Annotated in this window: 58 protein-coding genes and 1 riboswitch (2 of these 59 cut by a window edge); of the genes, 27 read left to right on the top strand and 31 right to left on the bottom strand. The window is 63.7% G+C overall.

The window, feature by feature from the left end:
- The 3 genes from J2X35_RS19680 to J2X35_RS19670 all read right to left on the bottom strand — a co-directional run.
- Nucleotides 1-221: the 5' portion of a hypothetical protein gene (locus J2X35_RS19680; protein ID WP_310189307.1), read on the bottom strand. The gene continues 55 nt to the left of window position 1, outside the view; only the first 221 of its 276 coding nucleotides appear in the window; it begins with the start codon at nucleotides 219-221; the stop codon falls past the left edge of the window.
- 73 nt (nucleotides 222-294) lie between these two features.
- Nucleotides 295-1,779 (bottom strand): ParB/RepB/Spo0J family partition protein, encoded by a 1,485-nt coding sequence (locus J2X35_RS19675; RefSeq protein ID WP_310189304.1) that lies wholly within the window; start codon nucleotides 1,777-1,779, stop codon nucleotides 295-297.
- An 89-nt stretch (nucleotides 1,780-1,868) separates the two neighbouring features.
- Nucleotides 1,869-2,126, bottom strand: a complete 258-nt coding sequence (locus J2X35_RS19670) for a carph-isopro domain-containing protein (RefSeq protein ID WP_310189302.1) — start codon at nucleotides 2,124-2,126, stop codon at nucleotides 1,869-1,871.
- A 140-nt stretch (nucleotides 2,127-2,266) separates the two neighbouring features.
- Between J2X35_RS19670 and J2X35_RS19665 the strand changes: the two genes are divergently transcribed.
- Nucleotides 2,267-2,503 (top strand): helix-turn-helix transcriptional regulator, encoded by a 237-nt coding sequence (locus J2X35_RS19665; protein WP_310189300.1) that lies wholly within the window; start codon nucleotides 2,267-2,269, stop codon nucleotides 2,501-2,503.
- Between the two features lie 507 nt (nucleotides 2,504-3,010).
- Here J2X35_RS19665 and J2X35_RS19660 read toward each other — a convergent pair.
- Nucleotides 3,011-4,573, bottom strand: a complete 1,563-nt coding sequence (locus J2X35_RS19660; RefSeq protein WP_310189297.1) for a DUF262 domain-containing protein — start codon at nucleotides 4,571-4,573, stop codon at nucleotides 3,011-3,013.
- 722 nt (nucleotides 4,574-5,295) lie between these two features.
- Here J2X35_RS19660 and J2X35_RS19655 point away from each other — a divergent pair.
- The 11 genes from J2X35_RS19655 to lipB all read left to right on the top strand — a co-directional run bounded on the left by J2X35_RS19655 (nucleotide 5,296) and on the right by lipB (nucleotide 12,031).
- Nucleotides 5,296-5,556 (top strand): hypothetical protein, encoded by a 261-nt coding sequence (locus J2X35_RS19655; RefSeq protein ID WP_310189295.1) that lies wholly within the window; start codon nucleotides 5,296-5,298, stop codon nucleotides 5,554-5,556.
- A complete protein-coding gene (locus J2X35_RS19650; protein ID WP_310189293.1) occupies nucleotides 5,556-5,858 on the top strand; it encodes a hypothetical protein in 303 nt (100 codons plus the stop codon). The genes J2X35_RS19655 and J2X35_RS19650 overlap by 1 nt, the downstream gene beginning before the upstream one ends.
- Before the next feature lie 124 nt (nucleotides 5,859-5,982).
- Nucleotides 5,983-6,156: a hypothetical protein gene (locus tag J2X35_RS19645; RefSeq protein ID WP_310189292.1), complete on the top strand. Its 174-nt coding sequence runs from the start codon at nucleotides 5,983-5,985 to the stop codon at nucleotides 6,154-6,156.
- Nucleotides 6,153-7,160: a PD-(D/E)XK nuclease-like domain-containing protein gene (locus J2X35_RS19640; protein ID WP_310189290.1), complete on the top strand. Its 1,008-nt coding sequence runs from the start codon at nucleotides 6,153-6,155 to the stop codon at nucleotides 7,158-7,160. Before J2X35_RS19645 ends, J2X35_RS19640 begins: the two co-directional genes overlap by 4 nt.
- Complete coding sequence (locus J2X35_RS19635; RefSeq protein ID WP_310189289.1) at nucleotides 7,085-8,425, top strand: recombinase RecT; 1,341 nt, start codon at nucleotides 7,085-7,087, stop codon at nucleotides 8,423-8,425. Before J2X35_RS19640 ends, J2X35_RS19635 begins: the two co-directional genes overlap by 76 nt.
- Before the next feature lie 89 nt (nucleotides 8,426-8,514).
- Nucleotides 8,515-9,000: a J domain-containing protein gene (locus J2X35_RS19630; RefSeq protein WP_310189287.1), complete on the top strand. Its 486-nt coding sequence runs from the start codon at nucleotides 8,515-8,517 to the stop codon at nucleotides 8,998-9,000.
- Nucleotides 9,000-9,389: an HNH endonuclease gene (locus tag J2X35_RS19625; protein WP_310189286.1), complete on the top strand. Its 390-nt coding sequence runs from the start codon at nucleotides 9,000-9,002 to the stop codon at nucleotides 9,387-9,389. Before J2X35_RS19630 ends, J2X35_RS19625 begins: the two co-directional genes overlap by 1 nt.
- A complete protein-coding gene (locus J2X35_RS19620) occupies nucleotides 9,386-9,688 on the top strand; it encodes a hypothetical protein (RefSeq protein WP_310189284.1) in 303 nt (100 codons plus the stop codon). Before J2X35_RS19625 ends, J2X35_RS19620 begins: the two co-directional genes overlap by 4 nt.
- The gene (locus J2X35_RS19615) at nucleotides 9,685-9,858 is read left to right on the top strand and encodes a hypothetical protein (protein WP_310189281.1); all 174 of its coding nucleotides are present in this window, start codon (nucleotides 9,685-9,687) and stop codon (nucleotides 9,856-9,858) included. The genes J2X35_RS19620 and J2X35_RS19615 overlap by 4 nt, the downstream gene beginning before the upstream one ends.
- 8 nt (nucleotides 9,859-9,866) lie before the next feature.
- Nucleotides 9,867-10,934: a tyrosine-type recombinase/integrase gene (locus J2X35_RS19610; protein ID WP_310189279.1), complete on the top strand. Its 1,068-nt coding sequence runs from the start codon at nucleotides 9,867-9,869 to the stop codon at nucleotides 10,932-10,934.
- A 278-nt stretch (nucleotides 10,935-11,212) separates the two neighbouring features.
- Complete coding sequence (gene lipB / locus J2X35_RS19605; RefSeq protein WP_310189278.1) at nucleotides 11,213-12,031, top strand: lipoyl(octanoyl) transferase LipB; 819 nt, start codon at nucleotides 11,213-11,215, stop codon at nucleotides 12,029-12,031.
- A gap of 104 nt (nucleotides 12,032-12,135) precedes the next feature.
- Here the strand turns inward: lipB and J2X35_RS19600 are convergent, their stop codons facing one another.
- From J2X35_RS19600 to J2X35_RS19480, 25 genes are all read right to left on the bottom strand, one after another.
- Nucleotides 12,136-13,386, bottom strand: coding sequence for a site-2 protease family protein (locus J2X35_RS19600; RefSeq protein WP_310189276.1), 1,251 nt, complete (start codon nucleotides 13,384-13,386; stop codon nucleotides 12,136-12,138).
- 485 nt (nucleotides 13,387-13,871) lie between these two features.
- On the bottom strand, nucleotides 13,872-14,552 hold the full coding sequence (locus J2X35_RS19595) for an ABC transporter ATP-binding protein (RefSeq protein WP_056115629.1): 681 nt from the start codon (nucleotides 14,550-14,552) through the stop codon (nucleotides 13,872-13,874).
- Entirely contained in the window at nucleotides 14,552-15,778 is a 1,227-nt protein-coding gene (locus J2X35_RS19590; RefSeq protein ID WP_310189395.1) for a lipoprotein-releasing ABC transporter permease subunit, read from the bottom strand. The genes J2X35_RS19595 and J2X35_RS19590 overlap by 1 nt, the downstream gene beginning before the upstream one ends.
- Nucleotides 15,779-15,858: 80 nt before the next feature.
- Complete coding sequence (gene proS / locus J2X35_RS19585; RefSeq protein WP_310189271.1) at nucleotides 15,859-17,187, bottom strand: proline--tRNA ligase; 1,329 nt, start codon at nucleotides 17,185-17,187, stop codon at nucleotides 15,859-15,861.
- Nucleotides 17,188-17,669: 482 nt separating this feature from the next.
- On the bottom strand, nucleotides 17,670-17,939 hold the full coding sequence (locus J2X35_RS19580; RefSeq protein WP_310189268.1) for a DUF1467 family protein: 270 nt from the start codon (nucleotides 17,937-17,939) through the stop codon (nucleotides 17,670-17,672).
- A complete protein-coding gene (mce, locus tag J2X35_RS19575; protein ID WP_310189265.1) occupies nucleotides 17,936-18,340 on the bottom strand; it encodes a methylmalonyl-CoA epimerase in 405 nt (134 codons plus the stop codon). Before mce ends, J2X35_RS19580 begins: the two co-directional genes overlap by 4 nt.
- Before the next feature lie 114 nt (nucleotides 18,341-18,454).
- A complete protein-coding gene (locus J2X35_RS19570) occupies nucleotides 18,455-20,122 on the bottom strand; it encodes a ribonuclease J (RefSeq protein ID WP_056110266.1) in 1,668 nt (555 codons plus the stop codon).
- 20 nt (nucleotides 20,123-20,142) lie between these two features.
- Nucleotides 20,143-20,967: a biotin--[acetyl-CoA-carboxylase] ligase gene (locus J2X35_RS19565; protein ID WP_310189262.1), complete on the bottom strand. Its 825-nt coding sequence runs from the start codon at nucleotides 20,965-20,967 to the stop codon at nucleotides 20,143-20,145.
- Nucleotides 20,967-22,403: an NADH-quinone oxidoreductase subunit NuoN gene (gene nuoN / locus J2X35_RS19560; protein ID WP_310189259.1), complete on the bottom strand. Its 1,437-nt coding sequence runs from the start codon at nucleotides 22,401-22,403 to the stop codon at nucleotides 20,967-20,969. Before nuoN ends, J2X35_RS19565 begins: the two co-directional genes overlap by 1 nt.
- 13 nt (nucleotides 22,404-22,416) lie before the next feature.
- Nucleotides 22,417-23,922, bottom strand: coding sequence for an NADH-quinone oxidoreductase subunit M (locus J2X35_RS19555; protein ID WP_310189257.1), 1,506 nt, complete (start codon nucleotides 23,920-23,922; stop codon nucleotides 22,417-22,419).
- The gene (gene nuoL, locus J2X35_RS19550; RefSeq protein WP_310189255.1) at nucleotides 23,919-25,904 is read right to left on the bottom strand and encodes an NADH-quinone oxidoreductase subunit L; all 1,986 of its coding nucleotides are present in this window, start codon (nucleotides 25,902-25,904) and stop codon (nucleotides 23,919-23,921) included. The genes J2X35_RS19555 and nuoL overlap by 4 nt, the downstream gene beginning before the upstream one ends.
- 10 nt (nucleotides 25,905-25,914) lie before the next feature.
- A complete protein-coding gene (nuoK, locus tag J2X35_RS19545) occupies nucleotides 25,915-26,223 on the bottom strand; it encodes an NADH-quinone oxidoreductase subunit NuoK (protein ID WP_056110277.1) in 309 nt (102 codons plus the stop codon).
- Nucleotide 26,224: 1 nt separating this feature from the next.
- The gene (locus J2X35_RS19540; RefSeq protein WP_310189252.1) at nucleotides 26,225-26,845 is read right to left on the bottom strand and encodes an NADH-quinone oxidoreductase subunit J; all 621 of its coding nucleotides are present in this window, start codon (nucleotides 26,843-26,845) and stop codon (nucleotides 26,225-26,227) included.
- Between the two features lie 133 nt (nucleotides 26,846-26,978).
- Nucleotides 26,979-27,470: an NADH-quinone oxidoreductase subunit NuoI gene (gene nuoI / locus J2X35_RS19535; protein WP_310189250.1), complete on the bottom strand. Its 492-nt coding sequence runs from the start codon at nucleotides 27,468-27,470 to the stop codon at nucleotides 26,979-26,981.
- Nucleotide 27,471: 1 nt separating this feature from the next.
- On the bottom strand, nucleotides 27,472-27,726 hold the full coding sequence (locus J2X35_RS19530; RefSeq protein ID WP_310189248.1) for a hypothetical protein: 255 nt from the start codon (nucleotides 27,724-27,726) through the stop codon (nucleotides 27,472-27,474).
- Entirely contained in the window at nucleotides 27,717-28,760 is a 1,044-nt protein-coding gene (gene nuoH / locus J2X35_RS19525; RefSeq protein WP_056110283.1) for an NADH-quinone oxidoreductase subunit NuoH, read from the bottom strand. The genes J2X35_RS19530 and nuoH overlap by 10 nt, the downstream gene beginning before the upstream one ends.
- A 3-nt stretch (nucleotides 28,761-28,763) precedes the next feature.
- Complete coding sequence (gene nuoG, locus J2X35_RS19520) at nucleotides 28,764-30,845, bottom strand: NADH-quinone oxidoreductase subunit NuoG (RefSeq protein ID WP_310189245.1); 2,082 nt, start codon at nucleotides 30,843-30,845, stop codon at nucleotides 28,764-28,766.
- A gap of 62 nt (nucleotides 30,846-30,907) precedes the next feature.
- The gene (locus J2X35_RS19515) at nucleotides 30,908-31,561 is read right to left on the bottom strand and encodes an NADH-ubiquinone dehydrogenase (protein WP_310189242.1); all 654 of its coding nucleotides are present in this window, start codon (nucleotides 31,559-31,561) and stop codon (nucleotides 30,908-30,910) included.
- A 2-nt stretch (nucleotides 31,562-31,563) separates the two neighbouring features.
- The gene (nuoF, locus tag J2X35_RS19510; RefSeq protein WP_310189240.1) at nucleotides 31,564-32,868 is read right to left on the bottom strand and encodes an NADH-quinone oxidoreductase subunit NuoF; all 1,305 of its coding nucleotides are present in this window, start codon (nucleotides 32,866-32,868) and stop codon (nucleotides 31,564-31,566) included.
- 10 nt (nucleotides 32,869-32,878) lie between these two features.
- Entirely contained in the window at nucleotides 32,879-34,165 is a 1,287-nt protein-coding gene (locus J2X35_RS19505; protein ID WP_310189238.1) for an NADH-quinone oxidoreductase subunit E, read from the bottom strand.
- Between the two features lie 21 nt (nucleotides 34,166-34,186).
- Nucleotides 34,187-35,152 (bottom strand): FkbM family methyltransferase, encoded by a 966-nt coding sequence (locus J2X35_RS19500; RefSeq protein WP_310189237.1) that lies wholly within the window; start codon nucleotides 35,150-35,152, stop codon nucleotides 34,187-34,189.
- Complete coding sequence (locus J2X35_RS19495) at nucleotides 35,149-36,339, bottom strand: NADH-quinone oxidoreductase subunit D (RefSeq protein ID WP_310189235.1); 1,191 nt, start codon at nucleotides 36,337-36,339, stop codon at nucleotides 35,149-35,151. The genes J2X35_RS19500 and J2X35_RS19495 overlap by 4 nt, the downstream gene beginning before the upstream one ends.
- On the bottom strand, nucleotides 36,340-36,942 hold the full coding sequence (locus tag J2X35_RS19490) for an NADH-quinone oxidoreductase subunit C (RefSeq protein WP_310189232.1): 603 nt from the start codon (nucleotides 36,940-36,942) through the stop codon (nucleotides 36,340-36,342).
- A gap of 6 nt (nucleotides 36,943-36,948) precedes the next feature.
- Nucleotides 36,949-37,542, bottom strand: a complete 594-nt coding sequence (locus tag J2X35_RS19485) for an NADH-quinone oxidoreductase subunit B family protein (protein WP_056110298.1) — start codon at nucleotides 37,540-37,542, stop codon at nucleotides 36,949-36,951.
- Entirely contained in the window at nucleotides 37,533-37,898 is a 366-nt protein-coding gene (locus J2X35_RS19480) for an NADH-quinone oxidoreductase subunit A (RefSeq protein WP_056110300.1), read from the bottom strand. The genes J2X35_RS19485 and J2X35_RS19480 overlap by 10 nt, the downstream gene beginning before the upstream one ends.
- A gap of 333 nt (nucleotides 37,899-38,231) precedes the next feature.
- On the opposite strand from J2X35_RS19480, the gene J2X35_RS19475 reads away from it, so the two are divergent.
- On the top strand, nucleotides 38,232-39,449 hold the full coding sequence (locus J2X35_RS19475; RefSeq protein WP_310189228.1) for a winged helix-turn-helix domain-containing protein: 1,218 nt from the start codon (nucleotides 38,232-38,234) through the stop codon (nucleotides 39,447-39,449).
- 2 nt (nucleotides 39,450-39,451) lie between these two features.
- Here J2X35_RS19475 and J2X35_RS19470 read toward each other — a convergent pair whose 3' ends face one another.
- Nucleotides 39,452-40,000 carry an NADAR family protein gene (locus J2X35_RS19470; RefSeq protein WP_310189226.1) on the bottom strand — a complete coding sequence of 183 codons (549 nt, stop codon included), beginning with the start codon at nucleotides 39,998-40,000 and terminating at the stop codon, nucleotides 39,452-39,454.
- Nucleotides 40,001-40,144: 144 nt separating this feature from the next.
- On the opposite strand from J2X35_RS19470, the gene J2X35_RS19465 reads away from it, so the two are divergent.
- The 8 genes from J2X35_RS19465 to J2X35_RS19430 all read left to right on the top strand — a co-directional run bounded on the left by J2X35_RS19465 (nucleotide 40,145) and on the right by J2X35_RS19430 (nucleotide 49,759).
- Nucleotides 40,145-41,077 carry a DUF930 domain-containing protein gene (locus J2X35_RS19465; RefSeq protein ID WP_310189225.1) on the top strand — a complete coding sequence of 311 codons (933 nt, stop codon included), beginning with the start codon at nucleotides 40,145-40,147 and terminating at the stop codon, nucleotides 41,075-41,077.
- 62 nt (nucleotides 41,078-41,139) lie between these two features.
- A riboswitch (cobalamin riboswitch) is annotated at nucleotides 41,140-41,342 on the top strand.
- Between the two features lie 77 nt (nucleotides 41,343-41,419).
- Nucleotides 41,420-41,803, top strand: coding sequence for a DUF1636 family protein (locus J2X35_RS19460; RefSeq protein WP_310189393.1), 384 nt, complete (start codon nucleotides 41,420-41,422; stop codon nucleotides 41,801-41,803).
- A 1-nt stretch (nucleotide 41,804) separates the two neighbouring features.
- Entirely contained in the window at nucleotides 41,805-42,836 is a 1,032-nt protein-coding gene (cobW, locus tag J2X35_RS19455) for a cobalamin biosynthesis protein CobW (protein ID WP_310189223.1), read from the top strand.
- A gap of 12 nt (nucleotides 42,837-42,848) precedes the next feature.
- Nucleotides 42,849-46,301, top strand: coding sequence for a cobaltochelatase subunit CobN (gene cobN / locus J2X35_RS19450; protein ID WP_310189220.1), 3,453 nt, complete (start codon nucleotides 42,849-42,851; stop codon nucleotides 46,299-46,301).
- Nucleotides 46,298-47,611 (top strand): precorrin-3B synthase, encoded by a 1,314-nt coding sequence (gene cobG / locus J2X35_RS19445; protein ID WP_310189219.1) that lies wholly within the window; start codon nucleotides 46,298-46,300, stop codon nucleotides 47,609-47,611. Before cobN ends, cobG begins: the two co-directional genes overlap by 4 nt.
- Nucleotides 47,608-48,240, top strand: a complete 633-nt coding sequence (locus J2X35_RS19440; protein WP_310189217.1) for a precorrin-8X methylmutase — start codon at nucleotides 47,608-47,610, stop codon at nucleotides 48,238-48,240. The genes cobG and J2X35_RS19440 overlap by 4 nt, the downstream gene beginning before the upstream one ends.
- Nucleotides 48,237-49,001: a precorrin-2 C(20)-methyltransferase gene (locus J2X35_RS19435; RefSeq protein ID WP_310189214.1), complete on the top strand. Its 765-nt coding sequence runs from the start codon at nucleotides 48,237-48,239 to the stop codon at nucleotides 48,999-49,001. The genes J2X35_RS19440 and J2X35_RS19435 overlap by 4 nt, the downstream gene beginning before the upstream one ends.
- Nucleotides 48,998-49,759, top strand: coding sequence for a precorrin-3B C(17)-methyltransferase (locus J2X35_RS19430; protein ID WP_056110320.1), 762 nt, complete (start codon nucleotides 48,998-49,000; stop codon nucleotides 49,757-49,759). The genes J2X35_RS19435 and J2X35_RS19430 overlap by 4 nt, the downstream gene beginning before the upstream one ends.
- Here the strand turns inward: J2X35_RS19430 and J2X35_RS19425 are convergent.
- Entirely contained in the window at nucleotides 49,726-50,493 is a 768-nt protein-coding gene (locus J2X35_RS19425; RefSeq protein ID WP_310189211.1) for a cobalt-precorrin-6A reductase, read from the bottom strand. The genes J2X35_RS19430 and J2X35_RS19425 overlap by 34 nt on opposite strands.
- 1 nt (nucleotide 50,494) lies before the next feature.
- Here J2X35_RS19425 and cbiE point away from each other — a divergent pair, with 1 nt between their 5' ends.
- The 6 genes from cbiE to cobS form a co-directional block, all read left to right on the top strand.
- Nucleotides 50,495-51,739 (top strand): precorrin-6y C5,15-methyltransferase (decarboxylating) subunit CbiE, encoded by a 1,245-nt coding sequence (gene cbiE / locus J2X35_RS19420; RefSeq protein WP_310189209.1) that lies wholly within the window; start codon nucleotides 50,495-50,497, stop codon nucleotides 51,737-51,739.
- Entirely contained in the window at nucleotides 51,736-52,290 is a 555-nt protein-coding gene (locus J2X35_RS19415; protein ID WP_310189207.1) for a cobalamin biosynthesis protein, read from the top strand. Before cbiE ends, J2X35_RS19415 begins: the two co-directional genes overlap by 4 nt.
- Complete coding sequence (gene cobM / locus J2X35_RS19410) at nucleotides 52,287-53,051, top strand: precorrin-4 C(11)-methyltransferase (protein WP_310189206.1); 765 nt, start codon at nucleotides 52,287-52,289, stop codon at nucleotides 53,049-53,051. The genes J2X35_RS19415 and cobM overlap by 4 nt, the downstream gene beginning before the upstream one ends.
- Complete coding sequence (gene cobA, locus J2X35_RS19405) at nucleotides 53,048-53,860, top strand: uroporphyrinogen-III C-methyltransferase (protein WP_405023247.1); 813 nt, start codon at nucleotides 53,048-53,050, stop codon at nucleotides 53,858-53,860. Before cobM ends, cobA begins: the two co-directional genes overlap by 4 nt.
- Nucleotides 53,857-55,173, top strand: coding sequence for a cobyrinate a,c-diamide synthase (locus tag J2X35_RS19400; RefSeq protein ID WP_310189203.1), 1,317 nt, complete (start codon nucleotides 53,857-53,859; stop codon nucleotides 55,171-55,173). Before cobA ends, J2X35_RS19400 begins: the two co-directional genes overlap by 4 nt.
- A 67-nt stretch (nucleotides 55,174-55,240) precedes the next feature.
- Nucleotides 55,241-55,243 carry the 5' portion of an adenosylcobinamide-GDP ribazoletransferase gene (gene cobS / locus J2X35_RS19395; RefSeq protein ID WP_310189200.1) on the top strand. It continues 762 nt past the right edge of the window, so the window shows 3 of its 765 coding nt (coding positions 1-3); its start codon is at nucleotides 55,241-55,243; the stop codon falls past the right edge of the window.

Genomic DNA, 55,243 nt, shown 5'->3' with positions numbered 1-55,243 from the left:
GACGTCCGATACGGCGACGGACATGTCTCGACGGGAAGGCCCTTTGCCTTCGATCGTTCAGCCGTCAAAGCGCGCAGGACGATGTGTTCCGGCTCCTTGCGGATACGCGCGATCTCCATCGTGTCCTTGCCCATCAGAAACAGGGTGTGCGCGGACGGCTTCGATTGGATCTTCTTGCGCGCAGGCAGTTCGTCGCCGGCGAATTGGACGAGCGTGTTCATGCCGTCCACCTCCCAAGCCAGAACGCAGCCCCGATCAGCACCAGGTAGACGATGTCGATGAAGCCCACCGAGTTCATGTCGCCTCACCTTCCGCCATTGCCTTCTTGCAGGCGTGGCAGTGATTGGCGCCGGAACCGGCACACAGATCAGGCTTGAGGCAGTGCGGCCGCAAAACGAACGGTTTGGATTTGATGACGGAAGCGGACGCACCGGATGCCGGCTCATTCCGGCCTTGCGGATTACCCGCCGACTGCTGCTCGAATTCGCCGAAATGTACCACCGGCTTTACGCCGCCCTGACCGACGACGTGAGGTACGTCGCTTTTTGCCCCGGCTACATTCGAGCTTGGATCAGGTCGCCCGTCGTCAACCTGCGGATTGTGGGGGTCAGGGTTGAAAGAAATGGCCGTGGCTTTGGGAGCTTGGGAGGCTTGGGGATCAGCCACGGCCTCGGCGCGGGGGGACGCCGATGGGAAATTGGAATGCAGCGGCTTTTCGCCCTCACGCGCTGCCAGCGAGGTTTTGCCCTCATTCGGGCCATGGAACGTATTGGCAGTATCGGCATCGGTTACATTTTCGCCTCCTGCGTTGGCGCTCCCACTGCCCGATGTACGTCTGCGAACCGGCGGACTTACGTGGTCTGCGCTGTGGTGCTCCGAACCGGACGCCATGCCGTCGGAGGATTTGATTTCAGCGAGGAAGATGGCCCTCGCCTCAGCATTCGCTTTCGCCCAGGCTTCGCGAAGCTGCATCACCTGCCACAAGACAGGATCGAGTGGATCGCGGCGGCCAAGGACTGGAACGGTGGGGAGGTCGACCGAAGCCGCCTCCCCTGCATCCGTTCGCCCGGATGCGAGCCTACTCGCCTCTCCCGTCACAGGGCCGGCCCCGCCGGTTATACTGCCGTTGTCCTCGGAGGCTTTCGCTTGGGATTGAGTGCGACCGGCGTTGATACCGGCGACGTTCATGACGCCGACGTTGCCGTGCTTGTTCTTGTAGAAGCGCGGCGTCCCGCCTGCCGCTTCGATCTTCTCAAATCTCGCCTGAACGGCGGCGGGCACTGGCGGCGGCGGTGCTGGCGCGGGCCTCTCACTTACCGCGCCGTAAGTGACTTCCTTCCGAATCTTCTGGACGAGGGCGAGACTGACAGCGCATTTCTTACGAACATCGCTATCCGACCACGCGCCCCACTCAGCATCGTTCAGCAGCGTCAGCACCGCCCTGCGCTTGTCGTCGTTGGTGCGCCGCAACCCATGCGCCTCATTGGCGCCGACGCTGTGCAGGATCGCATCGCGGCGGGTGCCCTGGCGGACATCGGCGTTGACGCTGGTCCGGCCCGCCTTCTGATAGGCATGGAAGCGGTGGAAGCCGTCGGCCAGCCAGTGCTTCTTGCCATCGTAGAACACGACGATCGGCGGGAACGTCGCGCCGGTTTTGATGGCCTCGGCATAGTCGTCGACCACATGCTGGTTCAGCGTGGCGCGGGACTGTGTGCCGCCGTCGATCTGGATGACGTCGAGCGCGAGACCATGATCATCGGCGGGCTGGAGCCGGATCATCTAGCGACGCCCAAGCGAATTCATGACGCAGGCCAGCGCGAGGCAAATGATTGCCGCCGACTGCATGAGATCAGTGAGGGGTTGGGCGCTCATGCCGCGTCCTCGACTTGGGAGGGCTGCTCCGGTGCGGGGGTGGCGGACTCCGTCCCGAAGATGTCGGGGCGAAGCTCGTGTCGAGAGATGCCCGTCTCCGCCTCGATCTTGAGCACATGCTCAGCAGGCACCCGTCCCCGGGTACGCCAGTTGGCGACAACGCTAGGATTCTCAATGCCTAGCGAGGCTGCCGCCTTGGTCAGACCGCCAAGTGCATCAATGAACCGATCAACTGGTGAGCAAGTGGTTTCCATGCAGCCAATTATCACGCTACGTGAAGTTTTGGCAAGCCCTCACACGTTAATTTCTTTTCACCGCGTGAAAGTGCAAATTCGTTTGTATGGCTGACGGCGGAAGATCCAACGCAGATATCTCGATGAGACTGGCGGCGCTCATGACGGCGCTCGATCGCAATCAGGCCAGCTTCGCTTCGCTCATCGAACTGTCCCAGCCGGCGTTGAACAACTATCTCAAGGGCATCCGAAGGCCGGAGCTCGACGTCGCTATTCGCATAGCTTCTAAAACTGGCGTCACTCTTGACTGGCTGTATCTGGGCGATCGGGCCGGATTACCCGCAAGGATGTTGGACCTTCTGCCCGACCTTTCGGACCAGAGCCGAAGGGTAGGATAGGCGCTGTTCGACTAACTGTCTCCCAGTCCTCGCCAAGGCAGAACACGATCTGGCGTACGTATCTCAGCACGAGAAGCGCTTCCCGCTTGTCTTCGGGCAACTGTGTGTAGACCTGACACGCGATGCGCTTGAGGTGACCATCGGCGTCTGCCGCCAAATTCATACTCGCCTCCCATGGCGTTGTTGTTGCCGATAGGAAAGCGGTCCTAGATGTCAGGAGTCAACGAGGAGTTCGAGTGTCCGCCCACTGAGGCTCCTGACAAGTACCTTCAGGATGTCGCGAGTTTTCACCACTTGCCGGTTGAGGCCGGTCGGACAAACGGTCTAGTCCTTCCGAGGGTCGGGCTTTGGAGAAGATCGATCCGGCGCAGCTTTCGTTTTTCTTGAATTGAAAAGACGACTGACGCGCGGTTGTGGCCGGGTGTTCGCCATTAGGCGGATCACTTCGTCGCGTCACTGCTCCGTTTCGGCATCGCTGTAATTGGTGGTTGGCGTCGTTGGCATCGGCTAACCTTTCATTCCGGTGTTGCAGTACGGATGAACCATCTGGCCGTTCTCCACCGTTCCAAGTCCTCCATCTCTTACCGGCGTAATATGGTCATAGGATACCGACTTCGATACATCGAGCAGCCCGCTGCAGACCGGACACCTTTCGGCTTTTTCAATGGCTTGGCGATAAAATATCTGAGACTTTGTATCATCGGAAAAGACTACAGCGCGCGGAGCGGCGGTCAGATCGTAAATCTTCCCACTTAGACCAAGGTGCGAAAATACAGTCTGCGTCTCAGGGGCACGACCCTGAGAACATTCGTCCACAAGAAAACTAAACATTTCCTTCATGCGCGGGACACGCGTTTTCTTGCCAAGATTCTGTAATACAATGCCTATGACAGATTTATTGGCGATCAAAAAGACTTCTACGTCCTTTCTTGCATTAGTGAACTTCCTAAACCATCCGCCATCATTGTTTTTGATTTTTTCAGCTATCAGAGCGCAAAACCCCAGAAACAAAAAACGACTGTGCTTACCCTTGTCGTTGCTGAAATACACAGCAGGGTGCAAGCCCAGGCTTTCTGGGGAATTTCCGGTAATTCGATGGGCAATCTTCAGGCCACTCTTGAGAGCCCTAATGGTCAGATCGCCCGTGTCATCGGTCGCCGTAACGGATGGATCGTCAGCCAGTCGCTCAATGTTGGCGCGGGTATCTGAAACTGTCAGAAAATCTATCAGCACCGCCAAAGCATCAACGGGCGACTTCGATCCAGCCAGCGGCAAGTCCAGAGTTTTCAACGGAGCCGTCGATTCCGGGTCAAACAGGGTGCGGTGAAGTTCACCAGCTAACTTGATGACCTCCTCCTGGTTGGCATGGCTAAATGACGACCAGTACGGATGACCAAACCCCGCACGAACAATTGCTCGTGCACCAATTGAAACGGGCTTGTTCCTATTCCGGATGAGGTATTCTTCGGTCTCATCGAGAGCGGTACCCTGCTTGTTTATGGCGAAAAATGAATCTTCCGCCGCCTTGGAAGTTCCTTTGACAGTCTGGACCACTATTGGCTGCGTGTTCATTGAGCCGGCTCGTTCACCGGCCTTGCCTAGAGCGGCCTGACCGACGAGCCGGTCAAGGCTTGCGTAGGTACCGATCGTCGTGTCCAGCGCTTTGCGGACTCGGGTCGCCACGCGCTTCTGTTCCTGGGATATCTCGTCAGAGTAGAAGGTTTTCGATTCCGTGCCATCTCCGTAATCATTCTGTATCCAGGCACAGAGCGCACTCAATCGGTGTGCCCCATCAATGACGAAAATAAAGTTGGCTGAGCGCCAAAGGATAATCGACGGGATAACATCCTCATCAAGGAAGCTCGTGACAAGCTTGACGACCTGATCCGGAGTCCAGTGATTGGTTTCCCTCTGAAATTCCGGCTTGCGCAACTGCCGTCTGATCGCGGCTGAAGGAAGCAAATCGCTCAACTTCAATTCCGTAACAATTCTAGGCGCTACGGTCCCCTTTATTTCCTTTGCAAAATCTTCCCGCCTAATCATGGCGTCAAGATTGACCCGCTGTGCCATATCCCCTCCCAGTGGTTCGATGTCTTCAATTGCGACGACTGGGCCCAGTCTAGAGATTCTTTCATGTGCAGCCAACGCAATAACTCCCCTCGATAGAAGCCTTCGAGTGAACTGAAACGTCCGGATCGAACGGATAGCCATGCGCGATCAGTTGGGCTTTCCACCCATGCGGCGGCGGCCACGGCACGCCCCAGGTTGCCAGTTGCTTCGCGGTCCAAGCGCCTTTCGGCGTGCGTGCCACGAGAATTTCTGTTTCGGAAATCGGTGTCTTCACAGCGTCTAACCCTTCAACGTCTCAGGTTTCTTTCTTGGCTCCCGTATTCTCAGGAAGGGGAACTTTCAGAAACCGGTTCAGATTGCGTATCTGCCAAAAGCCCCCCTACCCCCATGGGCTAAACCATGAAGGCAGGGAGGGCCTCCGGTTCTTCAGAAACTCGGACGAGTCACTGTAGAGCCGCCGCCCGCCCTCTCGGATCAGACATCCCTCACTTTCAGGCAGCACGGTAGGGCTTCGCCCCGCGCCTGCGGCTTCACCTGCACCGGATTTGCACCGGGTCGCCGCTCAATCGCCATCACGATTCGCATAGACTGTCCCTGCCGTCCAGAATTAATTTCACACAGCGTGAATTATTTACTTGCTAAGTTCACATGGCGTGATAGGTTTCTCTCAACACCACCGCTCGCCGCCTCGGCCGATCTGGTGGAACTGAGAGGAAAGCGAAATGGACACCTTCCTGATTTTCGACGTCGAAGACCGGCTGAACGCCTCGGTCTGCATTGGCGAGGCTCAGGCCCGCGAGATCGTCGGCAACTTCGGCAGCGGCGCATCAATCCGGGTTCACCGGGTCACCATGGATGAGATGGTCCGCGACGTGACGGAGGATTTCGTTTCGGTCGAAGCCGACAAGCTCGCCGGCACCGCTTGGGATCGCGCCTGTGCGGCGGGTGATCGTGCGTATCAGATCGGCCGCGAGGTGGCGTGATGTCGTGGCAGGAAAACTTCCAAAATTACACGACCAGCGTGGCGTTTTCGGTCCAACTTTCAAACGTTCAAGTCCGTGCCCTGGATGCGATTTCTTCCAACACATGGCTCGGGAATTTTCACATGTTCTTTTCGACAGCCGGCGCGCTGCAGAGGCGCGGGCTAGTCGAATTCAACGCTCGATACAGTCCCGAACGTCCATGGCGCTATCGGCTGACACCAGCCGGCGAACTCGTTCTGTCGCTAGTTCAGATGTCTGGTGCGCTTGGCGAAGAGGTTGACCCGAAGTTCGAGGTCGCCTGATGCGTACCGCCGACGCCATCCTCGACCTCACCGCGAACTGGCTTTGCCGCCACCCTCGGGTGACATGCGCCCTGCTTTGCGCCGGCATCGTTCTCGCCGGTCAGGCTGATGCAAGGTGGTTGGCATGAGCACGCGCGCCGAACCCGAACTCCATCGCGCCGTGGAAGCGCTTGGCGACGAACTCGCCGCCGAGCTTCGTATCTGCGTCGATGTCCTTCGCCTCGAGCATGACCTCGACCTTCGCCGGGTTGCCGAGAACCGTTTCACCGAACTCATGAACAGGAGACAGGCGGCATGACCCGTCACGTCGACATCGATCAGGACAGGTTCGAGAGCCTGGGCGCGATCACGGACAAGATCGTGCATGGCCACCGCAGCGAACGTCTATGGGACGGCGAACCGATCTCGGAACCTGGCATCTACCGGAAAATCCCGATGGACGCCTACCATCAGCAGCTCACCGTCGCGCCTTCGATCTCATCAAGCGGATTGCGGGAGATCGAAAACAAGTCGCCGCTACACTATTGGGCGACGTCCTATCTCAACCCGGATCGCCCCGAGGAGGAGAGCGCCGCTCATCTCGATTTCGGCCGCGCTGTCCATACCCTGCTACTTTCCGAGGATGGCTTCCGCGACGACTATGTCGTGCGGCCGGAAACCTATGAGGATGACGCCGGCAAGTGGAAACCATGGAGCGGCAACGCGAACGCTTGCAAGGAATGGCTTGCCGCCCGGAAGGCCCAAGGCAAGACCGTCCTGCTGAAATCGCAGGTCGACGACATCCACGGCATGGCCGACCGGTTGTCGAAAAACAGCGTCGCCGTCGATCTTCTGCGCGGCCGCATCGAGCGATCGATCATCACGAAGGACAAGACCGGCGTCTACCTCAAGTCCCGCCCGGACAGCATCCCTGCGGACACCATCATCGCCGATCTGAAAACGTGCGCTGATGCCTCGCAGGCCGCGATCAGCCGGTCGATCATCAACTACGGCTACCTCCAACAGATGGCGCTGGCGATCAGCAGCTTGGAAGCGGTCGGGCCGTCGAAGGTGAACGAGGCGGTCCTCCTCTTCGTCGAGACCAGCTACCCCTACGCCTTCAACATCAAGCCGCTCGACAACGGCGACATCTACACGGCGATGCGGGTGAACCGTAGGGCGATAGACATATTCGCCCGCTGCTTCGCCGAGAACGATTGGCCGACCTACGCCGACAGCACTTTCACTTGGTCGGCGCCGAAGTGGTGGACCGACCGCCACGAGAACGACAGCACCCTTCCGGAAATCAGGAGCGCAGCGTGAACCAGGTTGCCACCATCGAAGCCGGGCGCGGCGTATCGCCCCAGCAGCAGTTCCGTGACGAACTTACCCGCATGGCTGACCAGTTCGTGGCCGCATTGCCAGAACACATCAAGCCGGAGCGTTTCCAGCGGATCGTTCTGACAGCAGTTCTGGGCGACGCTTCCCTGCTTCGCGCCGACCGGAAGACCTTGCTCGAATCGGCCATGCGCGCCGCGCAGGACGGCTTGATGCCAGACAAGCGCGAGGGAGCCTTCGTCGTCTTCAACACGAAGCTCGGCAAGGATGATCGCGGCAAGGACATATACGGCAACGCTGTCCAGTGGATGCCCATGATCGGCGGTATCATCAAGAAGATGCACCAATCCGGCGAGATCGCCATGATCACGGCGAAGGTGGTCTATGGCGGCGACATCTTCCGTGCCTGGGTCGATGACGACGGCGAGCACGTCAACTACGAGCAGGCCGAGCATCCCGACTTCGATACGATCCGGCAGGTTTTCGCTTTGGCGAAGACGAAGGAAGGCGCTGTTTACGTCGAAACCCTGACACCCCGCGACATCGAGAAAATCCGGAGCGTGTCCAGGTCCAAGGACAAGGGGCCGTGGGCGACGTGGTGGGAGGAGATGGCAAAGAAGTCGGCCATCCGCCGCCTCGCCAAGCGCCTTCCGCTATCTGCCGACATGCACGACCTCATTCAGCGCGACAACGAACTCTATGACCTGTCACAGGCGCCGGAGCCTCGCCCTTCGCTCCAGCAGCGACTTGCTGTGGCAAAGCCGGCCGCCGTCACTGACGAGCACGAAGGCTTCGATGCGGACTTCGTGACCCGCGAGACCGCCGCGCTCACTGGCGATTTTGGCAGCAACCAAGAACCCCCAGATCAAGAACCGTCCGAAGCCGTTGCCCCGGCTGATGACGCAGGCAGCGGTGAGGCGTCCCCCTCTCCGTCTCCCGCTGCTGACCCTTCCGCTGATGAAGCGGATCAGGAAGCCGGAGACCCAGAAGCACAGGCGGACCCTGATGCGTCTCCGGCTTCCACCTATTCCCGCGCCGATTGCCTCCAGGCTTTCATGCGCACGGCGACCGATCCCGACCTCGATGTCAAAGGCCGTCGCGATCTGCTCGCGGAAATGAAGGACTGGTGGAAGGAGGCCCTGCCCGCCGATCTCGACTTCGTCAAGGCTTGCCTGTCGATGGCAGACAAGGTGGCAAAGGGCGAGCAGCAGGAGCCGGTGGCGCGGAAGTATCTGGAGGCGCTGCCATGACCCCTTACCCGCTCGCATGGCCGGAAACGATGCCTCGCTTCAAAACGGCGAGACAGTCGGGCGGCTTCAAGACTTCGCTCTCCGGAGCGATGCGCAATGTGCGCGAAAGCCTGCGTCTTTTCGCATCCGATAGCGGGAAGCAAATTTCCAACTTGGTGATCTCGAGCAACGTCACGCTCGGCGATGACAGCCCTGCTGATCCCGGCGTTTCCGTCTGGTTCGTTTGGGATGAGTTGTCCGTGTGCATTCCCGTCGACCGATACTCCAAGGTCGAGGCGAACCTTCAAGCGATACATCACATCATTGAAGCTAGGCGCACGGAGCTTCGCCACGGAACGTTGGCTCTTGTTCGCGCCACTTTCACAGGCTTCACGGCTCTGCCTGCGCCAGGCGGTAAGCGCTCATGGCGCGACGTACTAGGACTGTCCGCCGGCATCGAAGTCACGGCGCAGACGATCAACTACGCCTATCGGGAAAAATCCAAGAAGGCGCATCCCGATGTCGCGGGTGGTTCCGAAGCCGCTATGGCCGAACTGAACGCAGCGCGCGACGAAGCCTTGAAGGCGGTGCGGTGATGCCGCTGATCTCAGATCCATTCGGAGGCCGCTCAATCGAGGAGTGGGTCGGCGCCAATCCCGACGCCAGGGTGCCCGACAAGGTGCGCGACCGCGTCTTTTTCCGCGCCAAGGGCATCTGCCACATCTCAGGCCGGAAGATCGTCGTTCCCCGCGACCGCTGGCAGCTCGAGCACGTCGTGCCGCTGTCCATGGGCGGAGAGCATCGTGAAGCGAACATGCGACCGGCGCTGACGGAAGCGCACAAGGCCAAGACCGCGGAAGAAGCCGGTGCCCGTGCCAAGGCCGACCGTATGCGCCGGAAAGCAAACGGCACCTGGCCGAAGTCAAAGACCCCGCTGCGCTCGCGCGGCTTCGACAAGACCCGCACTATCCCGGAGAACAAATGAGCTTCCTCCAGATCGGCCAGCGCGTCGTGAAGTTCACCGGCGAAGCTCGATGGCATGGCGTCGTCGTCGCATCCTACCAGACCACAAAGGGCAAGCAGCGCTACGTGGTCGAAGTCGAGCCGCAGGGCTTTCAGATGATCGCCGTGCCGGAACAGCTTCGCCCCCTGCCCCACGTTTGCACCTGCCCTCCCGCCGACAAGGGCCACGCCTACGGCAAGATCACTCCGGGCTGTCCTGTCCATGCGGTGCCGGTGGACAACGCCCTGTTCAATCTGCCGGCGGCGGAGGAACTGGAATGAGCCGTGCTTTGCCGATCACCCAGCGGCAAGCTCAGGTCTTGCTGCGCGCTGCGGAACACGAAAAGGGGATCATCGAAATCAAGGTGGGTGAGACGGTTTTCCGACTTATCCCCGCTAGTCTTGCACAGGAACGCCAGTCAATTGCGCCCGAGGGGAATATCGAGCTTTGACCGGAGGCATGCCAAAGAAGCTGCCTCAATTCGTCCATCGTGAACGAAACCGCCATGGCAAGCTCGTCATCTATTTCCGAAAAGGCAAGGGACCGCGGACGCGACTTCCCGATCTGAACGATCCAGGATTTGAACAGGAATACTTGAACCTGCTAGCGGGCCAAGCCAGCAAGACCAAGAAGGCGGTCGGTACCGGCACTCTGGAATGGCTGATCGCACGCTATCGCGAGACCACGACCTACCGCGCCCTTTCCCCTGCAACACGCAGGCAGCGCGACAACATCTTCAAAGGGATCGTCACAAAGTCGGGTGCCGCCGCCTACAAGAACGTCACTCGCAAAACCATTGTGGACGGCCGGGAGCGGCGCGCATCCACACCTGCACAGTCCAGAAATTTTCTAGACGCCATGCGTGGGCTGTTTCGCTGGGCACTTGACGTCGAATTGGTGGCCATTGACCCGACAAGCGGGGTCAGCAATCCGCGTCGCCAGAACGGTCCGGGCTTTGAGGCTTGGACCGATAGCGACATCGCAGCGTACGAGAAGCGATGGCCATCCGGAACGAAGGAGCGGGTGTGGCTTCACGTCCTGCTCTACACGGGGCTCCGTCGCGGCGACGCCGTGGTTCTTGGCAAGCAACACGTCAAGGATGGAATTGCCACCATGAAGACCGAGAAGACGGGGACCGAGGTCAATATCCCGATCCTCCCCGACTTGGCCGCGACACTCAAAGCCGGCCCGACCGGGGATCTGGCGTTCATTGTGGGCGATCAAGGCCGCCCGCTGACGAAAGAGACATTCGGCAACATGTTCCGCGCCGCCTGCGGCAAGGCTGGCGTGAATAAGTCCGCCCACGGCGTAAGGAAGATTGGCGCCACACGAGCGGCAGAAGCAGGCGCCTCCGTTGCGGAACTGGAAGCTCTGTTCGGATGGCACGGCGGCGCGATGGCTTCCCACTACACCAAGACAGCAGATCGCAAGAGACTGGCCCTGCAGGCGTCCGAAAAGGTGCGGGACGCGATAGAAAAAACCAAGGAACATCAACGCGGAAAATCGGTCAAAAAGTCCCGCACCTAGTTCTAAGCCATTGATGTTCCGTATGGTGCGACAACTCTCGACCGCACCATTTCTGAAAGACAGGTCGCAATCCCCTGTTTTCCTGCATTTCCGGATGACGACGTCTTCTAGATATCGCTGACCTGCGCGCCGCAGCAATTCGCCTGTCCGCGTCAGGCAGGAGGCCTGCTTTGCGCGGATCAAGCGGCAGTGCTGCTCCCGGCCGTCATCCCGCCTGCTGGCGCCTCTGGACGTTTGCGGCGATTGCCGCCATATCAGGGATGATCACGAGACCTGACATGCCTGAACGCAGCCTGATCGCCACGTCTTTCCTGCCTTCGCCGGGGTCCGCTCCGGTGGAATGGCGCATCGAGCCCGGCCTGACCGCCTACGAGGACGCCATCGCCTTCATGGAAGCGCGCGCCGATGCCATCCGCAACGGCGGCGCCAGCGAGATGATATGGCTGCTCGAGCATCCGCCGCTCTACACCGCCGGCACCAGCGCCCAGCCGTCCGACCTCGTCGATCCCGGGCGGTTTCCGGTTTTCGCGACTGGCCGCGGCGGCAGCTACACCTATCACGGCCCCGGCCAGCGCGTCGCCTACGCCATGCTCGACCTGAAGCGGCGGCGCGAGGATGTTCGCGCTTTCGTCGCCGCGCTGGAGCAATGGATCATCGACACGCTGGCCGCCTTCAACGTGCGCGGCGAACGGCGCGAGGACCGCGTCGGCGTCTGGGTGGTGCGGCCGGATCGTCCGCCCATGCCCGATGGAAGCCCGGTGGAAGACAAGATCGCCGCCATCGGCATCCGCCTGCGGCGTTGGGTCTCCTTCCACGGCATCGCCATCAATGTCGAGCCGGAGCTCGGTCATTTCGGCGGGATCGTGCCTTGCGGCGTGCAGGAGCATGGCGTCACCAGCCTGGTCGACCTCGGCCTGCCCGTCACCATGGCGGATTTGGACCTGGCCCTGAAAGCGGCTTTCGAGCAGACGTTCGGACCGGCGGCGGCTGGTGCCATTACGAATTTTCCGCTGGCCGCCAGGTTTCCCGAATCCGCTCATGGCGACATCGCGCCTGCCAGGCCGGATGCATCACAACCGGCCCGCAAGGCCGGCTGACGCCCAAAGAGCGTCGCGTCAAATGGCTTCAGACGACGTGCTTTAAGTTCTTTGTTTTATGCATGTCGTTTTCCCCAAGCCGCGCGCACTTTTGGCGACATGCATCAGGCCAGCTTGGACACCGCCCACAGCACGCCGCAGCCGTGGATGACGAAAACAGCCAACAGCGCACCGCCTATCGCAACCCGGTCGAAAGTCCCGATCGGTTTCAATTCGTGGCGCGGCTTCACGCCGCTGCCCATGGTCAGCAGGCTGAGAACGATGAAAACAGCCGCAGCGACCAGAAGGAAGCCGGGTTCGAAGCCCGCCCTCCAGCCGACGCCGAGAAAGGCCGCCAGGATAAGGAAGGAACAGCTGGCCAGAACCCAGGGCGTCGGGCAAATCTGGCGCAGCACCTGGCCGCCGTCGAATTTCCACACCGGCACCAGATTGGCGATGTTGAACAACGCCGCGCAGCCGGCGAACGTCGCCAGGAGAGCGGCGGCCAGACGATGACCCTCCGCACCGGCGAACTCGCTGCCTAGCATGGCAGCCGGCACGAAAAGCGCTGAAAAGCCCGCCCCCATCAAGGCGACGAAAGCAACTTCGAAATGACTGTCATAGGGCCGGCCGCCGATGGCGATGCCGCCCAGCAACGGAATGAAGATCATTCGCGTCCGCTTGTGACCCATCATGCGGAACGCCGTCATGTGCCCCAGTTCATGCAACGCCACCACCGAGGTGAGCGTCGCGGCCAGGGCGAAGCCACCGATGTTGAGCCCGAAGAGCGGCCAGAGGATCAGGGCGGAGACGACCGCGAAACCCACCTGGCTGAGAGGATGCTCGAACCATCCGCCTGCGCGGTAACGTCCGCTCTCGCCCCAGACCTTGAGCTTGGCCAATTCCCGGCGCATGGCGAAATAACGGAAAATGAGGAAGGCAACGCCGCGATACCGGTCTGTCTGGCTGACGACCACCCGGGTGAAGTCACCTTCGCGGATCAGCTCCGTCGTTTCGCGGTAGTGTGACCAGAACGACGGATCGAGCGAGGTGTCATCGATGACGCGCATGGCGAACCGCCTGCCCTCGCTCACATCTTCGAGGACTATTTTGCGTTCGATCGGCAGCCCGTCCCGCCCTTCCCAGGACAGGAAAACACGCGCCGCACCTTCGCCGTCAGACGTTGCGGACACAATCTCGCCGGACCATCCTGCATGTGCGCCCAGCGGCCATTTCGCCTGCCACAGACGCATCCGGTCGGCAGCGACGAGCCTGCTCAGTTTGACGGTGCGGCTCCCTAGCTGCACCGTCATGAGCAGAAAGATAAGACCGAGATTTCCGGCCACGAGGCCAAGCGTCAGAAACGGCGACACCACGCATTACTCCATGTCGGGAGCATCGTATCGCCGTCGCGGCAAGAAAAGCTTAATCGCCGCGACGAGACCAGGCAAAAGCCCGGCCAGACAAATTACATCGCGCCGATCCATACGGCCATGGACACCAGGAAGGCGCTCATGCAAACCAGCGAGGCCACGTCCTGAACGAAATCGGTCATAACTCTCTCCTGTTTTTAATTTGTATCTCATTTGTTCTTATTTTGTTCGAATTGTCAAACGTTCTGACGTCGGAACGTAACGGCTCCTGCCGTCTCCTGCCGCAAGGGTTAGCGAAGCGTGAACCGCGTGCCCCAGGACCGCCGAATTTTAACGATCTTTGAAATCCCGACGAACGTGTCCGCCTGCGGCCACGGAATCCGACGCATCACGGTCACCGGCAATGTCCGGATGAACGTCCGCTTCAAGAGCCAGACAATAACGGCGGCCGGACGTTTTAAATGACAAGCTAGAAGGGCGGCCGACGCCTAAAGCGGAACGACCTTGCCGTCGGCCAGCGTCACGCGGCGGTCCATGCGCGCGGCCAGCTCATGGTTGTGCGTGGCGATCAATGCCGCCAAGCCGGATTGCTTCACCAGCGCACCCAGCGCCTCGAATACATACGAGGCGGTAACCGGGTCGAGATTGCCCGTCGGCTCGTCGGCCAGAAGCAGCAGCGGCGCGTTGGCGACGGCGCGGGCGATCGCCACGCGCTGCTGCTCGCCGCCGGAAAGCTCGGACGGACGATGCTGCGCCCGCTTGCCGATCTGCATGTAGTCGAGCAGCTGCGCCGCGCGCTCCGCCGCTTCCTTGTGCGGCAGCCCCTTGATGAGCTGCGGCATCATGATGTTTTCCAGCGCCGAAAACTCCGGCAGCAAATGATGGAACTGATAGACGAAGCCGACATCGTTGCGGCGGATCGCCGTGCGTTCCTCGTCTGAGAGCCGCCCGCAGGCGCGGCCGCCGAGAATGACATCGCCGGCATCGGGCCGCTCCAGCAGTCCCGCCGTGTGCAGCAGCGTCGACTTGCCAGTGCCGGAGGGCGCCACCAGCGCCACCATCTCGCCGCGCCGCAGCGTAAAATCCGCGCCGTTCAGGATGGTCAGCTTGCGCTCGCCCTGCTCGTAGTGCCGCTCAACGCCCTTCAGTTCGATAATGGCTGCGGCCATCATTCGTACCTCAATGCTTCGACGGGATCGAGCCGCGCCGCCCGCCAGGCGGGAAACAGCGTCGCCAGGAAGGACAACACCAAGGCCATGGCGACAACCGAGAAGGTTTCGCTGAGGTCCATCTTCGCCGGCAACTGGCTGAGGAAATAAAGCTCGGGATTGAAAAGAACCGTGCCCGAAATCCACGAGAAGAACTCGCGGATGCGCTCGATGTTCAGGCAGATCAGGATGCCGAGGATGACACCGGCGAAGGTGCCGACCACGCCGATGGCCGCGCCCGTCATCAGGAAGATGCGCAGGATGGCGCCGCGCGTCGCGCCCATGGTGCGCAGAATGGCGATGTCGTGGCCCTTGTCCTTCACCAGCATGATCAAGCCCGAAATGATGTTCAGCGCCGCCACCAGCACGATCAGCGTCAGGATCATGAACATCACGTTGCGCTCCACCTGCAGCGCCGAGAAGAACGTCTGGTTTCGCTGTCGCCAGTCGGTCAGGTAGATCTGCCGCTGCGCCGCCTCCTCGATCTTCGGTTTAAGCGCGTCGACATCGTCGGGGTTGTCGACATAGATCTCGATGGTCTGCGCCCGCCCCTCCATGTTGAAATAGAGCTGCGCCTCGGAAAACGGCATGTAGACGATGGAACTGTCATATTCGGACATGCCCACCTCGAATATGGCCGAGACGGGATAGCCTTTCAGTCTTGGCGTCGTGCCGAGCGGCGTCACGTCGCCATCGGGGGAAACCAGCGTAATCGTGTCACCGAGCGCAAGGCCCAGATTGTCGGCCATGCGGCGGCCGATGGCCACCCCCTCCCCACCGTCGAAGCCGACGATGGAGCCCTGCTTGATGTTATTGGCGACGATGGTCATCTTGCCGAGGTCTTCGCCACGGATGCCACGCACCAGCGCGCCGGTTCCGGCGCCGACATTGCCCTGCGCCAGCACCTGCCCGTCAACCAGCGGAATGGCATATTTCACGCCGGACACGCCATTGATGCGGCCGGCCACGGCGGCATAATCTTCCAGCGGCAGGTCGATCGGGGTGACGATCAGGTGACCGTTTATGCCGAGGATACGGGTCAAAAGTTCAGCCCGGAAGCCATTCATCACCGCCATGACGACGATCAGCGTCGCCACCCCCAGCATGATGCCGAGGAAGGAGATGGAGGCGATGACGGAGATCACCGTTTCCTTGCGCCGCGAGCGCAGATAGCGCCATGCAACCATGCGCTCGAAGCCGGAGAATGGGCCGGCGCCCGGTCTGGATTGCGCCTTCGGAGCTGGCTTCGCAACGCTGGCCGTGCTTGTCACTGCGCACCCTCCAGCGAGGCGAGCAGATCGCCGACCGCCTTGACCTCGCGTTCGCCGGTCGCCCGGCTCTTGACCTCGACGGTACCTTCGCCGACACCGCGCGGCCCGACGATCACCTGCAAGGGGATACCGATCAGGTCCGCCGTGGCGAACTTCGCTCCGGCGCGCTGGTCGGTGTCGTCATAAAGCACCTCGCGGCCGGCTTTTTCATAGGCGGCCTGAAGCTTCTCGCACAGCGCGTCACAGCCGGCGTCGCCCGGTTTCATGTTGATCAGCGCGACATGGAAAGGCGCCACCGCCTCCGGCCAGATGATGCCGTTATCGTCGTGGCTCGCCTCGATGATCGCCGCCACCAGCCGGCTTGGACCGATGCCATAGGAGCCGCCGGAGACGAAATGCTCCTTGCCGTCGGGGCCAGTCACCTTGGCGCCCATCGGTTTGGAGTATTTGTCGCCGAAATGGAAGATATGGCCGACTTCGATGCCCCGCGCCGAAACCTTGTCAGCATCGGGAACCTTGTCCCATCCGCCCTCGTCATGCATCTCGTCGGTGGCGGCATAGGGTGTCGTCCACGTCTGGACGATAGCGGCGATTTCGGCGTCGTTGGTGAAATCGGTATCGGCGCCGGGAACCGGCAGCGAAAGATAATCGCGGTGGCAATAGACCTGGCTTTCGCCGGTGTCCGCCAGGATGATGAACTCATGGCTCAGGTCGCCGCCGATCGGTCCGGTGTCGGCCCGCATCGGGATCGCCTGCAGGCCCATGCGCGTGAAGGTCCGCAGATAGGACACGAACATGCGGTTGTAAGCCGCCTTCGCGCCTTCATAGTCGAGGTCGAACGAATAGGCGTCCTTCATCAGGAACTCGCGTGAGCGCATGACGCCAAAACGCGGCCGCACCTCGTCACGGAACTTCCACTGGATGTGGTAGAGGTTCAGCGGCAGGTCTTTGTAGGACTTGACGTAGGAACGGAAGATTTCCGTCACCATCTCCTCGTTGGTCGGCCCGTAAAGCAGCGCGCGGTCCTGCCGGTCCTTGATGCGCAGCATCTCCTTGCCGTAGTCGTCGTAGCGCCCGCTCTCGCGCCACAGATCGGCCGACTGGATCGTCGGCATCAGGATTTCCAGCGCGCCGGCCCTGTCCTGCTCCTCGCGGATAATCCGGCAGACCTTGTCGAGCACACGCTTGCCCAGCGGCAGCCATGAAAAGCTGCCCTGCCCCTGCTGCCGGATCATGCCGGCGCGCAGCATCAGCCGGTGCGATACGATTTCGGCTTCGCGCGGGTTTTCTTTGAGGATGGGCAGGAAGTAGCGCGACAAACGCATGAGGTTTTCCGTGAGAGATGAAGTGGCGGCGGGAATCGGTGCGAAGCAGGCTTTGCTTGCACGGCTTCATAGCCATTTCATGGCGGATTGGAAACCCGCGCCGGCGGCAAGCCTCTTGGGGTGATTTTCAATATGATCGTTTCGGCGGCAAGAAGTGCACGTCCATTGTGCAATGCAGCACAGTATTGCATGTTTCAGGGCAAAATTTTTCGTGACATCGTCTTCCCGGTTGGGATAGGGTGCCCCGCATAACCGAGAGGGTAGAAGTACAATCTGCTCTCCTGCGCGGTCAAAGTCTTGGGAGGATGCGATCTAGGCGCGATTTTTCGCTGCCGCCGGATAACGGAAAACAGATCGGACGCGTTTAATTGCAAGGCCTAGTGCCTTGCATTTTTTTTGTGCAATCAGGAATTTGCGGGCCGATTCTGTGAACACGGATGACGCTGTCCACTTTTACGTGAACGCAGTCTCTCGCGTGCCGATCACTCGAATTCCGGGACGATATGCGGCAGGTCGTCGATGCCCAGTTCAAGCCCCCGGGTCACGCCGTAGAATATTCCCAGCAGGACCAGCGTCACGAGCGTCGTCCACAGGACGGCGCGCAGCATGTGCGGCCCGCGCGGGGCGCTGGAAACCGTGCCGAGGGTGACGTCGCTGTCGTCGTCCTGCGTCTTCAGGCCGAACGGAAGAATGGCGAACAGGACGGTCCACCAGACCACGAAGAAAAGAGCGGTGAGCGAAACCCAGCTCATGCTTGTTCCAGTTCCACCAGCGTGCCGGTGAAATCCTTTGGATGCAGGAACAACACCGGCTTGCCATGAGCGCCGGTCTTGGGATTGCCGTCGCCGAGCACGCGCGCGCCGGCGGCCTTGAGGCGGTCACGCGCGGCGATGATGTCATCCACCTCGTAACATATGTGGTGCATTCCGCCGGATGGGTTCTTTTCCAGGAAACCGGCTATGGGCGAAGCCTCGCCCAGCGGCTCGAGCAGTTCGATCTTGGTGTTGCCGAGATCGATGAACACCACGGTGACGCCATGTTCTGGCAGAGCCTGCGGCTGGTTCACCCTCGCGCCCAGCGTGTCGCGATAGGTCGCTGTCGCAGCCGCGAGATCCGGCACGGCAATGGCGACGTGGTTGAGGCGGCCTAGCATGGGCATCTCCAGATACGGCAATCGGCAATGGGCAGTCGGCAATAGGAACAAGGACAGGCTTCGTCGTCACACGGCAATCACCGACTGCCGACTGCCCATTGCCAACTGCCTATTTCACCTCGTCACAAACACCGTCACCAGCGGCTTCTTGCCCCAGCTTTCGTTCGCCGCGGCGCGAACGGCGCGCCGCACGGATTCCTGCACGAGGTCCAGGTCTTTTCGGCGCTGGCGGGGTATAGAGTCCACCGCGCCGATTGCCGCATCGAGCATGAGGTCCTCCAGCGTCTCGCCGCGCGCGTCCGCTTCGGCGACGCCGATGGCGACCAGGTCGGGATCGCCCGCCAGCTCATATTTGTCGTCGAGGACCACATTGACGGCTACGTGGCCGGCAAAGGAAAGCTTGCGCCGGTCCTTGATGCCCATGGCCTCGTCGGTGCCGACGAGCTTGCCATCCTTGTAGACGCGGCCGAACGGCACCTTGCCTATGATCGTAGCCGCGCCCGGATAAAGCCGCAGCATGTCGCCGTCGCGGATCTGCGCCACCTGGGCGATGCCGCTGGTCGCCATCAATGACCCTTGCGCCACCAGATGCGCAGCCTCGCCATGCACCGGAACGCCGATCTGTGGCCGCACCCATTCATACATGCGCTTCAGTTCGGCGCGGCGCGGATGCCCGGAGACATGCACCAACTGGTCACCGTCCTCGATGATCTTCATGCCGAGGTCGATCAGCTTGTTCTTGACCTCGAGGATCGCCTTTTCGTTGCCGGGAATGGTGCGCGAGGAAAAGATCACCGTATCGCCGGCGGTCAACGCTACCGATTTCATCTCGTCGCGCGACAGCTTCGCCAGCGCCGCCAGCGGCTCGCCCTGGCTGCCGGTGCAGATGATCACCAGATTGTCGCGCGGGATGAAGCCGTAATCCTCCTCGGCGATGAATTCCGGCAGTCCATCCATGTAGCCGAGTTCGCCGGCGACATCGACGACGCGCTTCAGCGAGCGTCCGAGCAGGAGGCACTGCCGGCCGGCATCGCGCGCCGCCTTGGCGATCGAAACGATGCGACCGACATTGGAGGAGAAGGTGGTGACGGCGACCCGGCCCTTGGCCTGGCTGATGATGTCCTTCAGGCTGGCGCCCACCGCCTGCTCGGAGGGCGAATCCCCGTCCCTGACCGCATTGGTGGAATCGCAGACCAGCGCCAGCACGCCCTTGTCGCCATAGGCGCGGAACCGCGCCTCGTCGGTCATCGGCCCCACCGTCGGCGCTGGATCGATCTTCCAGTCGCCGGTGTGGATCACCGTGCCCGCCGGCGTGGTGATGGCGAGCGACATCGGCTCCGGAATCGAGTGCGCCACCGGGATCGCCTCGATTTCGAACGGGCCGACCGTGAACTTTTCACCGCCGCGATAGATCGTCACCGGGATTTTCGGCGCGCCCTGCTCGCCCTGCCGCTTGGCTTCAAGCAGTCCGGCGGCGAAAGGCGTCATCCAGACCGGCGCCTTCAGACGGGGCCAGATGTCGTGCAAAGCACCGTAGTGATCCTCATGCGCGTGGGTAATGACGATACCGCGAAGATTGGCGACGTTTTCCTCAATGAAGCGTGTGTCGGGCAAAACGAGATCGACGCCAGGCAGCGACGCATCGGGAAAGGTGACGCCGACATCCACCAGAAGCCACTCACGCTTGTTGGCCGGTCCATAGCCGTAAAGAGCGAAGTTCATGCCGATTTCGCCGACGCCGCCGAGCGGAACGAAGACGAGTTCGGCGTTGCTGTTGGCCATGAAGGGTCCTTCCTGAGGTCTTAGACAGAGCCCGCCGAAGCGACCGCGCCGAAGTGAACGTCGCCGGCCGCAATCGTCAACAGCGCGCCGCGTTCATCGCGGACCACGAAACGGCAGTCCTCGTCAATGGTTTCAAAGGTGCCACGCACCACATTCCCGTCGATTCTGACCGCAACCTGCCCGCCGAGGCCGGCGGCGCGCTGCAGCCAGCGTTTGCGCACGGCATCGAGCCCGCGTCCCTCCTGCCAGAGCCGGGCGTTTTCGCTCCAGGCGTCCGACAGCGCCAGAAACAGTGTTTCGGCGTCGCAACCACTGCCCAGTTCCTTCAGCGACGTCGCCGGATAGGGCAAATCCTGCGGGTGCGCGACGACGTTGACGCCGATGCCGACGGCGACGGCAAACCGCCCGTCCCCAAGCACCGCCGATTCAAGCAGGATGCCGGCCATCTTCGCGCCGGAAGCCAGCACGTCGTTCGGCCATTTCAGTTCGAAACGGTTGCGTCCGGCGCTGGCGCCGTCCAGTCCTATGGCAATGCGCCTGTCGGGAACCACGGCCTCCAGCGCATCCGCCAGCGCCAGCCCGGCGACGAAGCCGAGTGTCGCCGCCAGCCGCAGTTCTCCGCCCGAAATCACCAGCAGCGTCGCGGCAAGATTGCCATGCGGCGTCGCCCACGCCCGGCCGCGGCGGCCACGTCCGCTGTCCTGCTTCTTCGAGACGACCCAAAGCTTGCCAGGATCGCCGGCGCGGGCATGGTCCAGCGCCAGCGCGTTGGTGGAACCGACCGTATCGTGCGCCTCGAGGCGGAAGCCTTCGGCGGCAGCGGTCGGCGCCAGTGCAAATCCCATCAGAAGAATGTCTTCGCGGCGGCCCCGGCATAGGTGGCAACGGGGCCGCCGATCAGCACGTAGAGCAGGACGAAGATGCCGGACACGCCGAGCACCACCCGCAGTTCTCCCGCCATGGGCTGGAAGCCGCCCACGGATTCATCGAACCACATGATCTTGATGATGCGCAGATAGTAGTAAGCGCCGACCACCGAAGCGAGAACGCCGAGCACCGCAAGCGCGTAGAGATTGGCGTTGATGGCGGCGAGGAAGACGTACCATTTCCCCCAGAAGCCGGCGAGCGGCGGAATGCCGGCCAGCGAGAACATCAGGATGGTCAGCACCGTCGCCATCGCCGGATTGGTCGACGACAGGCCGGCGAGATCGCTGATCTGCTCGACATTCTGGTCGTTGCGACGCATGGCCAGGATGAAGGCGAAGGTGCCGAGCGTCATCACCAGATAGATCAGCATATAGATAGCGACGCCGCGCACGCCGGCCTCGCTGTTGGCGGCAAGGCCGACCAGCGCATAGCCCATATGGCCGATCGAGGAATAGGCCATCAGCCGCTTGATATTGGTCTGGCCGATGGCAGCGAACGCGCCGAGCGCCATCGAGGCGATGGAGATGAAGACGATGATTTGCTGCCAGTCGGCGGCAATCGGCTCGAACGCGCCCATGGTGACGCGCACGATCAGCGCCATGGCCGCCATTTTGGGCGCCGCCGCCAGGAAGGCGGTGACCGGCGTCGGTGCGCCCTCATAGACGTCGGGCGTCCACATGTGGAACGGCACGGCGGAAATCTTGAAGGCAAGGCCGGCGAGGACAAAAACCAGTCCGAACACCAGACCGAGCTGCCGTTCACCCGTACCCAGCGCCGACGCGATGGCGTCGAAGGACGTGTTTCCGGTGTAGCCGTAAACGAGGCTGATGCCGTAGAGCAGCATGCCGGAAGACAGCGCGCCCAGCACGAAATACTTCAGGCCTGCCTCGGTGGAGCGGGCATTCTCGCGGTTGATCGCCGCCAGCACATAGATCGCCAGCGACTGAAGTTCGAGGCCGAGATAAAGCCCGATCATTCCGCTGGCCGAGATCATCAGCATCATGCCGAGCGTGCAAAGCAGGATCAGAACCGGGTACTCGAACTTGTCGAAATTCTCTTGCCTGGCGAAGCGCACCGACATGATCAGCGCTACCGCCGAGCCGACCAGCGACAGCACTTTCATGAAACGGGCGAACGCGTCCTGCACATAGGCGCCGCCATAGGCGCTGCCTTCGCCGGTGACGAACAGCATCCAGCCGCCTGCCACGATCAGGATGGCGACGGCAAGCCCGCTGATCGCGCCGCCGGTCGCTTCGCGCGAATAGGCGCCGACCATCAACAGCACCAGCGCACCGATGGCGATGATCAGTTCGGGGGCCGAAAGCGAGAGGCTGGAGAGAATGTCCGACGTCATGATTGCCTCAGGTTCAGTTCGCCGCCGCGGTCTGCGCGGAGTTGATGGATGCGGAGACGTTGGTGACCAGCGCCTTGACCGACTGCGCGGTCGCGTCGAACACGGGCGCCGGATAGACGCCGAAGAAGATCGTCAGCACCACCAGCGGATAGATGACCACCTTCTCGCGCGGTGACAGGTCGAGCAGGGTCTTCAAACTGTCCTTGGTCAGCGCGCCGAAGATCACCCGGCGATAGAGCCACAGCGCATAGGCCGCCGACAGGATGACGCCGAACGCGGCGAAGAACGCGATCCAGGTGTTTACCTTGAAGACGCCGAGCATCGTCAGGAACTCGCCGACGAAACCGCTGGTGCCCGGCAGGCCGACATTGGCCATGGTGAAGATCAAAAGCACCGTCGCGTATTTCGGCATGTTGTTGACCAGCCCGCCATAGGCGGCGATCTCGCGCGTGTGCATCCGGTCGTAGATGACGCCGACGCAAAGGAACAGCGCGCCGGAAACGAGACCGTGCGAGAGCATCTGGAAGATCGCGCCCTGCACGCCCTCCTGGTTCATCGCGAAGATGCCCATGGTCACGAAGCCCATATGAGCTACCGACGAATAGGCGATCAGCTTCTTGATGTCCTCCTGCATCAGCGCCACCAGCGAGGTGTAGATGATGGCGACGACCGACAGGGTGAACACCAGCGGCGCGAACATCTCCGACGCCAGCGGGAACATGGGCAGCGAGAAGCGCAGGAAGCCGTATCCCCCCATCTTCAGCAGGATGCCGGCCAGGATGACCGAGCCGGCGGTCGGCGCTTCGACGTGCGCGTCCGGCAGCCAGGTATGCACCGGCCACATCGGCATCTTCACCGCGAAGGAGGCGAAGAAGGCCAGCCACAGCCATGTCTGCATGGTCGCCGGGAAATTGTGGGTCAGCAGCGTCGGGATGTCCGTCGTGCCGGCCTGGTAAAGCATTGCCATGATGGCGAGCAGCATCAGCACCGAGCCGAGCAGCGTGTAGAGGAAGAACTTGAACGACGCGTAGACGCGCCGCTTGCCGCCCCACACGCCGATGATGATGAACATCGGAATCAGCCCGGCTTCGAAGAAGACGTAGAACAGCACGATGTCGAGGGCGCAGAACACGCCGATCATCAGCGTTTCCAGCAGCAGGAAGGCGATCATATACGCCTTCACCCGCTTCTCGATCGACTGCCAGCTCGCCAGGATGCACAGCGGCATCAGGAAGGTCGTCAGGATGACGAACAGCATCGAGATGCCGTCGACGCCCATATGGTAGGAGATGCCGGAATCCAGCCAGTCCGTCTTCTCGACCATCTGGAAGCCGGGGTTCGAATTGTCGAAGCCGGCCCAGATGAACAGCGAGATGACGAAGGTGATGATCGTCGTCCACAGCGCGATCATGCGCACATTGCGGCGCGCGTTCTCGCTGTCATCGCGGATGAACAGGATGAGCAGGATGCCGACCAGCGGCAGGAATGTGACCGTCGAGAGAATAGGCCAGTCGGTCATAGCATCATCCAGGTGACGAGAGCCGCAACGCCGATCAGCATGGCGAAGGCATAGTGATAGAGATAGCCGGTCTGCAGCTTGACGACGCGGTTGGTCACGTCGACCACGCGGGCCGAGACCCCGTCAGGCCCGAACCCGTCGATGACGGTGCCGTCGCCCTTCTTCCACAGCGTGTAGCCGAGCCATTTCGCTGGCCGCACGAACAGGAAGTCGTACAGCTCGTCGAAATACCACTTGTTGAGCAGGAAGGCGTAGAGGCCGCGATGCCGGGCCGCGAGATCGCGCGGCGCCTGCGGGTTGCGGATGTAGAACTGCCAGGCCACCAGAAGGCCGATCAGCATGGCCACGAACGGCGCCAGCTTCACCCACATCGGCACTTCATGCATGTCGTGCAGGATATGGTTGGTCGGCAGCGTGAACAGCGACGCCTTCCAGAACTCCCCATATCCTTCGCCGATGAAGGCGTCGTGGAACAGGAAGCCCGCGAACAGCGCGCCGGCAGCCAGCACGAACAGCGGCACCAGCATCACCGGCGGCGATTCATGCACATGGTGCATGACCTCATGGCTGGCGCGCGGCTTGCCGTGGAAGGTCATGAAGATCAGGCGCCAGGAGTAGAAGGAGGTGAAGCAGGCCGCGATGACCAGCATGATGAAGGCGAACAGCGCCACCGGATTGTGGCCGACGAACGAGGCCTCGATAATGGCGTCCTTGGAGAAGAAGCCGGCGGTGCCGATGAGCGTGGCCGGGATGCCGACACCGGTGAGCGCCAGCGTGCCGATCACCATCATCCAGTAGGTGGTCGGGATCAGCTTGCGCAGGCCGCCCATCTTGCGCATGTCCTGCTCGTCGGAGACGGCGTGGATCACCGAGCCCGAGCCGAGGAACAGCAGCGCCTTGAAGAAGGCGTGCGTGAACAGGTGGAAAATCGCCACGCCATAGGCCCCTACCCCCAGCGCCACGAACATGTAGCCGAGCTGCGAGCAGGTCGAATAGGCGATGACGCGCTTGATGTCGTTCTGCACCAGGCCGACGGTCGCCGCGAAGAAGGCGGTGATGGCGCCGATCAGCGTCACCACGGTGAGCGCCGTGTGCGACAGCTCGAACAGCGGCGACAGCCGCGCCAGCATGAACACGCCGGCCGTCACCATGGTGGCGGCATGGATGAGCGCCGAGACCGGCGTCGGGCCTTCCATGGCGTCCGGCAGCCAGGTGTGCAGCGGCACCTGCGCCGACTTGCCCATGGCGCCCATGAACAGCAGCAGGCACACGATGGTCAGCGCCGCGCCCTTGTCCAGCGCGTAACCGAGGAAGGTCAGCACCGTCTCGCCATGGGCGGCGGCTTCCGCGCCATGCTCGGCCGGCACGAAGGAGGCCGCATTGGCGAAGATGGTGGAAAGGTTGACCGAGCCGAACAGCACGAACACGCCGAAGATGCCGAGCGCGAAGCCGAAATCGCCGACGCGGTTGACGACGAAGGCCTTGATGGCGGCTGCGTTGGCCGACGGCTTCCTGTACCAGAAGCCGATCAGCAGATAGGAGGCGAGACCGACGCCCTCCCAGCCGAAGAACATCTGGATGAGATTGTCCGACGTCACCAGCATCAGCATGGCGAAGGTGAACAGCGACAGATAGGCGAAGAAGCGCGGCCGGTTCGGATCGTGGTGCATGTAGCCGATCGAGTAGATATGGACCAGCGCCGACACCGTGTTGACCACCACCAGCATGACGACCGTCAGCGTATCGATACGCAGCGCCCAGGCGGCATCGACGCCGCCGGACTGGATCCAGCGCAGAACCGGGACGGTAAACACCTCGCCCTCGCCGAACCCGACGGCGAAGAAGGCGACCCAGGACAACGCCGCAGCGATCACCAGGAAGCCGGAGGTGATGAACTCCGATGCCTTGGCGCCCAGCGAATTGCCGAACAGCCCGACGATCAGGAAGCCGATGAGGGGTAGGAAAACAATGGCTTGGTACATGATTGCCCCGTCAGCCCTTCATCATGTTCACGTCTTCGACCGCGATGGTGCCGCGGTTGCGGAAGAAGACGACGAGAATGGCAAGTCCGATCGCCGCTTCGGCGGCGGCCACCGTCAGCACGAACAGCGCAAAGACCTGGCCCACGAGGTCGCCCAGCGCCGCCGAGAAGGCGACGAAATTGATGTTCACCGCCAAAAGGATCAGCTCCACCGACATCAGGATGACGATGACGTTCTTGCGGTTCAGAAAGATGCCGAACACGCCGAGCGTGAACAGGATCGCCGAAACGGTGAGAAAATGTGCGATGCCGACAACCATATCAGATGCCCTCTCCCGTCTTGACCTTCTTGATTTCCATGGCGGTCGCCGGATTGCGCGCCACCTGGGCCGGAATGGACTGGCGCTTGACGCCTTCCTTGTGGCGCAGCGTCAGAACGATGGCGCCGATCATGGCGACCAGCAGGATCAGGCCCGAAATCTGGAAGTAATAGAGATAATCCGTATAGAGGATGTCCCCGAGCGCCGCCGTGTTCGACCGCACCGCCAGGTCCGGGGTCGGCATGGCGACCGTCGAGGCGAGCTGCGGCGCGAATGTATAGCCGCCCAGCACGACGATCAGCTCCGCTGCCAGGATCAGCCCGACCAGAGCACCGATCGGCGCATATTGCAGCGCGCCGCTCTTCAGTTCGGCGAAGTCGACGTCCAGCATCATGACGACGAACAGGAACAGCACCATCACCGCGCCGACATAGACGACGAGCAGGATCATCGCCAGGAACTCCGCCCCGGTCAGCAGGAACAGTCCGGCGGCGTTGAAGAAGGTGAGGATCAGGTAGAGCACGGAGTGCACGGGATTGCGGGCGGAGATGACCATGAAGGCCGACGCCACCGCGATAAAGGCGAAGAGGTAGAAGAAGATCGCCTCTAGTCCATTCAGCATGGGTTAATCCCCGGGTTCCTATTCCGACTCCATCCCGATTGCCGGACGAAATCGCGTGTTCCTTAGACGACGCCCAATGACGCGTCCATGTTTGCGTTATTCCTTCTCCCCGTTCACGGGGAGAGGAAATTTCTCACCGGTACGGCGCGTCCAGTTCCATGTTGCGCGCGATCTCGCGCTCCCACCGGTCGCCGTTCGCCAGCAGCTTGTCCTTGTCGTAGTAGAGTTCCTCGCGCGTTTCCGTCGCGAACTCGAAATTCGGCCCCTCGACGATGGCGTCGACCGGACACGCTTCCTGGCAGAAGCCGCAATAGATGCACTTCACCATGTCGATGTCGTAGCGCACCGTGCGCCGCGTGCCGTCGTTGCGGCGCGGCCCGGCCTCGATGGTGATGGCCTGCGCCGGGCAGATCGCCTCGCACAGCTTGCAGGCGATGCAGCGTTCTTCGCCGTTCGGATAGCGGCGCAGCGCGTGTTCGCCGCGGAAGCGTGGGCTGATCGGCCCCTTCTCATGCGGATAGTTGATCGTCTCCTTCGGCGCGAAGAACTGCCGCATCGACAGGAAGAACGCGCTGACGAAATCCTTCAGCAGAAGCGATCCAGCGGCTTGGGAAAGTGCCGACATGTTACTGCCCTCCCATTTCAAGTCCAAAAAGCGCCCCTAAAACAACAAAGATCGGTAAAACCAGACCAAAATAAAAAATCCTTGGTCTCATTCTTCCGAAGACCGGCACGTCTAATCCTTCCGGCTGCAATCTCTGCACAACGCCGCAGACCAGTGTTACGAGAACCAGCCCCACTCCACCAAATATGCCGACGCCCAACACCACGCTCGAAAGCAGCGACAATCCTTCGGGCCAAGGTATTTCCATCATGCCCACCCGGTTATCTTGAGGAATGCGGCGGTGATGACGACCATCGCCAGCGAAATCGGCAGGAACACCTTCCAGCCGAGCCGCATGAGCTGGTCATAGCGGTAGCGCGGCACGAACGCCTTCACCATCGAGATCATGAAGAAGACGAAGCAGACCTTCAGCACGAACCATATGACGCCCGGCACCCAGGTGAAGGGCGCGAAGTCGAAGGGCGGCAGCCACCCGCCGAGGAACAGGATGGTGGCGAGTGCGCACATCAGCACGATGGCGACATATTCTCCGAGGAAGAACAGCAGGAAGGGCGTCGACGAATATTCGACCATGTGGCCGGCGACCAGTTCCGATTCCGCTTCCACCAGGTCGAAGGGCGGGCGGTTCGTTTCGGCCAGCGCCGAGATGAAGAACACCACGAACATCGGGAACAGGCCGAGCCAGTGCCAGTCGAGGAAGGTGTTGGGCAGGCCGAGCCGCGTGCCGATGCCGTCATGCTGCGACAGCACGATGTCCGACAGGTTGAGCGAACCGACGCACAGGAGCACGGTGACGATGACGAAGCCGATGGAAACCTCGTAGGACACCATCTGCGCCGCCGAGCGCAGCGCCCCGAGGAACGGATATTTCGAGTTCGACGCCCAGCCGCCCATGATGACGCCGTAGACTTCCAGCGACGAGATGGCGAAGACGTAGAGAATGCCGACATTGACATTGGCGATGGCCCAGCCGTCGCTGACCGGGATCACCGCCCAGGCCGAGATTGCCAGCACCGCCGACACCAGCGGCGCCAGCAGGAACACGCCCTTGTTGGCGCCCGACGGGATGATCGGTTCCTTGAACACGAACTTGAACAGGTCGGCGAAGGCCTGCAGCGTTCCCCACGGGCCGACGACGTTCGGGCCGCGGCGCAGCTGCACCGCCGCCCAGATCTTGCGGTCGGCGTAAAGCACGTAGGCCACGAAGATCAGCAGAATGACGATCAGCACGACCGACTTCAGCGCGATGATCAGCGCCGGCAGGACATAGAAGGAGAAGAAGCTGTCCATGTCTTACTCCGCCGCCTGCCGGAAGCCGTTCCTGGCCAAAGCCGAACACTCGGCCATGACCGCCGATGCGCGCGCGATCGGGTTGGTGAGATAGAAATCCTTCACCGGCGCGGTGAAGGCGCCCTTGCCGAGCCGCCCGCCGAGCTTCGCCGCTTTGGCGACGTCGCCGGCATCGCCCGCCGCGATCTGGTCGATGCGTGCGAGATGCGGGTATTCGGCGTAGAGCTTTGCGCGCAACTGCGCCAGCGAATCGAACGGCAGCTTGTGGCCGAGAACGTCCGAAAGGGCGCGCAGGATCGCCCAGTCCTCGCGCGCCTGGCCGGGGGCGAAGCCGGCGCGGCTGGTCTGCTGCACGCGGCCTTCCGTGTTCACATAGGTGCCGGACTTTTCCGTGTAGGCGGCGGCCGGCAAAATGACGTTGGCGCGGTGCGCGCCGGCATCGCCATGCGTGCCGATATAGACGACAAACGCGCCGCCGGTCTTGCCCATGTCGATCTCGTCGGCCCCGAGCAGGAACAGCACGTCCGCTCCGCCGAGCATTCCGGCGACATCCTTGCCGCCCTCGCCCGGCACGAAGCCTATGTCGAGGCCGCCAACGCGCGCGGCCGCGTTGTGCAGCACCGCAAAGCCGTTCCATTCGGTGGTGACAGCGCCGATGGCAGCAGCCAGCTTCGCCGCCTGACCCAGCACCGCCGCGCCATCGGCGCGCGCCAGCGCACCCTGGCCGACGATGATGAGTGGCTTTGAGGCCTTCTTCAGCGCCTGGAAGAACTTGCCGTTGCCGTCCGCCATGTCTTTCAGCGAATCCGGACCGGCGCCGAGCATCTCGTAGTCGTAGCGCAGGTCGCCGACATCGCCGATCACGCCGATCGGCAGCGGGCCGGCGCGGAAGCGCTTGCGGATACGGGCGTTCAGCACCGAGGCCTCGAAGCGCGGATTGGCGCCGATGATGAGGATGGCGTCGGCCTGCTCGATGCCCTCGATGGTCGGGTTGAAGATGTAGCTGGCGCGTCCGAGCGAAGGATCAAGCGCCGCGCCGTCCTGGCGGCAGTCGATGTTCTGCGAGCCGAGCGAGGCCATCAAAAGCTTCAGAGCATACATGTCCTCGACGGCGGCGAGATCGCCGGCGATGGCGCCGCTTTTTTCCGGCGTTGTCTTCGACACCGCTTCCTGGATGGCGGCGAACGCCTCGCCCCAGCTTACCGCCACCAGCTTGCCGTCCTTGCGGACATAGGGCCGGTCGAGGCGCTGCGTGCGCAACCCGTCCCAGATGAAGCGGGTCTTGTCGGAAATCCACTCCTCGTTCACCTGCTCGTTGATACGCGGCAGGATGCGCATCACTTCGCGGCCACGCGAGTCAACCCGGATCGCCGAACCGACAGCGTCCATCACGTCGATGGATTCGGTCTTGGTCAGCTCCCAGGGGCGCGCCGTGAAGGCGAACGGCTTCGAGGTCAGCGCGCCGACCGGGCACAGATCGACGACGTTGCCCTGCAATTCGGAGGTCATCGCCTGCTCGAGATAGGTGGTGATCTCGGCGTCCTCGCCGCGGCCGATCAGGCCGAGCTCCGAAACGCCGGCGACTTCCGTGGAGAAGCGGACGCAGCGCGTGCAGTGGATGCAGCGGTTCATCACCGTCTTGACCAGCGGGCCGATATATTTGTCTTCGACGGCGCGCTTGTTCTCGTGATAGCGCGAGGCATCGACGCCGAACGCCATCGCCTGGTCCTGCAGGTCGCATTCGCCGCCCTGGTCGCAGATCGGGCAATCGAGCGGATGGTTGATGAGCAGGAACTCCATCACCCCTTCGCGCGCCTTCTTCACCATTGGCGAATTGGTGAACATTTCCGGCGCTTCGCCATTCGGGCCGGGACGCAAATCGCGCACGCCCATGGCGCAGGAAGCCTGCGGCTTCGGCGGGCCGCCCTTCACCTCGACCAGGCACATGCGGCAGTTGCCGGCGATCGACAGCCGCTCGTGGAAGCAGAAGCGCGGCACTTCCGCGCCCGCCTCTTCCGCCGCCTGCAGCAGCGTGTAGTGGTCGGGTACCTCGATCTCTTTCCCGTCGACCTTAAGCTTTGCCATCTCGTCTCGAACCTCTGCGGAAAGCCCGCAATCTCGCCACGCGCCGCGCCTGCGGCGTCTGCTTAGTTTTTCTTGCCCGCAAGCCTTGCCGCCTGCCCCAGCCAGTCGTCACGCCCGATGCGCCCCTTGAAGCCGAGGGCGTCTTCCATCCAGGCAATTTCCTCGGCCTTCCACGCGGCAATCTGCCGATATGTCCACACGCCAAACCCGTTCAGCACCTGCTCGAGCTTTGGACCGACGCCGGCAATAGCCTTGAGGTCGTCCGGTTTGCGTGGTTTTTCCATGCCTTGCGGCTGACGGAAATCCTCCGGCATCAGCGCGGCTGCGGCACCGGTTCGGCCCTCGCCCACCGGCGGCATAGAAGAAGCCGCGCCGCGGGTTTCCCTGGCCACACCTTCCGCCGCGTCCTGCGTCGTTCGAATGAGCTTCTCCGCCGCATCCCGCGCCCTGGCCACGGGCGCCTTGGCAGGTGGCGCGAAATCCCGCGCCCCACCGGGCATCTCATCCAGCATCGGCTGCATCAGGCGCTGGGAGATCTCGGCGGCGCCGGCCATCGCGCCCATCCACACACCAAAAGCATGGCTGGCGAAGCCGATGCCGAGCGCCGACATTGCCGCCGCGCCGGCGAGCGGAGGCGTGAAGAGATTGACGGCGCCCGCCATCTCCTTCGGCATCATGCTTGCCAGGCTTTCGCCCATTTTCTCGACTTCGTTCATCTTTATTCCGCCGCGACCAGAACCGGTTCGGCCTTGTGTGCATTGCGCGAGAACTCGTCGATACGCCGCTCCACCTCGCCACGGAAGTGCCGCATCAGGCCCTGGATCGGCCATGCCGCCGCATCGCCCAGCGCGCAGATCGTATGGCCTTCCACCTGCTTGGTGACGTCGAGCAGCATGTCGATCTCGCGCTTCTGCGCCTCGCCGCGCACAAGCCGCTCCATCACCCGCCACATCCAGCCGGTGCCTTCGCGGCAGGGCGTGCACTGGCCGCAGCTCTCGTGCTTGTAGAAATAGCTGAGCCGCGCGATGGCCTTCACCACGTCGGTCGACTTGTCCATGACGATGACAGCGGCCGTGCCGAGACCCGATTTCAGGTCGCGCAACGCGTCGAAATCCATCGGCGTGTCCATGATCTGCTCGGCCGGCACCAGCGGCACCGAAGCGCCGCCCGGAATGACCGCCAGCAGATTGTCCCAGCCGCCGCGTATGCCGCCGCAATGCGTCTCGATCAGCTCGCGGAACGGGATCGACATCGCCTCTTCGACCGTGCACGGATTGTTGACGTGGCCGGAGATACAGAAAAGCTTGGTGCCGGCATTGTTCGGCCGGCCGAAGGATGCGAACCAGGCCGCGCCGCGCCGCAGGACCGTCGGGGCGACGGCGATCGATTCCACATTGTTGACCGTGGTCGGGCAACCATAGAGGCCGACATTGGCCGGGAACGGCGGCTTCAGCCGCGGCTGGCCCTTCTTGCCTTCCAGGCTTTCCAGCAGCGCCGTCTCCTCGCCGCAGATGTAGGCGCCGGCGCCGTGGTGGACATAGATGTCGAAATCGTAGCCGGATGTGTTGCCCTTGCCGATCAGCTTGGCCTCATAAGCCTCGTCGATGGCCCGCTGCAGCGCTTCGCGCTCGCGGATGAACTCGCCGCGCACATAGATGTAGGCGGCGATCGCGCCCATGGCGAAGCCGGCGATCAGGCAGCCCTCTACCAGCGTATGCGGATCGTTGCGCAGGATGTCGCGGTCCTTGCAGGTGCCGGGCTCGGACTCGTCCGCGTTGACCACGAGATAGCTCGGACGGCCGTCGCTCTGCTTCGGCATGAACGACCATTTCAGACCCGTCGGGAAGCCGGCGCCGCCACGGCCGCGCAGGCCGGACGCCTTCATCTCGTTGACGATCCAGTCGCGTCCCTTGCCGATCAGCCCCGGCGTATTGTCCCATGCGCCACGGCGCATCGCCCCGGCCAGCGACTTGTCGAAGCGGCCGTAGATGTTGTTGAAGATGCGATCTTTGTCCTGAAGCATGTTCGCTCTCTCAGACCGGCTTCTTGCCGAAAACGCGGATATATTCGGCGACCCCGCCCTTGGCGAGCGCCTTGGCCTGCCGCACCCAGTCGTCACGCTCGATGCGGCCATGGAACGACAGGTAACCGTCCACCCAGTCCCGCTCCGCCTTCTTCCACGCCGCGACCTGCGCGAAGGTGTAGATGCCGAGCGAATGCAATACGCCCTCGATCTTCGGGCCGACGCCCGAAATCAGCTTGAGGTCGTCCACCGACGCCGGCCTGGCGATGCCGGCGGGCCGGTTCTTGTCTTCGAGCGAAGGCTTTGCCTGCTTGGCGGCGACTTTTTTGCCACCGGCGCCGATCGGCTCACCCTTGAGCATTTCGGGAGCCTTGAATGCCCCTTTGGCGCCCTGCGATGCGATCGGCCGGGTGCGCGGCTTGTTCGCCACGCGCTCCACCGCCGGTTCTGCCTTGTCCGCCTGCTTCTTGTCGAAGGCCGGGGCAGGCGACGGATTTTCCAAGGACGGCTTGGGCTTCGATGCCTTGGCGGGCGCCTTGCCGGCCGCCGCCGCCGCGGGGGCTTTCAACGCCGGATTGGTTTCTTCCTTGGCCGTCGCCGGCTTCGCCGCATCCGAAGGCGGCACCTGCGCAGCCGCCTTGGCGGCTTCCTTGGCCTGCTTGTCGCGCGTCGTCTTCAGCACCGCCTTCTCGTCCTGAAGGCTGGTGAAGCCGCTGGTCGGCGCGGAATAGAAACGGCCATTCTGCGGGCCCGGAGTCACCGAACCGCCCTTGCCGGCCTCATAGAGAGCGATGATTTCCTCCAGCCGCTCCGGCGTCAGATCCTCGAACGTGTCCTTGAAGATCATGACCATCGGCGCGTTGACGCAGGCGCCCAGGCATTCGACCTCTTCCCACGACAGCTTGCCGTCGTCGGTGGTGTGGAACTGGTCGTGATGGATCTTCGAGCGGCAGACGTCCATCAGCGCTTCGGAACCGCGCAGCATGCAGGGCGTGGTGCCGCAGACCTGGATATGCGCGCGCGTGCCGACCGGCTTGAGCTGGTACTGCGTGTAGAAGGTCGCAACTTCAAGGCCACGGATGCGCGGCATCTCCAGCATGTCGCAGATCGATTCGATGGCGGCCTTCGTCACCCAGCCTTCCTGCTCCTGCGCGATCATCAGAAGCGGAATGATGGCCGACTGCTCGCGGCCCTTGGGATATTTCTTGATCCACTGCCTTGCCGCCGCCGCGTTCGCCTTGTTGAAGGCGAAGGAGGCTGGCTGGACGCTGGCATCGGCTAAACGGCGAACACTCATCTTGCTTCCTCGATTCCCGACTCAGTGCACCGTCGATGCCGAGGCATCGAGCCGGTTCAGCCAGAACGGGCTGCTGCTGGCAACCATGTCGTAGCCGGCCCTGCGGGATTTCTTGATCCGGTCGAGTTCATCGACTGTCGTCAGTTCACGCGCGCGCCCTTCGCCCAGCCAGAATACCCGGAGCTTCATGACGTCCAGAACGTGACGGGTGGTTTCGTGCAGCGGATCGGAGCCATGCTCCTCATAGACAAAAACGGCATCGCCGGAGAGCAACCGGTCGGCACCCGAAAAAGCAGCAATCTCAACGCCTTCGACATCGAGCTTGACAACGAATTTGTCGATGCCGGCAAATTCCGGCAGGTCGGCCAGATCGTCGACCGAGATCGTCTCGCAGTCGAGGATCGGCACCGCGTCGGCGGAAGGAGCAACGATGGAACGGGCCTCATGCTTGGCGCCGTACACCCGCACATGCTCGCCGCTCGTCGAGCCGATGGCGCGGTTGAGCGCGGCGAAGCGGCCGTCGTTCAGGGTGCGGTTGTCGTCCAGCTTGCGGAACGTGTCGGCAGCCGCCTCTATGGCGACCGCCTTCTTGGAGCCGAATTCCTCGCCCGAGACCAGGATCGACCAGTAGCCATGGTTGGCGCCGCCGTCGATGAAGCCGTAATTCACGTCGCGCGACGCCTTGAGCAGCGCCATCACCGAGCGCTCATAGGCGTAGTCCGGCGAAACCAGCACCGACCAGTAGGTGTCGCAATAGGCGACGCGCATGGAGCTGTCCGGCGTCAGCCTGAACAGCATGGCGCGGTCGCTCGGCAGCAGGGCGCGCGTGGCGCGGGCGATATACGAAATGCCGACATTGGCGAACGGCTTTAGGAAAAACATGGCCGAGCGCAACACGGTGATGGCGATGCGTTCGCCGGCGGAAGCGCCTTCGACGCGCCCGCTGCGTGCATCGATCACAATGTCGTTCGCCGCGGCGATGCTCATCTGTCCACCTCGCCGAAGACGATGTCGAGCGAGCCGAGCACAGCGGTGACGTCGGCCAGCATGTGGCCGCGGCACAGGAAATCCATCGCCTGCAGATGGGCGAAGCCCGGCGCCCGCAGCTTGACGCGGTAGGGCTTGTTGGTGCCGTCCGAGACCAGATAGACGCCGAACTCGCCCTTGGGGGCTTCGACCGCGGCATAGACCTCGCCGGCCGGCACCCTGTAGCCCTCGGTGTAGAGCTTGAAGTGGTGGATCAGCGCTTCCATCGACCGCTTCATGGCGTCGCGCTTGGGCGGCACCACCTTGCCATCGAGATTGGACACAGGACCCGTGCCTTCCTTGCCGAGCAGCAGGTCGATGCACTGGCGCATGATCCTGGCCGACTGGCGCATTTCTTCCATGCGGATCAGATAGCGGTCGTAGCAGTCGCCGTTCTTGCCGATCGGAATGTCGAAATCCATCTCGGCATAGCATTCATAGGGCTGCGACTTGCGCAAATCCCACGCCGCGCCGGAGCCGCGCACCATGACGCCCGAAAAGCCCCAGGCCCAGGCATCCGCCAGCGACACCACGCCGATGTCGACGTTGCGCTGCTTGAAGATACGGTTGCCGGTCAGAAGCTGGTCGAGATCGTCGAGGTTCTTGAGGAACGGATCGATCCACCGGCCAATGTCTTCGATGAGCTGCCGCGGCAGGTCCTGGTGCACGCCGCCCGGGCGGAAATAGGCCGCGTGCATGCGTGATCCCGATGCCCGCTCGTAGAACACCATCAGCTTTTCACGGTCGACGAAGCCCCACAGCGGCGGCGTCAGGGCGCCCACGTCCATCGCCTGCGTCGTCACGTTGAGGATGTGCGACATGATGCGGCCGATCTCGGAATAAAGCACCCGGATCAGTTGGCCGCGCTTCGGCACCTCGATGCCGAGCAGCTTTTCGACGCCAAGGGCGAAGGCGTGCTCCTGGTTCATCGGCGCGCAGTAATCGAGCCGGTCGAGATAAGGCACAGCCTGCAGATAGGTCTTGTGCTCCATCAGCTTCTCGGTGCCGCGATGCAGCAGGCCGATATGCGGATCGACGCGGTCTACCACTTCGCCGTCAAGCTCCAGCACGAGGCGCAGCACGCCGTGCGCGGCCGGATGCTGGGGCCCGAAATTGATGTTGAAGTTGCGGACGGAGGTTTCAGCCATTTACTGCTTCGCCTTTTCATCTCCCGGCAGCACGTAGTCCGTGCCTTCCCAGGGCGACAGGAAGTCGAAATTGCGGAATTCCTGCTTGAGCTCGACCGGTTCGTAGATCACCCGCTTGGCCTCGTCGTCGTAACGAACCTCGACAAAGCCGGTCAGCGGGAAATCCTTGCGCAGCGGATGCCCCTCGAAACCGTAGTCGGTGAGGATACGCCGCAAATCCGGATGACCCGTGAACAGAACGCCATAGAGATCGTAGGTCTCGCGCTCGTACCAGTCGGCGCCCGGATAGACACCGGTGAGCGACGGCACCAGCGTCTCTTCGTTCGCCTGCACCTTGATGCGGATGCGCAGATTCTGCTTCGGCGAGAGCAGGTGATAGACCACGTCGAACCGGTTCGGGCGCGCCGGATAGTCCGCGCCACAGACGTCGATGATCGAGATGAACTGGCACTTCTTGTCATCGCGCAGGAACGTCGCCACCTTGACGATGTCGCCGGGCGCGACTGCGATGGCCAATTCGCCGTAGGACAACACGCTATCGGCGATGACATCGCCAAGCTTGCCCTTGATGTGGGCGGCAAGATCGCTGAGAGCTTCACTCATGGTCGGTTACCGTTCGATCGTGCCGGTGCGGCGGATCTTCTTTTGCAGAAGCAGGATGCCGTAAAGCAGCGCCTCGGCGCTCGGCGGGCAGCCGGGCACGTAGATGTCGACCGGCACGATGCGGTCGCAGCCGCGCACCACCGAATAGGAATAGTGATAGTAGCCGCCGCCATTGGCGCACGAACCCATCGAGATGACGTAGCGCGGCTCCGGCATCTGGTCGTAGACCTTGCGCAGCGCCGGCGCCATCTTGTTGGTCAGCGTGCCGGCGACGATCATGATGTCGGACTGGCGCGGCGACGCGCGCGGCGCGACGCCGAACCGCTCCGAATCGTAGCGCGGCATGGAGGTGTGGATCATTTCCACCGCGCAGCACGCCAGGCCGAAGGTCATGAACATCAGCGAGCCCGAGCGCGCCCAGTTGACCAGTGCGTCGGTCGAGGTGACGAGAAAGCCCTTGTCGGCCAGCTCATTGTTGATTTCGAGGAAGAACGGATCGTTCGCGCCCACCGGCTTGCCGGTGTTCGGATCGATGATCCCCTTCGGGCGCGGCGCGACGAGCGTGCCGCCCGAAGCCAACGGAGCGTCGTTCAATCCCATTCCAGCGCTCCCTTTTTCCATTCATAGGCGAAGCCGATGGTCAGGACGCCCAGAAACACCATCATCGACCAGAAACCCAGCATGCCGATCTTGCTGAACGAGACCGCCCACGGAAACAGAAAAGCGACCTCGAGGTCGAAGATGATGAACAGGATCGACACCAGGTAGAAGCGGATGTCGAACTTCATGCGGGCGTCATCGAACGAGTTGAAACCGCATTCGTAGGCGGACAGCTTTTCCGGGTCGGGGTTGCGGTAGGCGACCAGGAACGGTGCCGTCAACAGCGCAAGACCCACCACCAGCGCGACCCCTATGAAGATCACGATGGGGAGGTACGAACTGAGGAGTGCGTTCATGCTCCGACTTTCCAACGGTGGCCTGTCCACCAGATTTATAGCACCGGACCCGATTGCGGAAGCGTGACAGGTTGACCGCTAAACCGTTTTAAAAAAGGACCCGGCTGTAACGCGGCGAGGGTTAGCGCAGCGATCCCGCCGGTGCAAGTCAAACATTGGCCAAAATGAGCTGCTGGACGGCATATCCGCCGAAACTGGTCCCATCGGCTCCTGTTTGATTTCCTTCATATTTTACTCCACTTTTCTTCCTGACACTCCTGCCGCCATCGACCTGCTAGTATCGGCCGGAATCGGGCAGGAACAGCCTGCCCGCCGCAACGCAGACAGGCGCTCATGACGCAAAAGCTTTCCCTTGCCGCCGCCCGCCGCATCGCCCTTGCGGCACAGGGGTTCATGGATCCTCGTCCTGCCGCTGATCCGACGCGAAGGCACCTTCACCGCGTGTTGTCGCGCACCGGCCTCCTGCAGATCGATTCCGTCAGCGCCGTGGTGCGCGCCCACTACATGCCGCTTTATTCGCGGCTTGGCCCCTACCCCCAGTCGCTGCTGGACAGCGCGACCGTCGGCCGCAAGCGCACCCTGTTCGAATACTGGGCGCATGAGGCCTCGCTGCTGCCGGTTGAGACATGGCCGCTGATGCAGTGGCGAATGCAGCGGGCGCGGGCGAACGATGCCGGCGAAATCTACAAGGGGCTGGCCCGCTGGGCCGAGGATAAAGTGGCCTTCATCGAAGAAGTCTACCGGGAAGTCGAGGCGAGCGGCCCGATCCCCGCCTCCGCCATGGAAGGCCATAAGGGCAAGGGCGGCTGGTGGGGCTGGAGCGATGCCAAGGCCGCCTTCGAATGGCTTTTCTGGGCCGGGCGCATCACCACCCATTCGCGCCGCGGCTTCGAGCGCTACTACGACCTGCCCGAACGTGTCCTGCCGCGGGCAATCCTCGACATGCCGGTGCCATCGCTGGAGGACGCCCACCGCGAACTGCTGCGCATCTCGGCCAAGGCGCATGGCGTCGCCACTTATGCCTGCCTGCGCGATTATTTCCGTCTTGCGCCCGCCGACACGAAAACCGCCCTGGATTCACTGGTGGAGGAAGGCGAGCTGCTGCCGGTGACGGTCAAGGGCTGGAACAGGCCGGCCTATCTGCACCGCGACGCCCGCATACCGCGCAAGGTCGAGGCGCGCGCCCTGCTGGCGCCGTTCGACCCGCTGGTGTTCGAGCGCAGCCGTACAGAAAGCCTGTTCGAGTTCCGCTATCGAATCGAAATCTACACGCCGGCCGACAAGCGTCAGTACGGCTACTACGTCCTGCCCTTCCTGCTCAACGAGCGCATCGTCGCCCGCGTCGACCTGCGGGCCGACCGCCCTGCGAGCGTCCTGCGCGTCCATGCCGCCTACGCCGAACCGAACGCGCCATCCGAAACCGCCGCCGAACTGTTGCAGGAACTGAAGCAGATGCAGGGCTGGCTCGGGCTGGAGCGGATGGAGATCACTCCGGCAGGCGATCTGGGGGCTGCACTTAAGGCCGTTGCAGCGGATCAGCCATCCTCCTAGCCTCAGACAGCAAGCCTTTCTCTGGCCTGCATGAGTGCAAAGCCCAACAGGTTTTCACCGCGCCACAGAAGCGGATTTGCCGCACGTTTGTCGTCCGCCGAAAGGCCTGTCCCCCAAATTCTATCGACCGGACTGGCCTCCACCAGAACGGCATCGCCGGTAGAAACCAGAAACTCCTTGAGCGCGGTATTCTGATCGAATTTGCGAAAGCTGCCTTCGTCTACGATGCGCCGCTTCGCGGCGTCCCACTTTTCTTCGTCGAAGCCCCGCACTTCCCGACCAAGCTGCTTTGCCTGTTTTGGACTCCCGGCCTCCAGTATCCTTGATGCGGTTTCACGATCCTCGAAAAGCAGCGCTTTCTTCGCCATCATCCAGTGTTCGGCTGTGGGATACCGCATGCCTTCCACAGTGAAGGGTGCCGGCCACCATTGGCTGAAACAGGAAGCGGTTATCCGACCATCCTTTGATGGTTGGTGACCCCAGAAGAAAAGAAACTTCGGGCGGACCTTCGCACGGAATGCGTTTTCGAGTTCAGAACGGTCATAAAACATGGGTTGAACCCTGAAGTCTTGGGCGCATCCCTGTCAATCGCGACTGCCTATCGCGGTGACCGTGGCCTTGTGTGCATCCCAAAATTCCGCAAGCGCTTGATGCTGCCACCATTTCATTCCACATCCGTCATGATGAAGGATGAAATGCGGGATCAGCACTGGACATCGAGGTTGGCCTTGCCGGCTTCCGGCGTCCTGCACCTGGCGATCGTCGCGCTTCTGATTTTCGGATTGCCGAAATCACTCCCGAAGCCGCAGGACGAGCAGGCGGTCGCGGTCGAGCTGGTGCCGCCGCCCAAGCCCCCGGAAAAAGCGCCGGAAGAGCCGAAGGCCGAGCCGCCTGCCAAAAAGCCTGAGCCTAAGCCTGAAAAACCCAGGCCCGAGACGCCGAAGCCCGAAAAGCCTCCGGAAGCGCAGGTCGAACCGCCGACGCCAGCCCCGGAACAGCCCATCCGCAGGCTCAACCCCGTCGTCCAGTTCGGCGAGAAGGATGCCGGTCCGCGAAAGGCATTGGAGGGTGACAGCGCCGAAGAAAGCTCGACGAAGGCGACGGATCAGGAGAATCCCGAAAAGCCGGAGAGCCAAAACGAAAAGCCGGTCGAGCCGCCGGCTGTCATCGCGGTCGAAAAGGATGCTTCACCATCGCTGCCACAAACGGCAACACAAAAGCCAACACCCAAACCCGCTGAAATCGCCGAACCCCGGAAGGCGCCGAAACTTCAGGACGTCAAAAAACTGTATTCCCGTTCGGCGACTGATGATCCGGTGGCGACGACCGCGATGCGCGGCGTGCCGCGCGACGTTCGCGGCGGTACGCTCTGCGTCACCGAACTGCGCGAGCAATTGTACAGGACCTCACCGCCCTATTTCCCTGACCTTCTGCCGTCCTTCCGGCTGAAGGAAGGCACGACCCTCGATGTTCCCGGCGCCGCCTTCCGCGTCGGCGGGCAATGGCGCGCCTTGAGCTATCGGTGCGAAGTCGACGCGAATGTCACGAGAGTGGAGTCCTTTGCTTTCCGCATCGGCGGGCTGATCCCGCGCAGCGAATGGCAAAGGCTTGGCTTGCCGACGCGATAAGACCACGCCGCGACCGGCAAGGCATGTCGCAAGCGCGCGTTGACTTCCCTCCCCCCGCCAGCCTAAATCGACCCTGCAACGGTCTCCTTCCTCCACGGGAAGGAGCTAAGAGGGAATGCGGTGCGGGCGAAATCCCAAATCCGCGGCTGTCCCCGCAACTGTGAGCGACGAGCCAGGGCCGATAACCACTGGGATTTTCCCGGGAAGGCGGCACCATGGCGACGACCCGCAAGCCAGGAGACCTGCCGTCGCAAGGAAGAAGAATCCGACCGTCCGGCGGGTGTCCCGGGCAAGGAGCACGATTTGGACCAGGACGGCATTTTACCGGATGACGGCGCGGATATGTCCGTTGTCGATTCTCTGCGCGACGTCACCATACTTGTCTGCTCGACCTGCCGCGACGAGACCGGCTCCGATGCGCACCCCCGCGCCGGTTCACTTCTGGCCGAGGACGTCCGCCGCGCCGCCGTCAACGACAACATCCGCATCCGCACGGTCGAGTGCCTCGGCAACTGCAAGCGCCGGCTCTCAGCCGCCATCCTGCGCAAGGATTGCTGGAGCTATGTCTTCGGTGACCTCGCCGCCGACAGCGGCCCCGACCTGATCGCCGGTGCCAAGCTGTTCGCCACCTCCACCGATGGGCTGATCCCGTGGCGCGGGCGGCCCGATTCCCTGAAGCGCGGCCTCGTCGCCCGCATCCCTCCCCTCGACCTTCTGAAGGACTGACATGACCGCCACACGCGTTCCCTGCACCGTCGTCACCGGCTTCCTCGGCGCCGGCAAGACCACGCTCATCCGCCACATTCTGGAAAACGCCAAGGGCAAGCGCCTCGCCCTCATCGTCAACGAATTCGGCGATGTCGGCGTCGATGGCGAAATCCTCAAGGGCTGCGGCGTCGAATCCTGCCCGGAGGAAAACATCGTCGAACTGGCCAATGGCTGCATCTGCTGCACGGTGGCCGACGATTTCGTCCCGGCGCTCGACCAGATCCTGTCGCACACGCCCAGGGTCGATCATATCCTGATCGAGACCTCCGGCCTCGCCCTGCCGAAGCCGCTAGTGCAGGCGTTCCAGTGGCCGAGCGTCAAAAGCCGCGTCACCGTCGATGGCGTCGTTGCCGTGGTCGACGGGCCGGCGCTGGCGGAGGGCCGCGTCGCCTCCAACATGGATGCGCTGGCGGCTCAGCGGGCGCAGGACGGCACGCTCGATCACGACGACCCGGTCGAGGAAGTGTTCGAGGACCAGGTCGCCTGCGCCGACCTCATCATCCTGTCGAAAAGCGACCTGATGGACGCCGCCGGCTCGGCACGCGCCAACACCGTCATCGGCGAACACATTTCGCGCGCGGTGAAGATCGTGCCGACCGCCCACGGCAAGGTCGATCCGTCCGTGCTGCTCGGTCTCGGCCTCGCCGTCGAGGATGACATCGAGAACCGCAAGAGCCACCATGACGGCATGGGTGACCATGAGCACGACGATTTCGATTCCTTCGTCATCGAACTGCCTTCCATCGCCAGCCCCGACGAACTGGCGGCGCGGGTCTCGAAGGCGGCGGAAGAGGAGAACGTTCTGCGCGTGAAGGGTTTTGTCGACGTCGACGCCAAGCCGATGCGGCTGCTGGTGCAGGCCGTCGGGCCGCGCGTCAATCATTACTACGACCGCGCCTGGACGCCGCAGGACGACCGCCGCTCACGCCTCGTGGTGATCGGCTTGAAGGGCCTGAACCGCCCGGCGATCGAGAAGATACTGGTGGGGTGATAGAGTGCGCTGATGCACATCCTGACCACCACATCCGCTTCGCTCGACGACATCGCCGAGCCGGTCGATCTGAAGCAGAAGCCGGCCGATGTCGTGGCGTTGTCCTTCACCGACAGCGATCTGGCGGGCATGGCTGCGGCGTGGAAAACCGACGCGGCAAACCTTGCGCCGATGCGGCTCGCGGCTCTGCGCGACCTGCGTCATCCCATGTCTGTCGACCTTTGGGTCGACAGTGTCGCCCGCCACGCCAGGGTGATCCTGGTTCGAATCCTCGGCGGCTATGACTGGTGGCGCTACGGCTGCGACCGGCTGGGGGCGATCGCGCGGGAGCACGGCGTGAAGCTGGCGCTTCTGCCCGGCGAAGACCGTGGCGAGGACCCACGCCTCGTCGAGGCATCGACGCTGCCGCCGGAAGAACTCACCGCGCTGCTTGGTTATTTCCGGCAGGGCGGCCCCGACAATATGAAGGCGCTGGTGCGCCATCTGTCGAAGCTGGCCGGCTACGAAAGCGACCTGACGGACCCGGTGGAGGTGCCGAAAGCGGGATATTATTGGCCGGGCTTGGGCACTTCTACCTCCCCCTTGTGGGGAGGTCGGACCGGAGGTCCGGGTGGGGGTGGATCAATCGATCCGTCGAACTCCCCCACCCCAGCGCTGTGCGCCGACCCTACCCCCAAGGGAGAGGGTAATGAGGCCCCCCTCATTCCCATCCTCTTCTACCGCTCCATGCTGCTGGCCGCCGATGCCGCGCCCATCGACGCGCTGACCGAAGCGCTGCGCCGAAAAGGCCTCGCGCCGGTTCCCATCTTCGTGTCCAGCCTCAAGGACCCCGATTCGCTCGCCTTCGTCGAGACCGCCTTGGCCCACCTGAAGCCTGCCGCCATCGTCGCCGCTACTGCCTTCGCATCCGGCGCCGAGCCCGGCTCACAGACACTCTTCGACCGCGCCGGCGTGCCGGTCTTCCAAATCATCGTCGCCACCACCCGCCGCGATGCCTGGGAGAACAACCAGCGCGGACTCGCGCCGGCGGACCTCGCCATGCATGTGGTGCTGCCGGAACTGGACGGCCGCATCCTTGCCGGCGCAGTCTCCTTCAAAGCCGAAAGCGAGATCGACCCGGCGCTCGGCTTCCGCGCCTTCGCCAACAAGCCGGAACCCGACCGCGTCGAGCAGGTGACCGAGCGTATCGCCGCCATGACGCGGCTGCAGGATACGCCTCGAGCCGAGCGCCGCATCGCAATCCTGATCCCGGACTATCCGAGCGCACCCGGCCGCACCGGCTACGCCGTTGGCCTGGACGTCCCGACCTCCGTTCTCGCCATGCTGCACGACCTGAAGGAACAGGGCTATGCGGTTGACGGGATTCCGCAATCGCCGCGTGCGCTGCTGGATTTGCTTGAGCAAGGATCGGCGTCATGGCCCGTCGCGGATTATTCCGGGCACTTTGCCGGACTGCCCGACGCGGCGCGTGACGGGGTTGAGACGGCATGGGGCTCCCTGCACGAGGACGAGGATAAATTCTTCTTCCGCGCCGCCACCTTCGGCAACATCACCGTCGCCCTCGCCCCGGACCGCGGCCGCTCCGCCGACCGTCGCGCCGACTATCACGATCCGACCGTTCCGCCGCGCCACGAACTGCTCGCCTTCGGCCTGTGGCTGCGCAAAGCGCTCGACATCCACGCGCTTGTCCATGTCGGCGCGCACGGCACGCTGGAATGGCTGCCCGGCAAGACCGTGGCCATGAGCCGAAACTGTTACCCGGAGATGGTCGCCGGCTCCCTGCCGGTCGTCTATCCCTTCATCGTCTCCAACCCCGGCGAGGCGGCGCAGGCCAAGCGCCGCATCGCCGCCGTGACGCTCGGACACCTGCCGCCGCCGCTGGCCGCCGCCGGTCTGGACGAGAACCAGCAGACGCTCGAACGTCTGGTGGATGAATACGCCCAAGCCGATGGCCTCGACCGCCGCCGCCGCGACCGGCTGGCCAAGCTGATTGTCGAGACCGCGGCGAAGACCGGACTCTCTGCCGAGGCCGGCGTCGCACGCACCGATGCGCCGGACGAGGCCCTGCGCCGCATCGATGCCTGGCTTTGCGACCTCAAGGACTTCGCCATCAAGGATGGCCTGCACATTTACGGCCGCGCGGCCGAAAACGAGGCCGACCCGCTGCGCATCGAAAGCGCGGCATCCGAAAAGGCCAACCTCATTGCTGCGCTCGACGGCCGCCACATCACCGCCGGTCCGTCCGGTGCGCCGGCACGGGGCCGAACCGATGTGCTGCCCACCGGGCGCAACCTGTTCACCGCCGATCCGCGCACCATGCCGACGCCGACCGCCTTCGACCTCGGCAAGGCCGCCGCAGACGAGATCGTGCTCGCCTACATGCAGGCGCATGGCGATTACCCGCGCTCGCTGGTCATCGACCTGTGGGGCTCGGCCTCGCTGCGCACCGGTGGCGAGGAGATCGCGCAGGGGCTGGCGCTGATGGGCTGCCGCCCGCAATGGGACCCGGCGACGGGCCGCGTCACCGGCATCGAGGTGCTGCCCCCGGCGGCCACCGGCCGGCCGCGCGTCGATGTCACCTGGCGCATTTCCGGCCTGTTCCGCGACATGTTCCCGACCCAGATCGCGCTCATCGACGCCGCCGCGAATGCGGTCGCCAGCCGCGACGAGGACGCGCACGACAATCCGCTGGCGGCTGAAACCCGCGCCGAAGGCCGGCCCGGACCGCGCATCTTCGGCTCATCGCCCGGAACCTACGGCGCCGGCATCGAAGATTTGCTGTCCGGTGGCAATTGGGACCAGCGCGAAGAATTGGGTCGCGCCTATCTCGATGCCACATCGCACAGCTACGGCGGCGTCGATGGACTTGGAACGCCTGCTCCCGACACCTTCGCCGTCCGCATTGCCGAGGCCGACCTGCTCGTCCACACCGGCGACGATCCCGGCCGGGACATCCTCGAAGGCTCCGCCGACGTGGCCTTCATCGGCGGCTTTTCCGCGGCCGTGGCGGCCCTCGGCGGCAAGGCGGACATCATCGTGCTCGACACCACCGACCCGGCTCGTCCGAAGCCGCGCTCCGTCTCCGAAGCCGTGGCGCGTGTCGTTCGAGCGCGCGCCGTCAACAAGCGCTTCATCGCCGGCCAGATGCGCCACGGTCCGCGCGGCGCATCGGAATTCGCCGAAACCGTCGACCGTCTCGTCGGCTTTGCCGAAACCACCCACGCCATCCCCGGAGGCCTGATCGAGACTTTGCACGACGCCTATCTCGGCGACCCGCAGGTCCGCGCCTTTCTTCTCAAGGAAAATCCGGCGGCGGCAAGAGTCATCGCCGAACGGTTCCAATCCGCGCGCCGTCGCGGGCTTTGGCACCCGCTGCGCAATTCGGTCGATGACGATCTGGCGGCGTTGATCGCCGAAGCCATGTCGCTCGGCGTCAGCGCCAGACCTGCGGAGGCGGCGGAGTGAACGCTTTCTCGCGCCGTGGCGCCTGCCCCGCTTTGTCCGCACCGATGCAGACCGGCGATGGCCTTCTGGTGCGGCTCAACCCCGCTGCTGGAGGACTCGCCCCCAACGCCTTGATCGGACTCTGCGAATCGGCCGCCCGCCATGGCAACGGCATCGTCGAGGTGACGGCGCGCGGCTCGATCCAGATTCGCGGCCTGACGCCCTCCGCCGCCGATAAGCTCGCCGCCGAAGTCGATGCGCTGAGGATAGATGTCCGAACGGGCGTCCCCGTGGAAACCGGCCCGCTTGCCGGGATCGATCCGGATGAAATTGCCGACCCGCGCCCGCTGGCTGAAACCATTCGCCTTGGCATAGCCACCGCCGGACTTTCAGCGCGGCTCGGCCCGAAAGTCTCGGTCGTCGTCGATGGCGGCGGCCGGCTGACATTGGACGATGTGCTGGCCGACGTTCGGCTGGTTGCGATCCGCCGGAATGATGGAACAGCCTGGCATGTATCGACTGGTGGAACTGCGGCGACAGCGAAACCGCTAGGGACATTCGCCGAAGACGACGCCTCCGGCGCCACGCTCCGTATTTTGAACGCTGTCGCTGAAATCGGGCCTGAGGCACGCGCGCGCGATTTATCACCCCCCGTATGGGAAGCGTCGGTAGCCCCCCGCAAAGGGGAAGGTAACGTGCCCATCGGCATCCTCCCGCTCGGCGATTCCACCTTCGCCCTTGTCCTCGCCCTGCCCTTCGGCAGCCTGCCCGCCGCAACGCTGATCGACCTGGCCCGGAAGGCCGGCGATCTCGGCACGACCGAAATTCGCCCGGCCCCGCGCCGCGCTCTGATCCTGCTTGGCCTGTCCAGACCCGACTGCGAAATCCTTCTGGCGCAAGCCGCGCATCTCTGCTTCGTCACCGATCCTACCGACCCGCGCCTGTCCATATCCGCTTGCCCGGGCTCCCCCTCCTGCGCTTCCGGCCAACTGTCCACCCGCGACATCGCCACGGAACTCGCGCAGGCCTCGCCCGAATTCTTCGACGGCTCCCTCGCTTTGCATGTCTCCGGCTGCGCCAAGGGCTGTGCTCATCCCGCCTCTGCCGCGCTCACGCTGGTGGGCGGCGAGAACGGGGCCGGCCTTGTCGTCGACGGAGCGGCAAGGGACCTTCCGGCCGGATACACGCCGCGCTATGAAGCCGCGACGGGCCTCAGCCGCGTAGCAGGGCTGGTGAGGAACAACCGTATGGCCGGAGAGACGAGCGCAACCTGCCTTGCGCGACTGGGTGCGCAAACCATCGTCGCCGCCTTCACACAGGACCGAGCATGACCGCCTACGACTATATCCGCGACGGCAACGCCATCTACGAACGTTCCTTCGCCATCATCCGCGCGGAAGCCGACCTGTCGCGCTTTTCGCAGGCCGAGGCGGATGTCGCCATCCGCATGATCCATGCCTGCGGCCAGGTCGAGGCCGCCGCCAGCTTCGCTTTCTCCAACGATTTGGTCAGCGCCGCGCGGACCGCGCTCGCAGCCGGCGCCCCCATCCTCTGCGATGCCGAGATGGTGGCGCATGGCGTCACCCGCGCCCGCCTGCCTGCCGGCAACGAGGTGATCTGCGCGCTGCGCGATCCGCGCACCGCCGAAATCGCCGCGGAAATTGGCAACACCCGGTCCGCCGCTGCGCTCGACCTGTGGGGCGAGCGCATGGCGGGCGCGATCGTCGCCATCGGCAATGCGCCCACCGCCCTGTTTTATCTGCTGGAAAAGCTGCGCGACGGCGCGCCGAAACCCGCCGCCATCGTCGGTATGCCGGTCGGCTTCGTCGGTGCCGCCGAATCCAAGGACGCGCTGGCGGAGAATTCCTATGGTGTGCCCTGGGCCATCGTGCGCGGCAGGCTCGGCGGCAGCGCCATGACCGCCGCCGCCCTCAACGCTTTGGCGAGGCCGGGATTATGAATGTCATCGTTCAAGGCCGCCTCATCGGCGTCGGCACCGGCCCCGGCGATCCCGAACTCATCACCCTGAAAGCGGTGCGCGCGCTGGGCGAGGCCGATGTCGTCGCCAATTTCGCCAAGCGCGGCAACAATGGCAATGCCCGCGCCAGCGTCGCCGGCCATTTGCGGCCCGATGTGATCGAATTGCCATTGCTCTATCCGGTGACCACCGAAATCGACAAGGACCACGCCGACTACAAGGCACAGATCCTCGCCTTCTACGAGGAATCCGCCGAGGCGGTCGCCGCGCACCTGGCGGCGGGGCGGACAGTCGCCGTGCTGTCGGAAGGCGACCCCCTTTTCTACGGCTCCTACATGCACCTGCATGTGCGGCTGGCGCACCGCTTCCCGACCGAGGTGATCCCCGGCGTGACCGCCATGTCCGGCTGCTGGTCGCAAACCGGCCTGCCCATCGTGCAGGGCGACGATGTGCTGAGCGTCCTGCCCGGCACGATGAGCGAGTTCGAGCTGACCCGCCGCCTTGCCGATACCGACGCCGCCGTCATCATGAAGGTGGGGCGCAATCTGCCCAAGATCAGGCGCGCGCTGGACGCCGCCGGCAAGCTGCGCGACGCCGTCTATGTCGAGCGCGGCACCATGACCGGCAGCACCTCGATCCGCCTGGCGCAGAAAAGCGACGACAAGGCGCCTTACTTCGCCATCGTGCTGGTTGCCGGCTGGACGGGCAAGCCGAACGCCGCACTTGCGGAGAGCGCCGAATGAGCGGCCGGCTTGCCGTCATCGGACTGGGTCCCGGCAACGCCGATCAGGTGACGCCGGAGGCGAGCCGCGCCGTCGCCGAGGCGCGCTTTTTCTACGGTTACAAGCCCTATCTCGACCGGCTCGACCTCGACGCCGGGCAGACGCGCATCGCCTCCGACAACCGCGAGGAGCTTGCACGGGCAAAGGAAGCTCTTGCCAAAGCCGCCGAAGGCCATTCGGTAGCGGTGGTTTCCGGCGGCGATCCCGGCGTCTTCGCCATGGCCGCCGCGATCTGCGAGGCAATCGAGATCGGGCCGGAAGCCTGGCGCGAGATCGAGGTTGCGATGGTCCCCGGCGTCACCGCCATGCTGGCGGTCGCCGCCCGCATTGGCGCGCCGCTCGGCCACGATTTCTGCGCCCTGTCGCTGTCCGACAATCTCAAGCCATGGGAGTTGATCGAATTGCGGCTGCTGGCGGCAGCGGGCGCCGGCTTCGTCATCGCGCTCTACAACCCGATCAGCAAGGCGCGGCCCTGGCAGCTCGGCCGCGCTTTCGAATGCCTCTCGGCCATATTGCCCGGCACGACGCCGGTCATCTTCGGCCGCGCCGCCGGCCGCCCGGATGAGCGCATCGAGATCGTGCCGCTCGCGGAGGCGAAGCCTGAAAGCGCCGACATGGCGACCTGCGTCATCATCGGCTCGCCCGAAACCCGCATCATCGAGCGGCCGGGCAAGGCGGCCCTGGTCTATACGCCGCGCTCCGCGACGGGGCCGAAGTGATGATCGACCATGGCCATCAGATCGTCCACGCTCTGCCCAGCCGGTGCCTCCGGCAGGAGCGGCCGTCGCACCATGACGACTTCGATGCCCAGCGCCCGCGCGGCGGCGATCTTGCCATAGGTGGCCACGCCGCCGCTGTTCTTCGAGACGACGGCATCAATGCGGTGTTGCGCCAGCAAAGCCCGCTCGTCACCTTCGGCAAACGGCCCGCGCGCCAGCATGTAGACCGCCTCCGGCACCGCCAGCGGCGGATCGACCGGATCGACGCTGCGAACGAGATAAAAATGCTGCGGCGCGGCTTCGAACGCCGCCACCTCCTGCCGTCCGAGCGCGAGGAAAACGCGGCGTCTCGCGCCGCCCAGCGCGCGCACCGCGCCCGCCCCATCGTCCACCAGCGTCCAGCGATCGCTGTCGACCGGCTCCCATTGCGGCCGCCGCAGCGCCAGGATCGCGACGCCGGACCTTGCGGCAGCCTCTGCCGCGTTGGCGGAAATGCGCGCCGCGTAAGGGTGTGTCGCGTCGATCATCAGATCGGTAGCAGTCTTTCGCAGATAGGCGGCCAGCCCGTCCGCGCCGCCGAAACCGCCGCTGCGCACCGGCACGCCTTGTTCCACAGGACTTTCCGTGCGTCCGGCCAGCGACAGGGTGACGGCGCAATTGCCACGCGCGGCCAGCCGCCCCGCCAGTTGTCGCGCCTCGATGGTTCCGCCCAGGATCAGAATGCGGTGGGTCATCATGCCTGCTGAAAATGAAAAGCTCGCCGCCTGGCTGTCGCTCGTCGGCATCGGCGAGGATGGTGTAGCGGGTCTCGGCGACGAGGCCAAGCGCCGCATCGGCGAGGCGGAAATCGTCTTCGGCGGCAAACGCCACCTCGATCTCGCCGCGCCGCTCATCAAGGGCGAGGCACGCCCGTGGCCGACGCCTTTCGATGCCGCGATGACGGATGTTTTAGCGCTGAAGGGGCAGAAGGTCTGCGTCGTCGCTTCCGGCGATCCGTTCCTGCACGGCGTCGGCGCGACGCTTGCCCGCAGGGTCCCGGCGGCCGAGATGCACGTCGTCCCCGCTCCTTCCGCTTTCTCGCTGGCAGCGGCGCGTCTTGGCTGGCCCTTGCAGGATATCGAGACGATCTCGCTGCATGGCCGCGACCCCGATTTGATCCGCCCGCTGCTGCACCCCGGCACGCGCATCCTCGCCCTGACCTCCGACGCCGCCGCCCCGGCGGCCATTGCGTCCCTGTTGGCCGGTCTCGGGTTCGGTGCTTCCCGACTGACGCTTCTCGAAGCGCTCGGCGGGCCGGGCGAAACCATCCGCGCCTGCCGCGCCGATGCCTTCGACCTGCAAAACATCAATCCGCTCAACGTTCTGGCGCTGGAGCTTGAATCGGACCGCGAAGCCCGCATCCTGCCGCTGACGCCGGGCCTCGTTGACGAATTGTTCGAGCATGACGGCCAGATCACCAAGCGCGAAATCCGCGCCGTTACGCTTTCTTCGCTGGCGCCCCGGCGCGGCGAAGTGCTGTGGGACATCGGCGCCGGCTCCGGCTCCATCTCGATTGAATGGATGCTGGCGCACCCGTCCCTGCGCGCTGTCGCCATTGAAGCCGACCCTCAACGCACCGCCCGCATCCGCCGCAATGCCGCCGCCTGTGGCGTCCCCGGAATGACGATTGTTGAGGGTAAGGCGCCTGAGGCCTTGCGCGACTTGCCAACGCCGGATGCGATCTTCATCGGCGGCGGCGGCACGGACAGGGGCGTGATCGAGGCCGCCATCGCCACGCTGCGCCCCGGCGGCCGGCTGGTTGCCAATGCGGTGACGCTCGAAATGGAAAGCCTTTTGCTGGCCCGCCATGCCGAGTTCGGCGGCGATCTGGTGCGGCTGGCCGTGTCGCGGGCAGCACCCGTCGGCTCGATGAAGGGCTGGCGTCCGGCCATGCCGGTGACGCAGTGGAGTTGGACCAGGCCGCTTGGGGAAAAGCCATGATGGTGGCGGGCATCGGCTGCAAGAAGGGCGTCGGCGAACGCGAGGTGATGGAAGCGCTCGCGTCGGCGCTTTCTGCGCATGGCCTTGGCCTGACGGCGCTCGACGCGATAGCCACAGCCGCAGCCAAGCGCGCCGAGCCGGCCATCGGCGAAGCGGCGCGCCGCCTCGGCCTCCCGCTCCATATCATTCAGGATGACGCCTTGCAGGCCGCCTCGGACGGGTGCCTCACCGCGTCCGGACATTCGCTGGCGATTTCCGGTCTGCCTTCACTGTCGGAAGCCGCAGCCCTCGCCTCCATCGGTGCGGGTGCGCGACTTCTGGGACCTCGCACCGTGCACGGCAACGTGACCTGCGCGCTGGCAACGTCGGATGGCGTCTTCCCTTCTCCCCTTGTGGGAGAAAATGGCTCGGCGCGCAGCGACGAGACGGATGAGGGGTCGTTCGCGGCGCAAATTACCCCTCATCCGGCCTCGCCCTCGCCAGGCTCGGGGTCGGCCACCTTCTCCCACAAGGGGAGAAGGTATGGCGATAAATCGGAGCCCCGCCCATGACCGTTCATTTCATCGGCGCCGGGCCGGGCGCCGCCGACCTCATCACGCTGCGCGGCCGCGACCTGCTCGCAGCCTGCCCGGTCTGCCTCTATGCCGGCTCGATCGTTTCGCCGGAACTGCTGCGGCATTGCGCGCCTGGAACCCGCATCGTCGACACCGCGCCGTTGTCGCTGGATGAGATCGAGGCCGAATATGCCGCCGCTCATGAGGCCGGCCAGGATGTCGCCCGCCTGCATTCAGGCGATCTTTCGGTGTGGAGCGCCGTCGCGGAGCAGATCAGGCGGCTGGAGCGGCTGGGCATCCCCTACACGATGACGCCCGGCGTGCCGGCCTTCGCGGCGGCCGCTTCGGCGCTTGGTCGCGAGTTGACCATCCCCGAAGTCGCCCAAAGCCTCGTGCTGACCCGCGTTTCCGGCCGCGCCTCGAAAATGCCGCCGGGCGAGACGCTCGCCGCCTTCGGGCGCACCGGCGCCACCCTCGCCATCCATCTCGCCATCCACGCCATCGACCGCGTCGTCGCCGAACTCACTCCGCTCTACGGTCCAGATTGCCCGGTCGCAATCGTCTTTCGCGCCTCCTGGCCGGACGAACGCGTTCTGCGCGCCACGCTCTCGACAGTCGAGGAAAAGCTCGCCGCCGATCCGATGGAACGCACCGCCATCATCTTTGTCGGCCAATCGCTGGCGGCGGCGGATTTCACCGAAAGCTCCCTCTACGACGCCTATTACCAGCGCCGCTTTCGCGGTCGGGAGGGCTTGTGAGCAACGCCAGCAAAGAGCCGGAAATCGCACTCGTCCGTGCATTTGCGCGGCTGAAGCTCGAACCGAGAAAGCTCCAGGCCGGTCATGTCTGGCTGGTTGGCGCCGGGCCGGGCGATCCCGGCCTGTTGACCATCGAGGCGCTCAGCGCACTCGATCAGGCCGACGCGCTTGTGCATGACGCGCTGGTGTCGCCGGAAATCGTCGCCGTCGCCGAGCAGGCGGAAAAATTCTATGTCGGCAAGCGCGGCGGCAGGCTTTCCATCCCGCAGGGCGAGATCAACGCCTTGCTGGTGCGGCTGGCGCGGGAGAACCGCAAGGTCGTGCGGTTGAAGGGCGGACATCCCTATGTTTTTGGGCGGGGCGGCGAGGAAACGCTTGCCCTCGCACAAAACGGCATCCCCCACCGGGTGCTGCCCGGCGTCACCTCGGCCTTCGGCGGGCTGACCTCCGCCGGCATTCCGGCAACCATGCGCGGCGTCAACGGCGCGATCATCCTGGCCACCGGCTTCGCCGCCGTCTCCGACGACCGCCCGGACTGGACGGCGCTTGCCCGCACCGGCCAGCCCATCGTCATCTATATGGGCCTGACCCATATGCAGGCGACCGTCGCCGAACTGCTCGCCGGCGGCCTGCCGGAAACGACGCCGGCGGCGCTGGTCGAAAACGCCACCCTGCCGCAGGAACGCACCGTGGTGGCGACGCTGGGCACACTGGTCGAGGCCGCGCAACGAGAAGCGGTCGTGTCCCCCGCCCTGATCGTCGTCGGCGGCATCGTCGCCATGCGCGACAGGCTGCGGGGCGGCGCATGAGCGCCCGCGGCATCATCGTCGGCGCGCCGCGTTCCGGCTCCGGCAAGACCAGCGTCACCATCGGCCTGCTGCGAGCGCTGGCTCGGCGCGGCATCCGCGTGCGCGGCGCGAAGTCAGGGCCGGATTATATCGATCCCGGCTTCCACGCAGCCGCCACCGGCCTGCCAGGCGTCAATCTCGACAGCTGGGCGATGCCGCCGGCGCTGCTCAATGCGCTGGCTGCCAGGACGGCCGAAGACGCGGATTTCGTCGTTCTCGAAAGCGCCATGGGCCTGTTCGACGGTATTCCGGGGGCGCCGGGACGCAGCGGCGCCGCCGCCGATCTCGCGCGCCTTTACGGCCTGCCGACGCTGCTGGTGCTCGACGTTTCCGGTCAATCCACCACCGCCGCCGCCGTGGCCAAGGGTTTTGCCACCTACGATCCGCAGGTCCGTATTGCCGGCGTCGTGCTGAACCGTGTAGGCAGCGACCGTCATCGCCGCCTCTGCGCCGACGCCATCGAGGCCCTCGGCTTGCCGGTGGTCGGCGCGATCATGCGGGATCCGACGCTGACGATGCCGGAACGGCATCTCGGTCTGGTCCAGGCCAGCGAGCACGCCGGCCTCACCGCCTTCATCGATAAGATGGCGGACATGGTCGAGGCCTCGCTGGACCTGGATGCAATCATGAAACTGGCCACGCCGCTTGCACCGCAGTCCGGAGACTTCGGTTCGGCCCTGCCGCCACCGGGCCAGCGCATCGCGCTCGCGGAAGACGCCGCCTTCACCTTCCTCTATCCGCATGTCGCCGCGCATTGGCGGGCCGCCGGCGCGGAAATCGTGCCGTTCTCGCCGCTGGCAAATGAAGGTCCGCGCGCCGACTGCGACGTCTGCTGGCTATCCGGCGGCTATCCGGAACTGCACGCCGGACACTTGTCCGCTGCGGACCATTTCCGTGCCGGAGTGCTGCGCTTCGCCTCGACCAAGCCGATTCATGGCGAGTGCGGCGGCTTCATGGTTCTGGGCGAATCCCTTGAGGATGCCGGGGGTGAAACGCACGCGATGCTCGGCCTGCTCGGCCATTCCACCAGTTTCGCCAAGCGCAAGATGAACCTCGGCTACCGTCAGGCGCAACTGAGGGCCGACTGCGCCCTTGGCCGGGCGGGCGCGACCATACGCGGCCACGAATTCCACTATGCCCGCATGACGGAAACAGGCAATGACGAGCCGCTGGCCGATCTTGCCGACGGCCAAGGCAACCCGCTGGGCGCGTCAGGTTTCAGGCGCGGCCACGTCAGCGGCACATTCTTCCACGCCATTGCGAGGGGTGAGTGATGATACTTTCCCTCAGCGTTCCTTCGCGACCTAAAGTGCCGTCGCCTCAGACGGCGAGCGGCCGCAAATG

This window comes from Mesorhizobium sp. BE184 (assembly GCF_031457045.1).
GTDB lineage: Bacteria > Pseudomonadota > Alphaproteobacteria > Rhizobiales > Rhizobiaceae > Mesorhizobium.
The sequence above is the reverse complement of the archived record's forward strand: the minus strand, read 5'-3'. Positions and strand labels throughout refer to the sequence as shown.

Excerpts from the sequence above, each read along its gene's own strand:
- J2X35_RS19435 (WP_310189214.1), top strand. The coding sequence starts at position 48,237 with ATGAATGTCATCGTTCAAGGCCGCCTCATCGGCGTCGGCACCGGCCCC.
- J2X35_RS19425 (WP_310189211.1), bottom strand. The coding sequence starts at position 50,493 with ATGACCCACCGCATTCTGATCCTGGGCGGAACCATCGAGGCGCGACAA.
- J2X35_RS19615 (WP_310189281.1), top strand. The coding sequence starts at position 9,685 with ATGAGCCGTGCTTTGCCGATCACCCAGCGGCAAGCTCAGGTCTTGCTG.
- J2X35_RS19555 (WP_310189257.1), bottom strand. The coding sequence starts at position 23,922 with ATGACCGACTGGCCTATTCTCTCGACGGTCACATTCCTGCCGCTGGTC.
- proS (WP_310189271.1), bottom strand. The coding sequence starts at position 17,187 with ATGCGTTTGTCGCGCTACTTCCTGCCCATCCTCAAAGAAAACCCGCGC.
- nuoL (WP_310189255.1), bottom strand. The coding sequence starts at position 25,904 with ATGTACCAAGCCATTGTTTTCCTACCCCTCATCGGCTTCCTGATCGTC.
- nuoG (WP_310189245.1), bottom strand. The coding sequence starts at position 30,845 with ATGGCAAAGCTTAAGGTCGACGGGAAAGAGATCGAGGTACCCGACCAC.
- J2X35_RS19430 (WP_056110320.1), top strand. The coding sequence starts at position 48,998 with ATGAGCGGCCGGCTTGCCGTCATCGGACTGGGTCCCGGCAACGCCGAT.
- nuoF (WP_310189240.1), bottom strand. The coding sequence starts at position 32,868 with ATGCTTCAGGACAAAGATCGCATCTTCAACAACATCTACGGCCGCTTC.
- nuoK (WP_056110277.1), bottom strand. The coding sequence starts at position 26,223 with ATGGTTGTCGGCATCGCACATTTTCTCACCGTTTCGGCGATCCTGTTC.
- J2X35_RS19540 (WP_310189252.1), bottom strand. The coding sequence starts at position 26,845 with ATGCTGAATGGACTAGAGGCGATCTTCTTCTACCTCTTCGCCTTTATC.
- J2X35_RS19515 (WP_310189242.1), bottom strand. The coding sequence starts at position 31,561 with ATGAACGAAGTCGAGAAAATGGGCGAAAGCCTGGCAAGCATGATGCCG.
- cobW (WP_310189223.1), top strand. The coding sequence starts at position 41,805 with ATGACCGCCACACGCGTTCCCTGCACCGTCGTCACCGGCTTCCTCGGC.
- J2X35_RS19665 (WP_310189300.1), top strand. The coding sequence starts at position 2,267 with ATGACGGCGCTCGATCGCAATCAGGCCAGCTTCGCTTCGCTCATCGAA.
- J2X35_RS19565 (WP_310189262.1), bottom strand. The coding sequence starts at position 20,967 with ATGGGATTTGCACTGGCGCCGACCGCTGCCGCCGAAGGCTTCCGCCTC.
- J2X35_RS19485 (WP_056110298.1), bottom strand. The coding sequence starts at position 37,542 with ATGGGATTGAACGACGCTCCGTTGGCTTCGGGCGGCACGCTCGTCGCG.
- nuoH (WP_056110283.1), bottom strand. The coding sequence starts at position 28,760 with ATGGACAGCTTCTTCTCCTTCTATGTCCTGCCGGCGCTGATCATCGCG.
- J2X35_RS19500 (WP_310189237.1), bottom strand. The coding sequence starts at position 35,152 with ATGAGCATCGCCGCGGCGAACGACATTGTGATCGATGCACGCAGCGGG.
- nuoI (WP_310189250.1), bottom strand. The coding sequence starts at position 27,470 with ATGTCGGCACTTTCCCAAGCCGCTGGATCGCTTCTGCTGAAGGATTTC.
- J2X35_RS19465 (WP_310189225.1), top strand. The coding sequence starts at position 40,145 with ATGCGGGATCAGCACTGGACATCGAGGTTGGCCTTGCCGGCTTCCGGC.
- nuoN (WP_310189259.1), bottom strand. The coding sequence starts at position 22,403 with ATGACGTCGGACATTCTCTCCAGCCTCTCGCTTTCGGCCCCCGAACTG.
- J2X35_RS19640 (WP_310189290.1), top strand. The coding sequence starts at position 6,153 with ATGACCCGTCACGTCGACATCGATCAGGACAGGTTCGAGAGCCTGGGC.
- J2X35_RS19475 (WP_310189228.1), top strand. The coding sequence starts at position 38,232 with ATGACGCAAAAGCTTTCCCTTGCCGCCGCCCGCCGCATCGCCCTTGCG.
- J2X35_RS19610 (WP_310189279.1), top strand. The coding sequence starts at position 9,867 with ATGCCAAAGAAGCTGCCTCAATTCGTCCATCGTGAACGAAACCGCCAT.
- J2X35_RS19670 (WP_310189302.1), bottom strand. The coding sequence starts at position 2,126 with ATGGAAACCACTTGCTCACCAGTTGATCGGTTCATTGATGCACTTGGC.
- J2X35_RS19650 (WP_310189293.1), top strand. The coding sequence starts at position 5,556 with ATGTCGTGGCAGGAAAACTTCCAAAATTACACGACCAGCGTGGCGTTT.
- J2X35_RS19400 (WP_310189203.1), top strand. The coding sequence starts at position 53,857 with ATGAGCGCCCGCGGCATCATCGTCGGCGCGCCGCGTTCCGGCTCCGGC.
- cobN (WP_310189220.1), top strand. The coding sequence starts at position 42,849 with ATGCACATCCTGACCACCACATCCGCTTCGCTCGACGACATCGCCGAG.
- J2X35_RS19490 (WP_310189232.1), bottom strand. The coding sequence starts at position 36,942 with ATGAGTGAAGCTCTCAGCGATCTTGCCGCCCACATCAAGGGCAAGCTT.
- J2X35_RS19630 (WP_310189287.1), top strand. The coding sequence starts at position 8,515 with ATGCGCAATGTGCGCGAAAGCCTGCGTCTTTTCGCATCCGATAGCGGG.
- J2X35_RS19495 (WP_310189235.1), bottom strand. The coding sequence starts at position 36,339 with ATGGCTGAAACCTCCGTCCGCAACTTCAACATCAATTTCGGGCCCCAG.
- cobM (WP_310189206.1), top strand. The coding sequence starts at position 52,287 with ATGACCGTTCATTTCATCGGCGCCGGGCCGGGCGCCGCCGACCTCATC.
- J2X35_RS19620 (WP_310189284.1), top strand. The coding sequence starts at position 9,386 with ATGAGCTTCCTCCAGATCGGCCAGCGCGTCGTGAAGTTCACCGGCGAA.
- mce (WP_310189265.1), bottom strand. The coding sequence starts at position 18,340 with ATGCTAGGCCGCCTCAACCACGTCGCCATTGCCGTGCCGGATCTCGCG.
- lipB (WP_310189278.1), top strand. The coding sequence starts at position 11,213 with ATGCCTGAACGCAGCCTGATCGCCACGTCTTTCCTGCCTTCGCCGGGG.
- J2X35_RS19415 (WP_310189207.1), top strand. The coding sequence starts at position 51,736 with ATGATGGTGGCGGGCATCGGCTGCAAGAAGGGCGTCGGCGAACGCGAG.
- J2X35_RS19660 (WP_310189297.1), bottom strand. The coding sequence starts at position 4,573 with ATGGCACAGCGGGTCAATCTTGACGCCATGATTAGGCGGGAAGATTTT.
- J2X35_RS19470 (WP_310189226.1), bottom strand. The coding sequence starts at position 40,000 with ATGTTTTATGACCGTTCTGAACTCGAAAACGCATTCCGTGCGAAGGTC.
- J2X35_RS19505 (WP_310189238.1), bottom strand. The coding sequence starts at position 34,165 with ATGAGTGTTCGCCGTTTAGCCGATGCCAGCGTCCAGCCAGCCTCCTTC.
- J2X35_RS19645 (WP_310189292.1), top strand. The coding sequence starts at position 5,983 with ATGAGCACGCGCGCCGAACCCGAACTCCATCGCGCCGTGGAAGCGCTT.
- J2X35_RS19460 (WP_310189393.1), top strand. The coding sequence starts at position 41,420 with ATGTCCGTTGTCGATTCTCTGCGCGACGTCACCATACTTGTCTGCTCG.
- J2X35_RS19440 (WP_310189217.1), top strand. The coding sequence starts at position 47,608 with ATGACCGCCTACGACTATATCCGCGACGGCAACGCCATCTACGAACGT.
- J2X35_RS19675 (WP_310189304.1), bottom strand. The coding sequence starts at position 1,779 with ATGATCCGGCTCCAGCCCGCCGATGATCATGGTCTCGCGCTCGACGTC.
- J2X35_RS19625 (WP_310189286.1), top strand. The coding sequence starts at position 9,000 with ATGCCGCTGATCTCAGATCCATTCGGAGGCCGCTCAATCGAGGAGTGG.
- J2X35_RS19580 (WP_310189268.1), bottom strand. The coding sequence starts at position 17,939 with ATGAGCTGGGTTTCGCTCACCGCTCTTTTCTTCGTGGTCTGGTGGACC.
- J2X35_RS19655 (WP_310189295.1), top strand. The coding sequence starts at position 5,296 with ATGGACACCTTCCTGATTTTCGACGTCGAAGACCGGCTGAACGCCTCG.
- J2X35_RS19570 (WP_056110266.1), bottom strand. The coding sequence starts at position 20,122 with ATGGCCAACAGCAACGCCGAACTCGTCTTCGTTCCGCTCGGCGGCGTC.
- J2X35_RS19480 (WP_056110300.1), bottom strand. The coding sequence starts at position 37,898 with ATGAACGCACTCCTCAGTTCGTACCTCCCCATCGTGATCTTCATAGGG.
- cbiE (WP_310189209.1), top strand. The coding sequence starts at position 50,495 with ATGCCTGCTGAAAATGAAAAGCTCGCCGCCTGGCTGTCGCTCGTCGGC.
- J2X35_RS19595 (WP_056115629.1), bottom strand. The coding sequence starts at position 14,552 with ATGGCCGCAGCCATTATCGAACTGAAGGGCGTTGAGCGGCACTACGAG.
- J2X35_RS19590 (WP_310189395.1), bottom strand. The coding sequence starts at position 15,778 with ATGGTTGCATGGCGCTATCTGCGCTCGCGGCGCAAGGAAACGGTGATC.